This window comes from Oribacterium sp. P9 (genome assembly GCF_046365365.1).
Classification (GTDB): Bacteria; Bacillota; Clostridia; order Lachnospirales; family Lachnospiraceae; genus Oribacterium.
Genome location: NZ_JBKEIS010000007.1, coordinates 72,554 through 113,052 on the forward strand (window position 1 = coordinate 72,554; position 40,499 = coordinate 113,052).

33 protein-coding genes and 1 other annotated feature are annotated in these 40,499 nt (G+C 56.1%); of the genes, 3 read left to right on the top strand and 30 right to left on the bottom strand.

Going from position 1 to position 40,499, the window contains the following annotated elements; all coding sequences use genetic code 11:
* Together ACK8P7_RS06130 and ACK8P7_RS06135 are read right to left on the bottom strand one after the other, a co-directional pair.
* Positions 1-3,525, bottom strand: a 3,525-nt coding sequence (locus ACK8P7_RS06130) for a Cna B-type domain-containing protein (protein ID WP_410043340.1), incomplete at its 3' end; no start/stop codon positions are given.
* Entirely contained in the window at positions 3,488-3,685 is a 198-nt protein-coding gene (locus tag ACK8P7_RS06135) for a hypothetical protein (protein ID WP_410043341.1), read from the bottom strand. The genes ACK8P7_RS06135 and ACK8P7_RS06130, both read right to left, overlap by 38 nt.
* A 570-nt stretch (positions 3,686-4,255) precedes the next feature.
* Here ACK8P7_RS06135 and ACK8P7_RS06140 point away from each other — a divergent pair.
* Entirely contained in the window at positions 4,256-5,089 is an 834-nt protein-coding gene (locus ACK8P7_RS06140; protein WP_410043342.1) for a hypothetical protein, read from the top strand.
* Positions 5,090-5,196: 107 nt separating this feature from the next.
* Here ACK8P7_RS06140 and ACK8P7_RS06145 read toward each other — a convergent pair whose 3' ends face one another.
* From ACK8P7_RS06145 to rpmG, 10 genes are all read right to left on the bottom strand, one after another.
* A complete protein-coding gene (locus ACK8P7_RS06145; protein ID WP_410043343.1) occupies positions 5,197-6,573 on the bottom strand; it encodes a replication-associated recombination protein A in 1,377 nt (458 codons plus the stop codon).
* Positions 6,574-6,575: 2 nt separating this feature from the next.
* The gene (locus ACK8P7_RS06150) at positions 6,576-6,974 is read right to left on the bottom strand and encodes a VOC family protein (protein WP_410043344.1); all 399 of its coding nucleotides are present in this window, start codon (positions 6,972-6,974) and stop codon (positions 6,576-6,578) included.
* A 131-nt stretch (positions 6,975-7,105) separates the two neighbouring features.
* Complete coding sequence (locus ACK8P7_RS06155) at positions 7,106-10,186, bottom strand: zinc-ribbon domain-containing protein (RefSeq protein ID WP_410043345.1); 3,081 nt, start codon at positions 10,184-10,186, stop codon at positions 7,106-7,108.
* Positions 10,187-10,440: 254 nt separating this feature from the next.
* A complete protein-coding gene (rplL, locus tag ACK8P7_RS06160) occupies positions 10,441-10,812 on the bottom strand; it encodes a 50S ribosomal protein L7/L12 (RefSeq protein WP_410043346.1) in 372 nt (123 codons plus the stop codon).
* 144 nt (positions 10,813-10,956) lie between these two features.
* Positions 10,957-11,454 carry a 50S ribosomal protein L10 gene (gene rplJ, locus ACK8P7_RS06165; RefSeq protein ID WP_410043347.1) on the bottom strand — a complete coding sequence of 166 codons (498 nt, stop codon included), beginning with the start codon at positions 11,452-11,454 and terminating at the stop codon, positions 10,957-10,959.
* 40 nt (positions 11,455-11,494) lie between these two features.
* Positions 11,495-11,630: a sequence feature (ribosomal protein L10 leader region), on the bottom strand.
* Between the two features lie 44 nt (positions 11,631-11,674).
* On the bottom strand, positions 11,675-12,367 hold the full coding sequence (rplA, locus tag ACK8P7_RS06170; protein WP_410043348.1) for a 50S ribosomal protein L1: 693 nt from the start codon (positions 12,365-12,367) through the stop codon (positions 11,675-11,677).
* 18 nt (positions 12,368-12,385) lie between these two features.
* Positions 12,386-12,811, bottom strand: coding sequence for a 50S ribosomal protein L11 (rplK, locus tag ACK8P7_RS06175; RefSeq protein ID WP_036606756.1), 426 nt, complete (start codon positions 12,809-12,811; stop codon positions 12,386-12,388).
* 65 nt (positions 12,812-12,876) lie between these two features.
* Positions 12,877-13,407 carry a transcription termination/antitermination protein NusG gene (nusG, locus tag ACK8P7_RS06180; protein WP_410043349.1) on the bottom strand — a complete coding sequence of 177 codons (531 nt, stop codon included), beginning with the start codon at positions 13,405-13,407 and terminating at the stop codon, positions 12,877-12,879.
* A gap of 9 nt (positions 13,408-13,416) precedes the next feature.
* Entirely contained in the window at positions 13,417-13,614 is a 198-nt protein-coding gene (secE, locus tag ACK8P7_RS06185) for a preprotein translocase subunit SecE (RefSeq protein ID WP_410043350.1), read from the bottom strand.
* A complete protein-coding gene (gene rpmG / locus ACK8P7_RS06190; protein ID WP_410043351.1) occupies positions 13,614-13,763 on the bottom strand; it encodes a 50S ribosomal protein L33 in 150 nt (49 codons plus the stop codon). The genes secE and rpmG overlap by 1 nt, the downstream gene beginning before the upstream one ends.
* A gap of 311 nt (positions 13,764-14,074) precedes the next feature.
* Here rpmG and ACK8P7_RS06195 point away from each other — a divergent pair, with 311 nt between their 5' ends.
* Positions 14,075-14,986, top strand: coding sequence for a LysR substrate-binding domain-containing protein (locus ACK8P7_RS06195; RefSeq protein WP_410043352.1), 912 nt, complete (start codon positions 14,075-14,077; stop codon positions 14,984-14,986).
* On the opposite strand, the gene ACK8P7_RS06200 is transcribed toward ACK8P7_RS06195, so the two are convergent.
* The 16 genes from ACK8P7_RS06200 to ACK8P7_RS06275 form a co-directional block, all read right to left on the bottom strand.
* On the bottom strand, positions 14,987-15,844 hold the full coding sequence (locus ACK8P7_RS06200; RefSeq protein WP_410043353.1) for a double zinc ribbon domain-containing protein: 858 nt from the start codon (positions 15,842-15,844) through the stop codon (positions 14,987-14,989).
* Positions 15,825-18,167, bottom strand: coding sequence for an ATP-dependent RecD-like DNA helicase (locus ACK8P7_RS06205; protein WP_410043354.1), 2,343 nt, complete (start codon positions 18,165-18,167; stop codon positions 15,825-15,827). Before ACK8P7_RS06205 ends, ACK8P7_RS06200 begins: the two co-directional genes overlap by 20 nt.
* A gap of 155 nt (positions 18,168-18,322) precedes the next feature.
* Positions 18,323-19,327, bottom strand: coding sequence for a rod shape-determining protein (locus ACK8P7_RS06210; RefSeq protein ID WP_410043355.1), 1,005 nt, complete (start codon positions 19,325-19,327; stop codon positions 18,323-18,325).
* A gap of 706 nt (positions 19,328-20,033) precedes the next feature.
* Positions 20,034-21,233 carry a pyridoxal phosphate-dependent aminotransferase gene (locus ACK8P7_RS06215; protein WP_410043356.1) on the bottom strand — a complete coding sequence of 400 codons (1,200 nt, stop codon included), beginning with the start codon at positions 21,231-21,233 and terminating at the stop codon, positions 20,034-20,036.
* 744 nt (positions 21,234-21,977) lie between these two features.
* The gene (locus ACK8P7_RS06220) at positions 21,978-23,210 is read right to left on the bottom strand and encodes a putative ABC transporter permease (protein ID WP_410043357.1); all 1,233 of its coding nucleotides are present in this window, start codon (positions 23,208-23,210) and stop codon (positions 21,978-21,980) included.
* 28 nt (positions 23,211-23,238) lie between these two features.
* Entirely contained in the window at positions 23,239-24,579 is a 1,341-nt protein-coding gene (locus tag ACK8P7_RS06225; RefSeq protein ID WP_410043358.1) for an acyltransferase family protein, read from the bottom strand.
* Between the two features lie 215 nt (positions 24,580-24,794).
* Complete coding sequence (locus ACK8P7_RS06230) at positions 24,795-26,477, bottom strand: phospho-sugar mutase (protein ID WP_410043359.1); 1,683 nt, start codon at positions 26,475-26,477, stop codon at positions 24,795-24,797.
* Positions 26,478-26,657: 180 nt separating this feature from the next.
* Positions 26,658-28,175 carry a CCA tRNA nucleotidyltransferase gene (locus tag ACK8P7_RS06235; protein ID WP_410043360.1) on the bottom strand — a complete coding sequence of 506 codons (1,518 nt, stop codon included), beginning with the start codon at positions 28,173-28,175 and terminating at the stop codon, positions 26,658-26,660.
* 88 nt (positions 28,176-28,263) lie between these two features.
* A complete protein-coding gene (gene proS / locus ACK8P7_RS06240) occupies positions 28,264-29,700 on the bottom strand; it encodes a proline--tRNA ligase (protein ID WP_410043361.1) in 1,437 nt (478 codons plus the stop codon).
* 155 nt (positions 29,701-29,855) lie between these two features.
* Positions 29,856-30,239 carry a VOC family protein gene (locus ACK8P7_RS06245; protein ID WP_410043362.1) on the bottom strand — a complete coding sequence of 128 codons (384 nt, stop codon included), beginning with the start codon at positions 30,237-30,239 and terminating at the stop codon, positions 29,856-29,858.
* Between the two features lie 132 nt (positions 30,240-30,371).
* A complete protein-coding gene (gene aroC, locus ACK8P7_RS06250; RefSeq protein ID WP_410043363.1) occupies positions 30,372-31,586 on the bottom strand; it encodes a chorismate synthase in 1,215 nt (404 codons plus the stop codon).
* A 125-nt stretch (positions 31,587-31,711) separates the two neighbouring features.
* Positions 31,712-32,791, bottom strand: a complete 1,080-nt coding sequence (locus ACK8P7_RS06255) for a lactonase family protein (RefSeq protein ID WP_410043364.1) — start codon at positions 32,789-32,791, stop codon at positions 31,712-31,714.
* 212 nt (positions 32,792-33,003) lie between these two features.
* Positions 33,004-33,225 (bottom strand): FeoB-associated Cys-rich membrane protein, encoded by a 222-nt coding sequence (locus tag ACK8P7_RS06260; protein ID WP_410043365.1) that lies wholly within the window; start codon positions 33,223-33,225, stop codon positions 33,004-33,006.
* Positions 33,226-33,367: 142 nt separating this feature from the next.
* Complete coding sequence (feoB, locus tag ACK8P7_RS06265; RefSeq protein ID WP_410043366.1) at positions 33,368-35,575, bottom strand: ferrous iron transport protein B; 2,208 nt, start codon at positions 35,573-35,575, stop codon at positions 33,368-33,370.
* Positions 35,576-35,667: 92 nt separating this feature from the next.
* A complete protein-coding gene (locus ACK8P7_RS06270) occupies positions 35,668-35,898 on the bottom strand; it encodes a ferrous iron transport protein A (RefSeq protein ID WP_410043367.1) in 231 nt (76 codons plus the stop codon).
* Positions 35,899-36,017: 119 nt separating this feature from the next.
* Positions 36,018-36,233 (bottom strand): ferrous iron transport protein A, encoded by a 216-nt coding sequence (locus tag ACK8P7_RS06275; protein WP_410043368.1) that lies wholly within the window; start codon positions 36,231-36,233, stop codon positions 36,018-36,020.
* Positions 36,234-36,472: 239 nt separating this feature from the next.
* Between ACK8P7_RS06275 and ACK8P7_RS06280 the strand changes: the two genes are divergently transcribed.
* Positions 36,473-36,928 carry a metal-dependent transcriptional regulator gene (locus tag ACK8P7_RS06280; RefSeq protein ID WP_410043369.1) on the top strand — a complete coding sequence of 152 codons (456 nt, stop codon included), beginning with the start codon at positions 36,473-36,475 and terminating at the stop codon, positions 36,926-36,928.
* A 291-nt stretch (positions 36,929-37,219) separates the two neighbouring features.
* Here ACK8P7_RS06280 and ppk1 read toward each other — a convergent pair whose 3' ends face one another.
* Complete coding sequence (ppk1, locus tag ACK8P7_RS06285; protein WP_410043370.1) at positions 37,220-39,343, bottom strand: polyphosphate kinase 1; 2,124 nt, start codon at positions 39,341-39,343, stop codon at positions 37,220-37,222.
* Positions 39,292-40,212: a hypothetical protein gene (locus tag ACK8P7_RS06290; RefSeq protein WP_410043371.1), complete on the bottom strand. Its 921-nt coding sequence runs from the start codon at positions 40,210-40,212 to the stop codon at positions 39,292-39,294. The genes ppk1 and ACK8P7_RS06290 overlap by 52 nt, the downstream gene beginning before the upstream one ends.
* Positions 40,213-40,499: the final 287 nt, after the last annotated feature.

Below are 40,499 nucleotides of genomic sequence, written 5' to 3' on the forward strand. Positions count from 1 at the left end.
AACCTCCTCCACGGTATATGTGATATCCGTACCGCCGTTCTTCTTTGCAAGGTCTGTCCACTCATGCTTCCAGTTATTTCCTGCATTCAGTTCAATCTCTGCTCCCTTTGGAACGTCGTTTGCCTTCAGCTGCACTTTGACAGAGCCCGGTCTCTTGCCATCCTGGTTATTCGAATCAGCCCACTTCTTTTTAACCTTGATACTCGTTGATTCTGGAGTGTACTTGTTCGTGATCGTAAAGCCAGTCTTGGCATCACCTGTTACACTTGCTGTGTAACCGTCCGGTACGTTAACCTCCTCCACGGTATATGTGATATCTGTACCGCCGTTCTTCTTTGCAAGGTCTGTCCACTCGTGCTTCCAGTTATTTCCTGCATTCAGCTCAACTTCTTCCTGAACATTGCCATCTGCCTTCAGCTGTACCTTGACAGAGTCCGGTCTCTTGCCGTTTTGGTTCTCCGAATCGTCCCACACCTTGGCAACACTTATACTCGTCGTTTCTGGTCCTGGTGCAGTATTTGATACTGTAATATCTACATATCGTCTCTCACTGCTTCCGATGCACTTCTGATGGATTTCTGATGCGTCATGAGGACGACTCACATGATAAGCCACTATGCTTCCACGGAATCCGCCTACCTGCACAACGGTTGCTTTCGGTGCAAAAATCATTCCGGCAGCTACGTTATCAATCCTTATCTCACCTGTATATGGAACAAATGTCTTGCCATCGGATGTTTTCTGAACAAAATTATAAATAACATGAGATCCAATTCTTGGATATCCATCATTAGAATCCGCAGTTTCTCCATCAATTTTAATCTGCGTTAAGGTATACGATTCCTTATTTGTTGCATCAATATTGATCAGTAAGTATTCGTCGTCTTTCTCATCATCTTTCAGCAGGTCCTTTATAGCATCGCCATTTTGTATTGAATTTTCACCAAACCCTAAATTATTATTTTCCAGATCGCTCTTAAGATTTCCGAATTTACTTATAACATTAAGAACATTGAAATTCGTCTTACCTGTCGTTGTTCCTCTTTTCGCATCTGCAAGTCGTATGGATTCTTGTGCAAATACGCAATTTAAATCATCCTCATTTTGTCCAAGATTTTCCTTTAATTTCGTTCTGCGCTCAAATTCCTCTGCTCCTAAATGATGAATATATGTATCCGTTTTATCACCAGCAAGGCCTCTATAATCCTTTAAGCGAATACTATTTGTTCCATCAGCATGCTTAATCCAAAGGTACTTATTTTGACTCGCATCCGCATTAATCTGATTATTATCGTCCACATATATATCGTCTGCGTAGTCTGATCCTAAATATGTATGAAAGCCTTTTTCTCCAAAATATTTCATCGCTCCATACTGATCAGCACGATTAATAACGTTAATGTAATTACCAAATTCTCCTTTATCGCTTTCAATCTCATTCGGCATCGAACTGTTTTCAGGGTTTTCATATGCTACAGAATACTTTTTATTTCCATCCGCATCATAAAAAGCATCTTTTGATGGATTTTCCTTATCATCGATTTCATACACATAAAGTGAATGATCTGCTAATACATTAAATAAACTCGGATTGTCAGCACGTCTGATACAGATACTTCCCGATGATTCATTTGCCGGTACAGTTACCGTAACATCAGAAATGCCGGCTTCTTTATTCGTTCCATTCGAATCCGAATAGAAACCCATCTTAAATTTCCGAGACGCACTCGAAACATCGGATACTTTTTTAGTAATCGTAATACTCTGTATTTCGTTTTGCGTCACTAATCTCTGCTGAGCATTCAACTCGTTATTACCAGAATCATTAAACGTATCAACAACGATAGACCCCTCCAGATGGTCACTCGTATTATCTAATACGCTTGCATATATCGCAGTATGTCCAGCCAGCCCTAACTTATCCTTGAACGACTTTACTGAAATAGTCTGACTGCCTTCCCATGAAGCAGCATTATTCAAACCGCCTGCCGAAAAAGCAAATACACAGAAGGACTCTACACCGAATGTCACTTCATCTTTCGACTCGGCAACTTCCTTTTCTTCGTCTTCTTTCTCCTCTTCATCTACGGTCGCGATCTTCGCTTCGGTGTCGAGGGTCACCTTTGCCTTCTTGACGTCTTCGACCTTGATGTCGTCTGCGCTGAGGTCGGTCATGTCCGCGGTGGTGCGCTGACCGTCCTTCGCTGCGTTCTCCTTCACTTCATCCTTGACCGGGAGGTGCTTGATGACCACATTGTCCGCGTCGGAAGCACCGAGCTCACCTGCGAGCTGGCCGCCAAGGAAGGAAACCTTCACGCTGACGTCCTCGCCCGGCTGGTACTCATACTCCTGGCCGTCTTCGTCATGGCCGATGAAGGCGATGTCATAGAGCAGGGTATTCTCGTTGCTGTGCTTCTCGATTTCAGAAGCCGATGCCTTCGCCGCATCATCGAGTGCAGTCATGTAGGCATCGTAATTCTGGTCCTCATCGGTCACTTCCTGCACGCGGAGCTCAACGCCCTCCGGCAGGTCCTTCTTGAGGTCCACAACGACCTTAATCTTTCCTTCTTCGATGTACTCGGCGTGACCGCTCCCCTTCGTCTCCGGCGCGCAGTAAACGAGCAGGATCTCGCTGTCCTCCTCGAACGCAGTCCAGTTCTCGCCGTCCATCGTGTACTCATATACGGTGTGCTCATCCTCGTCCGTCGTCTTGCGAATCGCGCGGATGATGTCGCCGTCCAGGGTCGCTTCCTTATATGTATAGTTCTTCGAATAGGTTCTCAGCAGTCCGAAGAGGCGGGTGCCGGTGAGCTTACGAATGTTTCTGACCGGTGCCTTCTCGCTGTCATCAAGCGTAAGCACGCCGTCCTGATCGAAGGAAACCTTCACGTCTGCATACTTCTCGTCGATGTCTTCGCCGTCTTCGTCAACGACATGGAAGCTGAGCTTCACCTTCTTCGCCGCCTCAGTGCTCTCCGGAACGGTCGTCTCCTCGACGGTGGTCTCCGGAATCGACTCGAGGCTCTCGGCTAGTGTTGTTTCAACTGCGCCGGTTTCTACTGCACTTTCGCCCGGTGCTGTGGATCCTGCGTCTGCACCGCCCGCAGTGATGCCGGCACTAGAAGCAGCGGTAGATGTGCCGCCCGAAACATTGGCATCCGAACCTGCGACTGCGCCGCCGGTGATATCCGTCGCTGCGCCGGTAGTTTCGATTTCTGTCGATGCTGCACTGGTCTCCAGCACGATCATATTGCTCTTCTCAGCAACAGAAGGAGCCCCGGTGTTCTCCGAGGTATCCGAGCCCACTGTACCAGAAGCACTGGTGTTCGATGCGTCACTTACGTTCTCTGCACCAGAAACCACACCGGTATTCTCCATACCGGAAGCAACGGTGGAAGAGGCGCTGTCGGAAGCGGCATTTCCAGAAGCATCCGTGGTGCTGTCGGTGTCATCGGCATCGATCACTGGTTTTTCGGCATCACCCTGTTCAGATGATGCCCCCCCCAACTTCCGAATTTTCGGCATCTGCGGATGCGTCCGCAGATGCGGCCTCAGCCTCGTAGCTGGCGTCCGCCTGCTCTACGGCGATGCCATCCGTCGCGGAATACGCCGGCAGCACGTTCGATGTCACCATCATGCCCGCCAGCATAAGCGCTGTGAAACGTTTTTTCAGATGAATCCTCATTTTCTTCTCCCCCAAGATGAAATCTTAAATATACTGAAAAATCTGATGCAGAACTTTAATTCTTACGATTTTCTTACAGAGATTCTGACTCAAACTTAATATATGCCCCTCGCGCGGCCAGTTCAATATATAAACCGGTTTTCGTACACGTTTTCGTAACTTTCGTGGTTTCGTTGCATTTTCGCTAAAATTTTCGTCATTTTTCTATGTCTTTAGTGAATTAATGACAATATTTATAAAACTGTTGGTTATAAAAAAAACGGGCAGTTGGGGAGCATGGCAGAAGCATTTCTCCTGTCGGCAGTAAGATCTTTTAGAATTCACAAAACAAACACAGCTTCCTATTATAAATAGTGCATCATTGCGAATCGGACGAAGCATGAACGGAATTTTAATAAAGCCTTAAGAGGAAAGAAATGGAACTGTTCGCCTCTGCGTGGTATCTTATAGTTCGCTTGATTTTATCGTCGGCTGTCTGGCTGCGGAAGCGCAGTGAGGAGCATGAGGATAAGCTTGTGTCAGGCTTCGCAACAGAGAAATGGATTTACGGAATAACCAAAGGAGAACTACATGAAGAAGAAATTAACATACACACTGCTGATGGCGATGATGGCACTGTCTCTTTCTGCCTGTGGCGGTAAGAAGGACGGAAAGCAGGAGACGGTCGAGGGTACGATCGCGACTGATGACATGAGCGACTTCTATGCGACTATTCAGAAGGCGGACGGTAATCAGCTGACCGTCGAGCTCGATGATGGCAGCAGCATCACGGTCGACCTCTCAGAGGCACACACGAATCCGGCATGGAGCTGGATGCCGGGTGACGAGGTCGACATCTACTACGCCGGCGAGGGTGACCCGACGGATGGCATGAAGGTCGCAGAGGTTCAGATGGATGTACCGTACGAGAACACCAACTCCGACTTCTCCGAGAACACCCAGGTGTACGGCGAGATCACGGCACTGACCGACGACTCTATCACCGTACGTGAGGAGGAAGGCAGAAACGAAGAGGACGGCCCGCAGGACGGCACCGAGTACACCTTCAAGCGCGCGAGCTATGGTTTCGATATCGGTGAGCCGGCGGTCGGCACATACGCACAGATCCTCTATATCGGCGAGCTCGGCGCAGATGACGCCACCTGCTTCCGCGTCCTGACCGACGACATGATGGACGACCCTGCTTCTGACATTTACGCCGTACAGGGCACCCTCACGAAGCTTGAGGACGACGTCGTTTACCTCCAGTGTGACGACGCCACCGAGTTCAAGTTCAGCGTCAGCGGCGACGACCAGCTCCTCTCCGACGCCACCGCAGCCGTTGGCAAGAAGGTCAAGATAAGCTTCGTGGACTCCCTCCGCATGCGTGTCGCAACCGCCGACACCATCACCGTCGTGGAGTAAGCTGAAAACAGAAAATAATCCATATGAAAGATCGAGCCCTACCTCTGAAGAGGTAGGGCTCTTTTCGCTCGTAAATCTGTGGATGTGGAAAAAGCTGATCGTTCAGGCTATACGTCATATTTCGCCCTGAGATCCGCCAGTGCCTCTCTCGCCGGGCGCGTTTTTCCTTCTGCAACCTGCTTTTCTGAAATCTCAAGTTCTGCGTTTCTTCTATGACTATGCGGGTAGTGGTAGAACTCCATGTCCTTCACGCCGTCCGGGAGGTACTGCTGCTCGACCCAGTTGCCTGGGAAGTCGTGCGGGTACTTGTAGCCGACGCCGCGGTTCAGCTTGCTGCTGGCCTTGTAGTGGGCGTCCTGCAGGTAGGATGGGATCGGGAGGTTGCCGGAGTGCTGCACCTCCTGCATGGCCTCGAAGATCGCGGCGGAGCAGGCGTTCGACTTCGGTGCGGAGGCAACGTAGGTCGCGGCCTGGGCCAGGATGATCTGGGATTCCGGCATGCCGACACGTTCCACCGCCAGGAACGCGTTGGTCGCAACCACTGCCGCCATGGGGTCTGCATTGCCCACGTCCTCGGAGGCGCAGATCACGATGCGGCGGGCGATGAACTTGATGTCTTCGCCGGCGGAGAGCATGCGGGCCAGGTAATAGACGGCGGCGTCCGGGTCGGAGCCGCGCATGGACTTGATGAAGGCGCTCACAGTGTCGTAGTGGTTGTCGCCGTCCTTGTCGTAGCGCACCGCGCGCTTCTGGATGCACTCGGAGGCGACGTCGAGGGTGATGTGAATGCGGCCGTCCGGATCGCGGTCGGTGGTGAGGACCGCTAGCTCGATGGCGTTCAGCGCCGCGCGGGCGTCGCCGTTTGCAGCATCAGCGAGGAACTCACGTGCGTCGTCGTCGATCCAGGCATGGAAGGAGCCGACGCCCTTCCGCGTGTCCGTGAGAGCGCGATCGATGAGGGTCGCGATGTTCTCGCGGGAGAGTGGCTTCAGCTCGAAGATGCGCGAGCGGGAGATCAGCGCGCCGTTGACCTCGAAGTACGGGTTCTCGGTGGTCGCGCCGATGAGGATGACGGTGCCGTCCTCGACGAACGGGAGGAGGTAATCCTGCTGCGCCTTGTTGAAGCGGTGGATCTCGTCGATGAAGAGGATGGTCTTCCGACCATAGCCGCCGTGGTTCTGCTTCGCGCGGGCGATGACCTCCTCGAGGTCCTTCTTGCCGGCGATGGTGGCGTTTACCTGCTCGAAGTCAGCCTTCGTGGTGTGCGCGATGACCTGCGCGAGGGTCGTCTTGCCGGTGCCCGGCGGGCCGTAAAAGATGAGGGAGCCGAGCTTGTCGGCGCGGATCGCGCGGTAGAGCAGGGTGCCCGGGGCGATGATCTGCTCCTGGCCGACGATGTCGTCGAGGGTTTCCGGGCGCATGCGGGAGGCCAGCGGCGCGTCGGACTCCTTCTGCTTCTCCGCCATATACTCAAATAAATCCATGGTTACGCTTCTTCCGGCCAGGACTGTGGCTTTGTGCGGTCCGGGATCACCTCGATCCAGTAGCCGTCCGGGTCCTCGACGAAGTAGATGCCCATCGGGGCGTTCTCGAAGCAGACGCAGCCCATCTTCGTGTGGAGGTCGTGCGCTTCCTTGATGTTCGGAGTGCGGAGCGCGAGGTGGAACTCCTGCTCGCCGAGGTCATAGGCCTCGGTGCGGTCCTTGAGGTAGGTGAGCTCCAGACGGAAGCTCGTGGTGTTGTCGCCGAGGAAGGCGAGGGTGAAGTTCGGGCGGTCGTTGACCTCGACCGGCTCGAGACCGAAGGCTTCCTTATAGAACTTGAGGGAGCGGTCCAGGTCCTTGACGTTAAAGTTGAAGTGGTTGAATGCAAAGGTGTTATTCATCGTTTTTCCTCTATGGTGTCTATGCATGTCGCCCGCGGGTTTCGGTGGCCGCGCGGGCGGAGTGAACGGAGCTGCATGGCCGCAGGCACGCAGATGTGCGAGCGGGTGCAGGATGTAAGCATTGGCCGCGATCAGCCCTGGCTGCCCAGGATGAAGTCGAACTTCGTGATGACGCCGTCGTCGTCGAAGGTCGGATTCAGGATGCCGATGTGCGGCAGGAAGTGGTAGGCGTCGGTGACCAGCGCGTCCGGAAGCTTCTTATCGATGTAGTGCATCCATGCGCGGTTGCTGATCTTCACGGTGACGTCGGTGCTGTCGCCCTCCGGTGTGTCGGAGCTGTGCGAATAGTACGCCTTCGCCGCGAAGGTCGAGTAGTCGCCCGTCTTCTGCCGGTCGGCGGTCTGGATAACCACCATCGCCTTCGGGTGCTGCTGGAACAGGGTCACGAGGTCGGAGGCCCTGCGGCCGCTTGCGTCCACGGCGATGCCGTCCGGTGTCGTGGTGTCCTTCAGCATCTTTCCGTCGGCACCGACGTAGTAAGTATCCTCGATCCAGACGTCGGTGAGCATCCGACCGGTCTCGTCGAAAAAGTACCAGTCGTCGTCCGACTGCTGCCAGCCGGTCTGCATCACGCCATCCGCGTCGAAGAAGTAGGTGTCGCGGTCGATTTCTGTGAGCCCGGTCGCGCGGTAGCCCGCCTCGTCGAAGTAATACTTCTGGTCGTCGATGGTCTGCCAGCCGGTCACGAAGCGGCCATCCTCGTCGAGGTACTGCACGCCGTCGGCGGTTTCATGCCAGTCGTTCAGCGAGTACTTGTCCGGGTCGAGCCGGATTTCGTAGCTCTGCGTGAAGCTGCTGCCTGCCTCGCCGTCCCGCGCGATCGCGTGGGCGGTCACGGTGTAGCGGCCGCTGTAGCTGAGCTCGGCCGGGGTGGCATACTCGATCGTCTCCGGCGTCGTGCTGTCACCGTCCCGCTGGATCGTGTAGCGGATCGGATCGCCGGCGTCGGTGCTCAGCTTCACGCTGACCGGATCGCTGAAGTCGCCGCTCTCCGGGTCGAAGTGAACCGTCGGGTCCAGCGCCTCGAGCTCGTCCTTCAGCGCGCTGCTGTCCGGGTAGTCTGCGAGGCTGCTCTTCAGGAGTGCCACGGCCTCGGCGTGGTGTCCGGCGTCTGCGTAGGCGTCGGCGGCGTGGAGATAGATTTCCTCACTCTGCACACCGTAGCCGAACAGCTGCTGGTAGGCCGCTGCGGCCGTCGTATAGTCGGCAGCTGCGTATGCTTTCTCCGCCTGTCTGCGGATCCGGCTTTCCTTCGTGGCTGGCATCTGGTACCATCCCGCCAATGCTACGGCCACGACGGCGATCACTGCGATCGCGACTTTCACAAACCGCTTCGCGCTGTGCGCGTGTGCCGCGGAAGCGGTGTCGGTGGTGACGTCGCTCACGCCCAGCATCTGGTCGACACGATCATAATCGTTGAGCGGAGTGATGGTTGCCGTGTGCTCGCCGTCAGCGGAGTCGGAATCCTCGGCGGTGGCGGTCTCAGAGTCTTCGTCAGAGTCATCAGCGGCGGGGTCGGAATCCGCGTCATCAGAGTCGTCAGTGTCAAGATCGTCGGAAGCGTCAGCATCGCTGTCGGGGGACTCGTCAGAATCTGTCTCATCGGAATCGAGGGACTCGTCGGAATCTGCCTCATCGGAATCAGCTTCTGTGTCATCGGCATCATCATCGAGATCAGCTTCTGTGTCATCGGCATCATCATCGATATCGTCATCGTCTGAATCATCTTCGGACTCTTCCTCGGACTCTTCCTCTGGATCATCCGGCAGATGATCCGCGATCGGGACCACCTCTGCGGTCTCAGAATCTTCGTCTGTTTCTTCGGTTGATTCCTCCTCGGAAGTTTCTTCGGTTTCCTCTACTGCTTCTGTTTCTTCAGATTCTGCTACTTCGTCCGTTGTTTCCTCAGTGGAAGCTTCCTCTGCTTCTACCAGCTCAACCTCATCGGAAGATTCGGTTGCTTCGGAAGTTTCTGCTTCTTCAGCAGATTCCTCTTCGGTAGCCGCTTCGTCTGTCGTTTTTTCGGTAGAAGCTTCTTCTGTCCCTTCTACGGCTTCCGTCGTTTCTGAAGTCTCTGACTCTTCTGCAACTTCCGTCTCTTCTGTCGAGTCTTCAGATGTATCCTCCGTTTCTACATCCGTAGTTTTCTCTTCAGTAGCTTCCGCTGTATCTTCTACAGTTTCAGTTTTCTCAGAGGATTCCGTTTCCTCTTCGGTTTCTTCTACAGGCTCAGCAACCTCAGAAGTCTCTGCTTCTTCCTCGTCATCGTCGAACATGTGGGTGCCGAGGGTTTTATGGGCGGCGAGGTTGAGAAGCTCCTGCTTCATCGCTTCTTCGAGTTCGGCGCGTTCTGCGTCCTTCTTCGCCTGGGCTTCGGCTTCTTCCTGTGCCTTACGCTCGGCCTCCGCTCTCGCCTCTTCCTCTTCACGGGCCTGACGCTCCGCTTCTTCACGGGCCTTGCGCTCTTCTTCCTCACGGCGGCGACGCTCCTCCGCCTCGAAGCGGAGGGCCTTCTTGTAAAACTCATCCAGGATCGCTTCGTCTTCCGCTGCCGGGTCGTAATCCTCGTCTTCCGAAGAAGCTTCTACAGCAAACGCTTTCGATGAAGCATCGCGTTTCCTTCCGAAGGAATCGCCGAAGTCTATATCGAAATCTGCGTCGATATCCTCACGCGCAGGCGTGTTTGCGGCATCTTCAGCATCTTCTTCCGAAGCATGCTCACCATCCTGCGTTACGCAAGGATCGGCCGCAGCGTCATCCGTGCCGAGATCGCCTTCATCAGCCGACGATGCAGCGCCTGCAGTGAGTGTTGAGGCTGCGCCATCTGCATTGAGGTCGCCTGCATTGGACGACGATGCGCCGGCGGCAGCAAGTGTCGAGGCTGCGCCATCCGCGTTGAGATCGCCTGCATTGGACGACGGGGTCTCTGCCATCTGATCGAGCTTCGCCGAAAGGTCGTCGCCGATGGTCGCCTTCTGACGGTCCCAGGCCGCGCGCACGGTTTCCGCGTTATAGACCGGAAGCGTCTCCGCTGAGCTCTCGAACTGCGCCTCGTAGTGGATCCGGACTAAGCCGTCAGCAAACAGCGCTCCGCAGTAAGGGCAGAACGACGCGCCATCCTGTATTTCTTTTCCACAGTTTGTACAAATCATAAATATGCCTTGTTCAGTGCGCTTCGCGGGATGCGAAGCAAATATATTTAGACAGTCCTTATTTTATTATACCAAATAATCGTAGAGATAGTTATTAAAATTATAGTGCAGGGAGGACGGCTGGGGCATAAAAACGTACAAAATTTGCCAGACAGTGTCTGGTAATTCTTATCGTACTGATTCACATAAAAAAGCCGGAAGGCAAGTAACTTACCTTCCGACTCTGTATAAGATCTGACTTAATGTCGCTTTTATTACTTAAGAGTAACCTTAGCGCCCTCAGCCTCAAGCTTAGCCTTGAGATCCTCAGCCTCTGCCTTCGGAGCAGCCTCCTTGAGAACCTTAGGTGCAGCCTCAACGGCCTCCTTAGCTTCCTTAAGGCCAAGACCAGTAGCCTCACGTACAACCTTGATAACCTTGATCTTGTTAGGACCAACATCAGTAAGCTCTACGTCGAACTCAGTCTTCTCCTCAGCTGGAGCTGCAGCAGCGCCAGCAGCAACAACAACACCTGCAGCAGCAGATACGCCAAACTCTTCCTCAACAGCCTTTACAAGGTCATTAAGCTCTACAACGGAAAGCTCCTTGATAGCTGCGATAAACTCTTCTGTAGTTAACTTAGCCATTTTAATTTCCTCCATTTGAAATTTTGTGCTCATGCACAGTTCAAAATAATTCTTTTATGTCTTGCAGTCGATACTGCGGTACTCACCACCTGTGAGTTCAGGTTCCTCCACACGCTTACGCGGCTTTGGATGTCCATCTGCTGATTAAGCAGCTGGCTCTGCGTTCTTCTCTGCCACCTGATTGATGACACGTGCGAAGTTCGCGATCGGGCTCTGCAGGGATCCGCAAAGTCTTCCGAGAAGCTCTTCTCTGGAAGGGATAGCTGCGAGTACCTTGACCTCGTTCTGATCGTAAAGCTTGCCCTCTGCTACAGCTGCCTTAAGCTCAAGCTTCGTAGCCTTCTCAGCAAACTTAGCGATGATTCTAGCTGCTGCTGCAGGATCATCCTTAGATACTGCAATAGCGGTAGGACCCTCAAGTACGCCGTCGAGCTGAGCGAAATCTGTACCCTCTGCTGCTCTCTTGATCAGGGTGTTCTTAAATACCTTGTAAGTAACACCAGCCTCTCTTAACTGCTTACGGAGCTCAGTATCCTGCTCAACCGTAAGTCCGAGATAATCAACGGCAGTAACAGCGACAGCGCCATCAAGGAGTGCCTTGATTTCGTCAACGATCGGCTGCTTTAATTCAACCTTTGCCATTTTCGGTTCTTCCTCCTTATAAGATTTTTTCGTATAAACCTTTACAAAAGGAAAACCCCATGCCAAAAGACACGGGGTTGAACAAACTAAAATCGTTTGTATCTTTCCTCGGCAGGCGTTCTGACTTACGGTGCGGACGCACCACCTGCTGTCTTCGGGTTAATACGCAGTGTATATTAACATCGGCTCACGCCGCTGTCAATACCCTATTTTGTCAAGATTAAGCACCGAACTGAACGGTATCCATCTTAACGCCAGGACCCATGGTAGAAGTCAGTGTAGCGGACTTCAGGTAGGTTCCCTTTAATGTAGCTGGTCTAGCCTTTACAATTGCGCTCATGATCGCATCAAGGTTCTCCTTGAGCTGCTCAGTTGTGAAGGAAGCCTTACCGATTGCTACGTGGAAGATGTTTGCCTTGTCAAGACGATACTCGACCTTACCAGCCTTAGTATCAGCGATTGCCTTGGTAACATCCATGGTAACAGTACCGGTCTTCGGGTTCGGCATTAAGCCCTTCGGTCCAAGTACACGACCGAGACGACCAACAACACCCATCATATCCGGAGTAGCGATGATTACATCGTAATCAAACCAGCCATCCTGGATCTTCGGAATAAGCTCCTCAGCTCCTACGAAATCTGCACCAGCTGCCTGAGCCTCATCGGCCTTAGCGCCCTTTGCAAATACGAGGATTCTTACCTTCTTACCTGTGCCGGCTGGAAGGACGACAGAACCACGAACCTGCTGGTCTGCGTGACGTGAGTCACAACCAGTTCTGATATGGAGCTCGATGGTCTCGTCGAATTTTGCTGTTGCATTCTTCTTTACAAGCTCAAGTGCGTCAACCTCGGTGAACTTTACCGTTCTGTCAAAGCCCTGAGCGGCTGCTGTATATCTCTTACCTGTCTTCATAATCAGTTGACCTCCCTATTACTTCTCTACTTCAACGCCCATGGATCTGCAGGTACCTGCGATCATAGACATAGCAGCCTCAAGTGATGCAGCGTTAAGATCTTTCATCTTAGTCTCTGCGATCTTCTGGAGATCAGCCTTGCTGATGGTAGCAACCTTGTTCTTGTTTGGCTCACCGGAAGCCTTCTGCAGCTTGCATGCCTTCTTGATCAGAACGGCTGCTGGAGGAGTCTTCGTGATGAAGCTGAAGCTTCTATCTGCATAAACAGTGATCACTACAGGGATGATAACATCACCCTCGTTTGCTGTTCTTGCATTGAATTCCTTAGTGAATGCAACGATATTAACACCATGCTGGCCGAGAGCCGGACCTACTGGTGGAGCTGGAGTTGCTTTACCAGCTGGAATCTGTAACTTGATGTATCCTTCTACTTTCTTTGCCATATGAGGCACCTCCTTGTGGTAATTGCGGGGTAATCAGCAGATCTGATTAACCCTCCCATACTTCGTTATCTGAGTTTCTGAATCTCTCCGTAGGATAACTCTACCGGAGTTTCTCTGCCAAACATCTCAACCGAGATGGTAACAGTCTTCTTCTGATCATTGATCTCACTGATGACACCCACCGTATCCTTCCATGCACCGGAAGTAACATTTACGGTATCGCCGATCGCGAAATCTACAAGGACCTCCTGGGCTCTGTAGCCAAGTGCCTTGATCTCCTCTTCGGAAAGAGGTGTCGGCTCTGATCCTGGGCCGACGAATCCGGTTACGCCACGTGTATTACGCACTACGTACCAGGTTTCCTGATTCATTATCATGTTTACGAGAACATAGCCAGGGAACATCTTCTTATCAGACTTCTTCTCGACGCCGTTCTTCATCTCGATGACCGGCTGCATCGGTACGCTGACTTCGAAGATCAGATCCTGAAGACCACGGTTTTCGATCGTCTTTTCCAGATCCATCTTAACCTTGTTCTCATAGCCTGAGTAGGTATGTGCTACATACCAGCGAGCTGCAGGATTAATTTCTGACATAGTTTCCCCTTATCTGATGATAAAACCAAGTCCCGTCTTCATAATAAGATCAAGAACAGCAATAAGCGCTCCGACCAGGAGACTGACAACGATGGTTGCGGTGGTCTCCTTGATGATGTCCTGTCTCGTCGGGAAAATAATTTTGTTATATTCCGTCTTAAGACCCTTGAAGAAGTCCTGTAAACCGGAATTCTTCTTCTCGCTCATTACTTCGTCTCCTTATGAAGCGTGTGCTTCTTACAGAATCTGCAGTACTTACGAACTTCCATTCTCTCAGGATGATTCTTCTTCTCCTTCGTCGTGAAATAGTTTCTCTGCTTACACTCTGTACATGCTAATATAATCTTTGTACGCACGGCTCTTCACCTCCAATGATTCTTAACTTCGCATGACTACGAAATTAGTGCATAAAAAATAGGGCCTAGCCCTTGATTACGGGGCAACTATACCATGAAGCACCCTATGCGTCAAGCGTTTGCCGCCGGGCGTCCATTATTTATTTTTTCAAGAGTTTGATAGAAGTTCTATTGCATAGATTTAGAGAGCCGTATATACTTGAATCACAGGTATCTTACTATGTTATGTCCACCATCCTTCGGCCAATGTTTCCGGCGCGGCATCATCGCCCGCCTGAGCACCGAAGGCAATACTACGTCAGGAGGCCACCATGGATCTACGTCGTATCGAAAATATCATCCGTATCGCGGAGGAAAAGAATATCACCCGCGCAGCTGACAAGCTCTTCATCTCCCAGCCTGCGCTGAATCTGCAGCTGCTGAATCTCGAGAAGGAGCTCGGCACCAAACTCTTCTATCGTCGTGGTAACGAGTGGGCCATCACCGAGGCCGGCCGGATCTATGTCGATACCGCCCGGAAGATGATCGCCATGAAGAAGGACTGCTACTCCCGCATCTCCGATATCGCGAAGCTGCACAACGAGGAGATCGCGGTCGGTGCCGCCGGCGTCGAGGCTGACTACATGATGACCTCTTTATATAAGAAGTTTCACCGTCAGCACCCGACCGTCAAGCTGCAGCTCAACCTCATGAAGGGGCTGAAGGCACAGGAGCTCGTCAAAAACGGTACGATCGACCTCGGTATCATCCTCATGGGCGACAAGCAGAACTACCGCCTGCACTACGAGTTCCTCGCCGATGTCGAAATCATGCTCGCCGTCGCGAGCTCGAACCCACTGGCTTCGGAAACCATCATCGACGAGAGTGGCGATGAGGTCATCGACATCCGTCGCTTCCGTGATGTCCCGTTCTGCCTCGGCGCGAAGGACTCCACCGAGCGTATGGTCTCCGAGCAGGTCTTCGAGGAGGCCGGCTTCGAGCCAGACACCTACATGGATGCCGAGGGCATCAACTACCAGCTCGCCCTGGTCGCCGCCGACGAGTGTGCCGCGCTGATCAGCGCCTCACATCACACCACCATCCCGAAGGGCGTGAAGCTCATCCACCTCAGTACGCACCCGATGATGCACGCCGTCGCCGTCTACCGGAAGGACCGCTACACCTCGGAGCCGATGCTCGATCTGATCGAGCTGGCCCGCGACTACTGGACCCGCGTGAAGTGATCAGCGCTCGGAGCGGATCGCGAGCGCGAAGCAGTAGACCTCTTCCACTCCGGCCGCGAGCAGCGTCCGTGTACAGGATTCCATGGTGGCGCCGGTCGTGAAGATATCGTCGACCAGCAGCACCCGCCGGAGATCCTGCGGGATCGGCCCCGCGTAAAAGGCCGACATTAGATTTTTCAAACGTTCCGCCGCATTGAGCTCCTTCGATGCGGCGGTTTTTTTACGCCGGTAGAGTGCCGCTTCGTAAACCGGGAGGCCGAGCTCTGCGCCCATGACCTCGGCGAGCACGGTCGCCTGGTTGTAGCCACGCTTCCGCTTTCGGCTCGGGTGGACGGGCACCGGTACGATGGCGTCGATCTGCATGCGGCGAAGCTCCTCGCCTCGACGGCGTACGGCCTCCCGCCCGTAATAGTCGAGGAACTCGCGGGCACCGGTATACTTGATGCGGCTGATGGAGCGCGCCGCGACGTCGTCATAGCCGACGAGGGCGATGCTTCTCTTAAATAAGAAGCGATGGCGCTTACAGCTCTCGCAGAGCTCCTCGTCGTCGGCGAGGATTTCACGGCCGCAGATCTGGCAGGTCGGCTCTGTCAGGAAGTGAAGCTTGCGTTCACAGTCCGGACAGATCAGCGCGCCGCGCGGCGAGACGATCTCCTCACAGACCGGACAGCGGCGCGGAAAAAGAACCGACAGGAGCCACTGCTTCGCCGCGGACGTCCTGGTCGATCGAGCTGCCGATGTCGTCATCGGCGGATAGGCTGCTGCGGGTGTCGGAGGGATGTCCGCAGCGTGACTGCGTGCAGCCGGAGACATTGACCTCGGACCCGGGATAGCCGATTCAGAGTGAATTTTCGTCATGAGAGACCTCCTGGAGCCGCTCACCGAGGGAGGAATAGCGCTTCGCCTCGGACGCGTTGTGAAGCATCTGGTCGAAGATCGGCGGGTTGCCGACGAGGCAGACGCAGGACTTCGCGCGGGTGACGGCGGTGTAGAGCAGATTCCGGTTCATGAGCATGGATGGGCCCTGGTACATCGGGACGATGACCGCCGGGTACTCGGAGCCCTGGGACTTGTGGATCGTGATCGCGTAGGCGAGCTCGAGGCTCTCGCAGTCCTTGAAGGCGTACTCGACGAAGCGGTCGTCGAAGCGAACCGTCAGGTTCTGGGCGAAGCTGTTGATCTCAGTGATGATGCCGATGTCGCCGTTGAAGACGCCCTCGCCCTTCTCAGTCGGGATGCCGTAGCGGCCACGGATCTCCCAGATGAGGTTGTAGTCGTTTCGGATCTGCATGACCTTGTCGCCGACACGGAATAGGGTGCCTCCGATTTCCTTTTCCGTCTTGCGGCTGCTCTTCGGGTTCATCTGCTCCTGAAGGAGCTGGTTCAGACGCTCGACGCCGAGCGCGCCCTTCCGCTGCGGGGTCATGATCTGGATGTCGAAGGGATCCACGCCGAGGTAGCCTGGGAGCTTGTTCAGCACGAGGGCGGCGATGGCCGCGAAGATCTGATCCGGCGTCTGGCTCTTGATGAAAAGGAAGTCCTTCGAGCGCTTACTGAGGTCGACCGGCTCGCCTTCGTTGATCTTATGGGCGTTCACGACGATGTCCGACGCGGCGGCCTGGCGGAAGATGTGGCGGAGCTGGATGGTTCGGATCACGCCGGAGGCGATGATGTCGCGGAGGACATTACCGGCACCGACCGATGGCAGCTGGTTCGCGTCACCGACCATGATGAGGCGGGTGCCGCGGTGGATGGCCTTCAGAAGGGCGTTCATGAGGAAGATGTCGACCATGGACATCTCATCGATGATGACGACGTCGCACTCGAGTGGGTTGTTTTCATTGCGCTCGAAGTGACCACGCACCTGGTCGCCGTCCTCTCCGTCCTCGTCCGGGCGGCCCTGGTACTCGAGGAGGCGGTGGATCGTGGAGGCCGGCCAGCCGGTGGCCTCCGACATACGCTTCGCAGCACGGCCGGTCGGGGCACCGAGCAGGATGGTCTTTCCTTCGTCCGCGAACATGCGGATGATGGTGTTGATGGTCGTCGTTTTTCCGGTGCCCGGGCCGCCGGTGATGACGAGGAGGCCGGAGTGGCCGGCGGTGAGCACGGCGTCGCGCTGGAGCGGGTCGAGCTCGATGCCGTGCTTTTCTGTGATCTCATCGATGGTCAGCGCACGCTTCGCGTCGAGCTCCGCGTTTTCGACCGTGACGTTCAGATCCTTCAGCAGCGTCGCGACCTGGAGCTCTGTGTAGTAGATCGTGGCGCGGTAGACGTGGGTCGCCGGGTCTGCATGCAGCGCCGGATTCGCGTCGTAGACAGGGGCATCGGCATCGCCCGCATTGGCCGCGCTGTCCAGAAAATCGGAGATGCTGCGCGGACGGCTCGACTTCACCATGACGCGGCCCTTCATCTGGAGCTCGAGGAGGTACTGGTTCAGGTCCTGGATCGTGATGTTCAGAAGCGACTCAACGGAGGACCAGAGCTCCGGGAGCGGCAGGTAGCAGTGACCGTTGCCCTCTGCCATGCCGAGCGCGTACTGGATGCCGGACTCGATACGAAAGGCGGAGTCCTCCGCGATGCCGGCGTTCCGCGCGATCTCGTCGCAGGTCCGGAAGCCGAGGCCCTCGATATCCTCTGCGAGACGGTACGGGTTATCGCGGACGATGTCGTACATCTCGTTGCCGTAGCGGTTATAGATCTTGCCGGCGAGGTTGATGGAGATGCCGTACTTCTGGAGGAACATGACAGCGTCCTGCATGTCACGCTTCGCGTTCACGGAGGCCGCAATATCCATCGCCTTCCGCGCGGAGATGCCCTTGATCTCAGCGAGACGCTCCGGCTCCTCCTCGATGATGCGCATGGTATCGTCACCGAACTTCTTCACGATCCGGGAGGCCATCGCGGCACCGATACCCTTGATCGCGCCGGAGCCGAGGTAGCGCTCGACGGCTTCCTGAGTCTTCGGCGCGACGACCTGGTACTGGTCGATGACGAACTGGGTACCATAAATCTGGTGGGTGGCCTCGTGGCCATCCGCCTTGATATTCTCGCCTGCCTCGATGCCCGGTAGCGTACCGACGAGGGTGTAGGTCTTCCCCTCCATCACGCCCGTCATCACGGTGTAGCCCGTCGCCGGACTCTGGAAAATGATATGATCGATATAGCCCTCAAAATATTCCACGGTGTGTTCTCCCGAAAATGTAAACGTGTCGTGCCTGCTGAAGCCCTCACCGCCCGCCACCGCAGTTCCGTCGACTGCATTGGCCATACGAACGGTCGTCGGCTGAAGTCAATAAAAGGGCAGCCTGAATAAGGCTACCCCTGATGAATAAGATGTCAGTCCTCGTCGGTGTCACCGCTCGCGAAGTCGATGAACTTACCGGTGCCGATGGCGACCGCGGTGAGCGGGTCCTCGGCGAGTACGCAGTTGATGCCGGTCTTCTCCTGTAGAAGCTTATCGAGGCCATACAGGAGAGAGCCTCCACCAGTCATGACGATGCCGCGCTCATAGATGTCGGCAGCGAGCTCTGGTGGCGTGCGCTCGAGTACGTTATGCACAGCATTGACGATCATCATCGCCGGCTCCAGCAGCGCGTCCATGATCTCGTCCGAGCTCACGATGACGGTCTTCGGGAGAGCGGTCACGAGGTTGCGTCCGCGGACCTCCATGGTAACGTTCTCCGGGCGCTTGCTGGCGCAGCCGATGTTGACCTTGATATCCTCGGCGGTACGCTCACCGATGAGGAGATTATGCTTCTTCCGCATATAACGGAGGATGGCCTCATCGAAGTCGTCGCCGGCCACCTTGATGGACTCGGAAACGACCGGACCGTCCAGTGCGATCACGGCGATATCCGCGGTACCACCACCGATGTCGATGATCATGTTGCCCTGCGGCTTACTGATGTCGATGCCGGCACCGATGGCCGCCGCTACCGGCTCCTCGATGATCGTGACCTCACGGGCACCTGCGTGGTAAGCGGCATCCTCGACGGCCTTCTTCTCGACCTCGGTCGCACCACTTGGGATGCAGACAGAGATACGCGGCTTCCGGAGGGTACGCTTGCCGACGGCCTTCTGAATGAAGTACTTCAGCATCTTCTCCGTCAGGGTGTAGTCCGAGATGACGCCCTGGCGCAGCGGACGAACCGCCGAGATGTTCTCCGGGGTGCGGCCCAGCATGAGACGCGCGTCCTCACCGTACGCCAGCACGGTGTTCGTATCGCGGTTAACGGCCACCACGGACGGCTCCTTCAGAACGACGCCGCGGCCTTTTATATATACAAGGATGCTGGAGGTACCCAGATCAATGCCGATATCATTTGAAATCAGTGAAAACATGAAAAACTCCTACTATATAACGGTGTATAAAACGAAGCCCTGTCAGGATACGCAGCTCTCTGCGCTGCGCCACGCACGGTCGGTACCGTTTCCGATACCCGTCCGAAGAAATCCCGTCGAAGCTGCTCTCGTGAGCCACCCGGCTTATGGGCGCGCAGGGCGAATTTAGTAATTCAACATAGAATCTTCTATAGTATAATCGATGGCCCTCTGTTTTTAAAGTCAGAATTGTGGAGTTCGGGCACGAAAGAATCTCGTAAATGATCCTTTCGCTTCTGTTTAGACTTTGTTTAGATTCTTTAGAGTTCTTTTAGTCTGGCGACATACTTCAGTCACAAGTGCCCTGTATCATATATCATAGTTACAGAGATGTAACGAAGAAACGCTTTTCATACTCATACTCCGGAGTTGAAATACACTCCGGAGCCCCCTTCTAAAAAAACGGTCGCAAATGCTTACGATTCTTTATGAAAGACGGGGCGATGCACAAACGCTCCAGCAGATTCATGAAGCTCCATCGAGCATGACCGTTTTCCATATACTTCATAGGAGTTCGGCTCCCCCCTTGGCTGATCTCTTGACATAAAGCACAAACATGAAAATCCCGTCGAAGCGAAGAAGCTCCGGCGGGATTTTTCAGTTTGAGAGGATGTACGTAAGGGGGTCTGACCCCATAAAGTTCAGTTTAGAATCTGTTTAGAAAAATTTAATGGGGTCTGACCCCATAAATTTTCGCGAGCTGTTCCCAGGCCGGGATGGAGCGTTCGATCATCGCGTAGTCGACGCAGTAGGCGATGCGTACATAGCCCGGGAGGCCGAAGCCGTCACACGGGACGATGATGATGTTGAGCTTCTCCGCGGCGGCGGCGAAGTCCGCGGCGCTGCCGTTCGGTGCCTTCACGAGCATGTAGAAGGCACCCTCTGGTCGTACGCACTCGAAGCCGAGGCCGGAAATGGTGGCATACAGCAGCTTCCGGTTCCGGTCATAAAACGGAACATTGGCCTCTACAGCGAGACAGTCCTTCACGACGAGCTGCAGGAGGGACGGCGCGTTCACGAAGCCGAGGCAACGGTTCGCGATCGTCAGGGCCTGGATCATCGTGTCGTGATCGTCTGCGCGCTTCGCCAGCGCCATGTAGCCGATACGCTCGCCCGGCAGTGACAGGGTCTTGCTGAAGCTGTAGAGGAAGACCGCGTTTTTGATGATATTCGGGATGTACGGGACGGTGAGGCCGTCGTACACGAGCTCGCGGTACGGCTCGTCGCAGATCACGTAGATCGGATGGCCGATTTCCTGCTCCTTACGTTCCAGCATCGCGCCGAGCTTCCGAATGGTTTCTTCGGTGTAAACGGCACCCGACGGATTGTTCGGGTTGTTCACGATGATGGCCTTCGTACGCTCGCCAATGCAGGCTTCCGCGGCGTCGATGTCGAGCTGGAAGTGTGCGGTATCCGGTGGGACGATGGTGAGCTTCCCGCCGAAGTTTGCGGCGTAGCTGCGGTACTCGGTGAAGAACGGGGCGAAGGTCAGGACCTCGTCGCCTGGATCAAGGAGTGCGCGGAGGACGTCGTTCAGGCCGCCGGCCGCGCCTACGGTCATGATGATGTCCTGGGCATCATAATCGGTGCCGTGGAGGCGATTCAGGTGTTCCGCGACCGCGGCACGCACCTCCGGGTAGCCTGCATTGGCCATATAACCGTGAACATAATTCGGCGCTTCCTCTGTCGCGATGCGTACGATGGAATCGCGCACCTCCTCCGGGACCGGCGAGGCCGGGTTGCCGAGGCTGAAGTCGTAGACGTTTTCACGGCCGACGCGTGCGGCGAGCTCCTGCCCGAGCTCGAACATCTTGCGGATCGCGGAGTTGCCGGCGACCAGCTGCTGCATACTTTTCGAAAGTGCCATATCTTCCTCCTTCGCCCGCGGATGGCGGGCGTTTGTGTCGTTCAGTGATTAGGGTCAGACCCCTTCCGAAATCCGGAAGGGGATGCCCGGGGGTACGCAGGGGTCAGCCCCCGGTACAGACGTTGCTTCTCATTTCTTCTCATTGTACCCCAACGCTTCGCGCGCTTGAAGTAGTATTTGGGAATATTTTCGATAGCCGAAAAAAAGAAGTGCGGGTGTCGTTCCGAATAGACCGGAAATGGACGCATGAAGAACAGTAGCGACGGAAATGAATGAGCACTATCCACTTTTAGCTCTTTTTATAAATAATGGATATGTTTTGCGGGTGAAAATCGATTCTTGCAGAAGAAACTATCCATTATTTTAGTATTTCAAAAATAATGGATATCAAAATGCTAGTTTCATAAGAGCTGATGCGTGACAACTATCCAAGATTTTTAAATAGAAGGATTATTGGATACGAAGAGATCGATGAAGGTAAGATATCTTCAAAATCCATATCTACTTTTTATGAATCAAGCCGATCTTAGATCGTACGCAAATAAGCGTATGTATGATTCCGTCCAAATTTATCCAATATATATCAAATATGAAAATAGTAGATAGTCTGAGTATCTGCGCAAGTTCGGTGAAATTAGTCATAATTATCCACTTTTTTCAAAATTATCAAATATTTGATATTTCTCATGATTTATATGAAAAACCCGCCGAAGTATCGGCGGGTTTGGGCTGTCAGACAGGATGTCAGATCTCTTCAGCGGCGCGGTCCTTCGCTTTTTCGGCGTCGATGCGGGCTTCCATCTTTTCGAAGCTCTCGCGGTGGCGCTGTGAGGAGGCGCGGAGACGCGCGTAGAATTCGAAGTCTGCGCTGTGGCGTGGGTGATGGGTCATGGTCGGGTTGTTTCGAAGGGTGTTGCCGACCCACCAGTTCATGCGGCCGCTGCGGGCATCACCGCCATCCTCCAGGATGGCGAGGCGCTCTTCGAGGCGACGACGGCGTTCCTCGGCGAGGCGACGGCGCAGCTCGAGGCTGCGCTGGACGGCGGACTTGCCGAGCTCACCGGCGCTGCGGCCGGTTTCCGCAACCGTGCGCACGGCCTGCGCGCCGGTGTCGGCGACGCTTTGCGCCGCGCTGCGCGCGGTCTGCATGCCGCTGTCCACAGCGGCACGCGCCGCCTGGACGCCGTTTTCGGCGAGGCTGCGCGCCGCGAGGGTGCCCGTCTCACGGGCAGCCTGCAGAGCGCGGGCAGCCTCCTCGGTCGCGAGCTTCGCGGCCGCCAGACGTCCCTCCGACTCCGCGACGATCTTCACTTCAGAGGCATTGGCACGCGCCGCCTCCTGCAGCTCCTCGAGATGCTCGCGAGCTTCCGAGATACTCAGCTTCAGCTGCTGAATCTCCTCCGAATTTGCGGCGAGGGTCTCGAGACGCTTCCGGATATCGAGGGCACCGAGTACAGAGAAAATCACGTCTTCGACGAAGAGCGTGTAGAGCATGGTGACGACGACGATATAACCGATCGGGGTCCAGTCCACGGTGAGCTCCGCCACACGCGGATGCAGGAAATGCACGAAAAAGAGCGCCATCGCGCCCCAGCCGAGGGACGCCCCGAGGCAGATGTAGCCGCGGAAGTTCAGCGGATTCTGGCTGTAATCCCACCATTTCATGTGGAAGATGTGGTACATGAGCGGCCCGGTGATGAGCTCGAGGCCGGTGCCGACCAGCATGCCCATCAGGAAGGTCGTGATGAGGTTCGCGCGGTAGGGCCAGGCGAAGATGAGGAAAAGCGTGCCGCCGGCGCCGTAGATCGGAAGCCACGGGCCGTGACAGAAGCCGCGGTTCATGAGGCGCATCGATTTCAGCGAGCAGTAGGTCGACTCGAAGCACCAGCCGAAGATGCAGTAGAACATGAAAAACCACGCCCACTGCAGCAGAGTGTAATTCTGAAAGACCTTTAAACCATTAACGAAAACCCACATTTTTCTTGAAATTCCTTTCTATGAAGACTCAGAGTAGCCGGTCCGGAAGCTTCTGGATGGCGTCGAAGAGGCGCTGGAGGATGCCGGCGGAAAGCACGAGGGTCATGAGGAGCGACAGGGCGATGAGCAGGAGGACGTGCAGGCTGTTTTCCGGGCCGGCGGCGGTGATGAAGCCGCTTGCGAGGAGGAGGTCACGGATCGGGCGGTGCAGGATGTAGATCTGCAGGGTGCGCTGCCCGATGGTGGTGAGGAGCGGGATCTGCCGGTTCGGCATCAGGGCGAGGAGCGTGAAGCTCATGAGGCCGGATACGAGGAACCAGGCGAGGCGGATCAGCCAGAGCTGCGAGCTGAGCGCGCCCGGAAAGGCGGCTGGGTTCTGCTCTGGATGGAAGCGGTAGTACCAGGCACCGTAGACGACGTTTCGGTACGGAAGCAGGCGGTCGAAGGTCTGCGTGCCGATCAGCGCGAAACAGAGGAGGCCGAGCGCCATCAGGAGCAGGACAATGCCTCGATCGGCACGCTTTGAAGTCCCTTCCGAAGACCGACGCCGGGAGGTCGCGCGTTTCGGTGCCGCTACACTCTCCTGCTGCACTCCGAGAAACTTCATCAGGCGTTCCGGGCCGATGAAGTAGCCGGCGAAGAAGAACGGGGCGAAGGCGATGACGCGATCGAGGGCGAGGAAGTCGCCGATACCGGCGAGGGCACCGCTCGCGAGGTAGCCGCCGGCGAGGGACAGGCCTGTGAGGAGGATCCAGGCGATCAGACTGCACGGGATGCCGCGCTGTGCCCTGCCCGCCTGCAGACCCTCGTCCGACTGCGCCCGCCTCTCACTCGGCTGGTGGCGACGATTCGAACATGCAGGCCGGAGCGGAAGCACTTTTCCTCGGCACCCGGCGAAGAAAGGGATCATCAGATACCAGAGGAGCAGGGCGAGGAGGTACCAGGGTGCACCGGAGGTATGAAGGAAGTCCGGGAAGCGGGTCGTGCGGCCGTAGGCGGGAATCTCCGAGAAGAACAGGATGAACTGAAACAGGAGGTACAGCCAGAGGGTCGAGCACCAGCGATGTCCGTTGAAGTGACCCACGGTAGTCACCTGCTGAGTGGCAGAAACATTGGTCGCGTGATGCGGGTGGCGCTGTGCACAGTTTTCGGCTGGAGCATGCGCCTGCTTCGGCACGCGGATGTAGATGCGCTGCGCGAGGAGGCCGGAGATGAAGACGAAGGCGGGCATGTGAAAGGCGTAGATCATATAGAAGAAATTTGTGACGCCGCGGGTCGTGCCCTGGATCGGGAGCAGCATGTGGCCGATCACCACCAGGGTGATCAGGATGCCCTTTGCGTTGTCGAGCTTCAGATTTCGTTCCTTCACAAAACACCTCACTAAATCTGAGGACCAGGCCCGGGTTGCACTTCTAGCGACCGCAAACGTATCCATCGCCGGGCCGGTCCAAATAAAAAACACGGTGGCAGGCCGCCTCTCTCTGATGGCAGCCCTCCACCGTGGCTTGATTCATATCTGCACCGCTCGTGCGTCCTGTCGTAACGGGCACCTACGATGCTTCATACTTCATCTTTGATCATCGCTTATTTAAACAGCGGCTCGAGTGCGGCTGCCAGCTTCTCCTTCTCGGCTTCAGCCTCTGCGAGGTCCTTTCCGAGGGTGGTGTAGTAGGCCTTGATCTTCGGCTCCGTGCCGGACGGGCGAACCACGACGGTGGAGCCGTCATCGAGGGAGTAGATCAGGACGTTCGCTGCTGGAAGTCCGGTCTCCTCCGGCTTCGTGTAATCCATGACCTTCACGACCTTCTTACCGGCGAAATCCTTCGGCGGATTCGTGCGGAGCTCGTTCATGATGCCGGCCATCTTATCCATACCGCTGAGGCCCGGGAACTCGAAGGAATCGACCTTGTTGAGGTAGCGTCCATACTCCTTGTAGATCTCCTCGAGGCGCTGCTTGATGGAGGATCCGATGGAGCGATAGTACGCAGCCATCTCGCAGATGAGCATGGAGCCGATCACGGCGTCCTTATCACGTACATACGGGCCGGCAAGGTAGCCGTAGGACTCCTCGAAGCCGAAGATGAAGCGATCCACTTCCCCGGCTGCCTCGAGCTGTGCGATCTGGTCACCGATCCACTTGAAACCGGTGAGGGTCTCCCGAAGCTCGACGCCATAGTGCTCGGCGACAGCATTGGCCAGCGGTGTGGAAACGATCGACTTCACAGCGACTGGCTTCGCCGGCATGGTGCCCTGCTCGGTGCGGCCTGCGCAGATGTAATCGAGGAGCAGTACGCCCATCTCGTTACCGGTGACGAGCTCATAGGAACCGTCCGGGCACTTCATGGCGATGCCGACACGGTCTGCATCCGGGTCGGTCGCGAGCATCAGGTCCGCGCCGGTCTTCTCAGCGAGCTCGAGGCCCTTCTTCAGTGCGTCGAGGATCTCCGGGTTCGGATAGGAGCAGGTGGTGAAGTAGCCGTTCGGGTACTCCTGCTCCGGCACGATCGTGATGTCGTGGATACCGATGTCGTTCAGTACACGGGTGACCGGAACGAGGCCGGTACCGTTCAGTGGTGAGTACACGAGCTTGAGGCCGGAGGTCGCCGCGATACCCGGGCGGATCTGACGTGCCTCGATCGCCTCGTAGAGTGCGTTCTTGCAGTCGTCCTCGACGAACTGGATGAGACCCTTATTGACGCCCTCGGCGAAGCTCATGTACTTCGCGCCGGTGAGCACGTCGGTCTTCTGGATCTGCTGGTAAACGATGTCCGCAGCCTCATCGGTCATCTGACATCCGTCCGGACCGTAGGCCTTATAGCCGTTGTACTTCGCCGGGTTGTGGGAAGCGGTCACCATGATGCCGGCGTTGCAGTGATAGTAACGGGTGGCGAAAGAAAGGGCCGGTACCGGCATGAGCTCATCGTAGATGCGCACGTGGATGCCGTTCGCTGCCAGCACACCGGCTGCGTCACGTGCGAAATTCCAGCCCTTCAGACGGGAATCGTAGCTGATCGCAACGGTCTGTGTTCCGCCCTGGGTCTTCACCCAGTCTGCCACACCCTGTGTCGCCTGACGAACGACCCAGATATTCATCCGGTTGGTTCCTGCGCCGAGTGTGCCGCGGAGGCCAGCGGTTCCAAACTTCAGTGCAACGGCGAAACGCTCCTTGATCGCGTCATCATCGCCTTCGATATTCTGAAGCTCGGTTTTTAAGTCAACATCCTGAAGCTCGGCATGAAGCCAACGCTTATATTCATCCTGATACATAGATAGATTGCCCTCTCTTTCTGAAAAATTCAGCTATTATAAATATATCAATTTTGCACATCCGCTTCAAGGCGTCGGGGCATGTTCACGGCAGTTTCACTGAATTTTTAGTAACAGTCCAGCCGGGAGGTAGAGCCCCTCCGGGTCCTCATCTGGCTGACTCTTCGTGTCCTCTTCTCTTCACTGCATCATGCCACGTGCGAGCTCCGTCAGTCGCGCGCGGTGGTTCTGCGACGGGTCCTGAAGCACCTGGTCGAGGAGTGCGTGCAGGATCCGCCCGATTTCCGGCCCACGCGGGATGCCGATCGCCATAAGGTCCTGTCCGCTGATCTCGAGGTTTTTCAGTTCAATGCAGTCGCCCGCGACGCGGATGGCCGCCACTTCAAACTGTACCCGTCGGATGCAGTCGAGGAGCTCCGCCGTAGGGTCTTCGTGCTTCTCCGGTGCGCTGCAGGCGCTGTCTGGCTTCGTCGCGGTCTGACAGCATGGCATGATCACGGTCTCCTGCTTCGGGCAGGCGGCGTCGAGGTACGGCCGCATCCACTCGGCATCACGTGCCGCGAGGAGCAGGCAGGTGACGGCCCGCAGATAGTTTTCGTAGGTCTCGTAGCCGACTTCCGACAGCTTCTTCCGGATCTTGTAGCGTGAGTCCGGCAGCGGTTCCTGGAAAAGCTGCGCGACGGTGCCTGCCTTCGCGATGGTATCATTGTCCATCTTCAGCTCCCGGAGGATGCCGCGCGCACGGTCCGGCACACCGCGCAGGAAAACGCCCCAGCGGAGGTAGCGCTCGGCCGGAAGGTCGGACGGCATCCACGGATAGACCGGATAGTCATCCGGCACGTCGATCGCGTCGTGGAAGGCGTCGGCGAAGTGCTCACTGATGTACTCGGAGAGGCCGCTCGTCGATACCAGCGCGATGTGCTCTGGATGGTCGGACATCAGGAGCTTCGTGAGCTCGACGGCGATACGCTCCTTCGAGACGTGCTCGAGGTTCGGCGCAAGCTTCCGTACGGCCTCCCAGGTCGCCGGATCGATGTCGAAGCCGAGCTGGGCCGAGAAACGGAGGGCGCGGAGCATGCGAAGGGCATCCTCCTGGAAGCGCTGCTCCGGCTCGCCGACGGCGCGGACGACACGACGACCGAGGTCCTCGAGACCACCGAAGTCATCCACGATACCACTCCGGTCATTGACCGCCATCGCGTTGATCGTGAAGTCGCGGCGCGCGAGATCCTCATGGAGCGACGGCGTGAACTGCACCACGCTCGGGTGACGACCATCGAGGTAGGCGCCATCGATCCGATAGGTCGTGACCTCATAGCCCTCCCAGACCGGTGCGGACCTCGCCCCGGGGTGCTCCGCCGAACGACCGGCATGCGCTGTGCCGGAATGCGCGCCCTGCGATGCTGCCCTGCGCGCATTTCTCTGGATATCGGACGCCTCACCAGCCGCAGAAGAATCCGCCTGCTCCGCCGGCATCAGCACCGTCACGGTGCCATGCTGGATCCCGGTGTCGATGGTGCGTCTGAACACCGCCTTCACCTGCTCCGGACGCGCACTCGTCGTGATGTCCCAGTCGCCCGGAACCCGCCCGAGGAGACTGTCGCGCACACAGCCACCGACCGCGTAGGCCTCGTAGCCCGCACGCTCCAGCTGATGGATGATATATTCTACATTTGAAGGTAATTTGATTTTTTTCATTATACTTATTTTAACATGGAATGCCTGCATAGCGCAAAAGAGCTGTCGCAGTCGCGACAGCTCTACGGCACCCGATATTCAAATCAGATCAGTATGCACGTCCCCAGTATACCATCTTCGTCGCCGGCTTTCCGCAAACAACACAGGTATCGCTGATGGTCTCCTGCTCGAACGGGATACATCTCGAGGTGATGCCGGACATCTCCTTCAGCTTATCCTCGCACTCGCGGCAGCCACACCACATGGCCTTCACGAAGCCACGCTTGGTGTTTACGATATCGACGAGCTCGTCCATGTTGGTCGCGCTGGAGGTATGCTCCTCGAGGAAGGTCTTCGCGCGGTCGTACATATCCTGCTGGATCTGCTCGAGCAGCTTTCCGGTCTCCTCCGCGAGTTCGTCGAAGGAAACCTGGATCTTCTCACGGGTATCACGACGTACCAGTACGGCATGACCGGCCTCTATATCCTTCGGACCGACCTCGATACGAAGCGGAATACCACGTACCTCACAGTCCGCGAACTTGAAGCCCGGTGACTTGTCACCATCGTCTACCTTTACGCGGAAGCCGGACTTCCGAAGCTGATCTCTCAGCTCGTATGCCTTCTCAAGCACGCCTTCCTTCTTCTGCTGGATCGGAACGATGCAGATCTGCGTCGGCGCGATTCTCGGTGGCAGCTTGAGACCGGAATCATCACCATGTACCATGATGAGCGCACCGATCATACGGGTGGTCATACCCCAGGAAGTCTCGTATACCGGCTTCAGCTGGTTGTCCTTATCAAGGAACTGTACATTGAAGGCCTTCGCGAAATCCGCACCGAAGTTGTGGGAGGTCGCACACTGAAGTGCCTGACCATCATGCATGAGAGCCTCGATGGTATAAGTAGCTACGGCACCGGCAAACTTCTCCTTCTCGGTCTTCTGTCCCTTGACGACCGGGATCGCAAGCACGTTCTCCGAGATGTCCGCATAGATCTCGAGCATAAGCTTCGTTCTCTCCTCAGCCTGCTCCGCGGTTGCATGCACGGTATGTCCCTCCTGCCACAGGAACTCACGGGTTCTCAGGAACGGACGGGTGGTCTTCTCCCAACGAACGACCGATACCCACTGGTTGAGGATCTGCGGGAGATCACGATAGGACTTTACAACCTTTGAGAAGTAATCACAGAACAGTGTCTCGGAGGTCGGGCGTACACAGAGACGCTCCTCGAGCTTCTTCTGTCCACCCTCGGTTACCCAGGCAACCTCTGGTGCGAAGCCCTCGACGTGGTCCTTCTCCTTCTGAAGGAGGGACTCCGGAATCAGCATCGGCATCGCTACGTTCTCTACGCCGCTCGCCTTGAAGCGCTGATCCAGCTCATGCATGATGTTCTCCCAGATCGCATAGCCAGCCGGACGGATGACCATGAACCCCTTGACGGATGAATAGTCCGTGAGCTCTGCCTTCTTAACAACGTCTGTGTACCACTGAGCGAAATCCTCCCCCATAGGAGTGATCTGCTCGACAAGTTTCTTGTCTGCCATAATCATAGCCTTTCTTTTTGAATGCGTCGGCACCGTCGCACATCCTTCGTGCCTTGCCGTCGCAGGTTTATATGCGCATCTATTTTAGCATGTGAAAAAGGATTTACAAGAGAAAAGCCGGAGGATTATCCTCCGGCGCATAAGATTCGTATAAATCAGTACTGCTTCAGGTGAATCGCGAAGCCTGCAATCTGCTTATCGAGGTAGATAAACATGAGGCTGCCGTCCGGGTTCTTCTTTGCGGTCTCCGGCTTCACGCCCATGCCGCGCTTCTCGAAGAAAGCGACCGCGGCGTCTACGTCATGGCAGCCGATCGCGATGTGGCCCTTCTCGCCCGGGCCGTCCTTCTTCATGATCTCGATGAGGTCCGAAGCGAAGATGGAGCTGTTGCCGACTCTCGGGATGAAGCCCATGAGGGTCTGGAACTCGTCTGCGATTCTGAGTGCATCCTCCTCGCCGTTTGCATTGATACCTACATGCAGTACGCAGAGACCGAGCTCCTTCACTGCATCATACTCCTTTGACATCTGATCTGCCATGTTCATACCTCCTGTTGTCTCGTCATCGTTTCCGCCACTGTCCCGGCCAATGCAGTCGTCCTCCGCGGAGGCACCCGCCCGCGCGACAGTAAAGCGCTTTACTTTACTAATAAAATACTCTTTCTCTCCCGCTTAATCAAGCGGATAGATTTCGTGCAGGAACTCCATCTGCGCACCCATATTCTCGAGGAGCGCATCGAGTACGGTGATGGCCACCATACACTCCACGACGACGCAGGCCCGCTCGACGACGGTCGGGTCATGGCGGCCCTTGATCTCGATCGTGATGTTATCGCCCTCTTCGTTCGCGGTTTCCTGCGGGCGGGCGATGGACGGCGTCGGCTTGAAGTAGGCACGGAGGACGATCTCGGCGCCGTCAGACATGCCGCCGAGGATGCCGCCGGCGTGGTTCGTCTTCACACGGAAGACCTCCTCCATGCCGTCGAGCTCACCACTTGCGAGCATCTCCTCGAACTCTTCTTCCGTGAGTGGCGTCTCGTCATGGAGCGCACGGGCGCGGTTCACATCCTCGAGGCTCGGCTGGTGCTCGTAGTCCTCGTCGTCATCATCGACCTCCATCGGGGCGATCGGCACCGCGACGGCCTCAAAGCCATCGTTGTTCTCGGAGCCGAGGGCGCGGGCTGCCTTCGTCCCGTCGCCGATCTCCACGGCCTTGACCGCACCGATCGACATCACGGCCTGAGCGAGGCGAGCGTCGAGCTTATCGAAGACCGGCTCACCGATGCCGGTCGGCATGTTGTTGACGAAGCAGGTCACCACGCCACCGGCGCTGTCCTTCTCCTCGCGGAGCTCGAGGATGCGCTGGTCGGCCGCCTCCTGGCCAGCCGGAGTCGTCACGTCGATACCGGCAAGCTCCGTCACCTCGGCGTCCACCGTGATGCCGAGATCCGACAGCACCTTCGCTGCGACGGCACCACCAGCAACACGCGCGAGGGTCTCGCGACCGCTGGAGCGACCGCCACCACGGTAGTCGCGGAAGCCGTACTTCTCATAGAAGCCGTAATCGGCGTGGCCCGGACGGAACACGTGGGCGATATCCGAGTAGTCCTTACTGTGCTGATCACTGTTTCGAACCATCATCGCGATCGGCGTACCGGTCGTCTTTCCCTCGAAAACACCGGAGAGGATCTCGATCTGGTCGTCCTCCTTCCGCTGGGTAGCCTTCAGATTCTGGCCCGGCTTCCGCCGGTCCATATACGGCTGGATGTCCTCGACGGACAGTGCGAGGCCAGCCGGACAGCCATCGATGATGACGCCGAGTGCCGGTCCGTGTGACTCACCGAAGGTGGTGATACGAAAGAGTTTTCCAAATGTATTGCCTGCCATAGATGTCCCCCTGAAACGCGGAATGGAGAGCGCCTGTGCTCTCTCCATCCCACTGTGTATCGATCGGTCTCCGCCGCGCGTGGCGGCAGAGACCTTCATTTTATATGTTCATGTGACTCTGAAGCTTATTTACCGGATGGCAGCTTCACCATGCAGATGCAGTTCGGCTCATCCACCGGGATATCGCGGGCGCTCATCACGAGCATACCCGTATCATAATCCATCGAGAAGAAGGTGATCGTGCCGGACTCGTTGTTCGCGGCCGCGATGTGCTTCTCATCCGGGAAGATACAGAAATCCTTCGGATAGACACCGGATACCGGGAGGGAGCTCTTCATGGTCAGAAGGCCGGTCTCGACATCACGCTCATACATCGTGATCGTATCGATGCCAGCATTGGACACAAACAGATGCTTCGCATCCTTATCCGGTGAGAAGCGCATCTGACATGCCGCGATCAGCGGGCTGTTCGACGGGTCGTTGTGGGTCGAGATGGTCTGGATCTTCTCGAGGTTGATGTCGTTCGGCCTCTTACCCTCGGTGAAACGGTAAACATCGACGACATTCTTCACCTCATACATGAGGTAGAGGAACTTACGATCCGGCGAGAAGCGGAAGTGACGCGGTGCGGACTTCAGCTCACAGCGGAGCGTGTCGATCTGACGCATCCGTCCGTCCACCTTATCAAAGCGGAATATGCGTACCTGGTCGATCCCGAGGTCTGCGACGAGGATATACTTCTGATCATCCGTCATGCGTGCGCAGGATACGTGTGGACGGAAGGTCCGCTCTGCGACGGAGCCGATGCCCTTATCGAAGACGCCATCAACGATCGGACCGACGGAACCGTCCGGATTCAGTGCGAGCAGGGTCGCCTTGCCATCGTGGTAGCCGGAGACCATCAGGTACTGATCGAACTGGTCGATCGCGAGGTGGCAGCCACGCATGCCACGGATGTTCTGGGTGTTCAGCTTCTGCAGTGCACCGTTCTCGAGGATACGGAAGGAAACCACGCCCTCATCCGCGATGGAATACAGTGTCTTCTGATCTCTCGATGCGACGAGGTAGGAGGAGTTGTTCACCTCGATCTCGGTCCGCTTCGTGAAGGTTCCTTTCTCTACATCGACATCACAGACGGTGATGCCCTTTGCATTGCCCGTGTAGCTGTAGGAACCGATATATGCCATGTACTTCTCTTTACTCATTTTCTGCCTCTCCCGACGTCCTTCCGGGCGTACATTCATAAAATTGTATCTATTTTATCACAGTTTACGGCCCTGTTACAATGATAACGATGTGTCCAGGGGAAATTTCCTGGGCACTTCGCGGCTATAATGTGTTAAAACGCGGAAACAGCAAAGAAGCCAGCGTAATGACGATCATCTCGAGGATTCGTCATCACACTGGCCCCTTTCAGTTAATTCTGTCTGCGATGTTTCGCGAGAATCGCTTTCTGGGTGGCGTTCAGCCGGCTTTCGGCGCGCTCGAGGTCGAGCTCGTGATGGCCGACGTGGTCGCAGCCGTTTTTCGCGTAGCTGCAGAACGCGCAGGCGCCGCTTTTCGCGACGGCCTTATGAAGACTTCGGAGGATGAGGATCACCATAAGTGCGATCAGTCCTCCCACGATGAGATCTCCCATAGTTCCTCCTTTCTGAGAATGATGCTTCGATCCCGTGATCATCATCGTCCGGGAAGCATCTGTCGGATCCTTCGGTGGGCAATGCCTCCAGCTACACCATCTGCGTGGTGCCCGGAGACATTGACCTGAAATACTTCTGAAATTACTTCTGTGCCGCGGCGGCTACGGAGTCGAACTTGTCGGAGAGCTCCGTCGCTTCGTGGTACGGGCGAACCAGGGCCCAGATGCCGAGGATGACGAGGGCGATGGCGATGACGGTGAAGATACCGAAGTGGGCTTCACCGGTGAAGAGGCCGACGATCTGGTAGATGACCGTACCGACGCAGTACGCGAGACCGCACTCCCAGCCGATCGCTCTCCAGGTCCACTTTGCGTTGTTCATCTCACGACGGATCGCGCCGATCGCTGCGAAGCAAGGTGCGCAGAGCAGGTTGAAGGCGAGGAAGCTGTAGCCGGCAGCGACACCGGAGTAGTTCGCCTGTACGAGGTTCCAGATCTGGTCACCTGCCTCGGCGAGCTCCTCTGCTCCTTCATAATGGAAGAGGATACCGAAGGTACCGACGACGTTCTCCTTGGCGACGAGGCCGGTCACGGCAGCCACAGCGGACTTCCAGTCTGCCCAGCCGAGCGGTGTGAAGATCCAGGCGATCGCGTTACCGATGGCCGCGAGGATGGAGTTGTCCATGTCGACCATGCCGAACTGGCCGTCCTGCATACCGAAGGAGGAGGTGAACCAGACCGCGATGGTGGACAGAAGGATGATCGAGCCGGCCTTCTTTACGAAGGAGGAGCCACGCTCATACATGGACTTCAGGATGTCGATTGGTCTCGGAAGGTGGTACGCCGGGAGCTCCATAACGAATGGAGCCGGGTCACCTGCGAACCACTTCGTCTTCTTCAGTACGATACCGGAGAAGATGATGGCTGCGATGCCGAGGAAGTACGTGGATGGTGCGACCCAGGAAGCACCGCCGAATACCGCGCCTGCGAGGAGGGCGATGACCGGAAGCTTCGCGGAGCACGGGATGAAGGTCGTGGTCATGATCGTCATACGACGGTCACGCTCGTTCTCGATCGTTCTCGATGCCATGACACCCGGAACGCCGCAGCCAGAGCCGATCAGCATCGGGATGAAGGACTTACCGGAGAGACCGAAACGACGGAAGATTCGATCCAGGATGAAGGCGATACGCGCCATGTATCCACAGCCCTCGAGGAAGGCGAGGAAGAAGAACAGGACGAGCATCTGCGGCAGGAAGCCGAGCACCGCGCCGATACCTGCGACGATACCGTCGAGGACGAGACTTGTCAATACCTCACCGGTGCCGAGTGCACTGAGGATGCCTTCGAAAAGGCCCGGGATCGACGGCAGCTCGCAGAGGCCGAAGAAAGACCACGGGTCTGAGCCAAACAGGACATCATTGACCCAGTCGGTACCGATCGCACCGATCGTCGAGATGGAGATGTAGTATACGAGCCACATCACGGCTGCGAAGATCGGGAGCGCCAGGAAGCGGTTCGTGACGATGCTGTCGATCCGGTCGGAGGTGGACAGCTTACCGACATGCCTCTTCGTGTACGCAGCGGCGATCATGTTCTGGATGTAGCTGTACCGCTCGTTGGTGATGATGGACTCGGCGTCGTCATCCTCCGCCTTCTCGACCGCGGCGATGATGGACTCGACGTCGACGTTCTGGCCGGCACCGATCATCTCGTGGCGGATCTTATCATCACGCTCGAAGAGCTTGACCGCGAAGAAGCGCTTCTCGCCCTCCGGAACGTAGGCGGCGATCTTCTCCTCGATCTGGAGGATCGCATTCATGACTTCTTCAGAGAAGCTGTGTACGATCTCGGTGGAACCGGTCTGTGCCTCATGAATCGCGAGCTCGGTCGCCTCCTTGATGCCCGTGCCGTTCAGCGCGGAGATCTTCACTGCCTTACAGCCGAGGTACTTCTCGATCTGGTCGAGGCGGATCTGGTCGCCGTTCTTCTCTACGACATCCATCATGTTCACGGCCATCACCACCGGAATCCCGAGCTCCTTCAGCTGTGTGGTGAGGTAGAGGTTACGCTCGAGGTTCGTACCATCCACGATGTTCAGGATCGCATCCGGCTTCGTGTTGATGAGATAGTTTCGCGCAACGACCTCCTCCAGTGTGTATGGAGAAAGTGAATAAATACCCGGAAGATCGGCGATGGTCACATCTGCGTGGCCCTTCAGCTTACCTTCCTTCTTCTCTACTGTAACGCCTGGCCAGTTACCAACGTACTGGTTCGATCCGGTCAGCTGGTTGAACAGCGTCGTCTTTCCGCAGTTCGGATTACCTGCGAGTGCAATCGTGATTGCCATTTGATTTTCCCCCTCTAAGATTTTCATTCTCCGCCACGTCCTCCGTGGCCAATGCTTCCATCCGGGCACCGCCCGCTCAGGATCTGCTGTGCTCAGGCCTTCGTCTCGACCTGTACCATCTCGGCGTCGGCCTTCCGGACGGAAAGCTCGTAGCCACGTACGGTGATCTCGATCGGATCGCCGAGCGGCGCTGCCTTACGCACATGAAGAGTCGTCCCCTTCGTGATTCCCATATCCATGATTCTTCTCTTGATGGCACCCTCACCGGTGATCTTCGCTACAACGCAATCCTCACCTGGCTGAACCTCTCTTAATGTTTTCAACTCTATTCCCTCCTCATCTATCTATAAAGCGCAGACACGCTGCGGATGATACTGTGTTGCTGTGGCTATGGACTCACCCACGATGCTTCCTGTGCTCGTCTACGGATGTTATCGCGTCTTCACGCACTGATCATGACCTTACGGGCCATCGTCTCGTCCAGTGCCAGTCTCGACTCCTTCACCTGTACGATCAGATTGCCGCGATTACAGGAAACGATCTTCACCTTGCCTCCGGCATAGAATCCCAGTGACTCCAGGAAATGCTGCGTCTTGTCATTTCCTCCGATGCGCTGAATCTCATATTCTTCACCCTGTGTTCCCATCGATAATGGCATCATCGTACCTCCTTTACATGATGTTGATGGCCGCCGCCTCTACATAAAAGTATAAATTAGTCCCGTCTAATTAGTCGAAGCTAACTTCACGCTAGTAAGTTAGCACTAACTTTTTTTCAAGTCAATAGCTTTCGTTAAAATAATTAGTTATATCTAACTTTCGCGGATATCCGCTCAGATGTGTTATACTATCGGGGATACATGATGAAATCTTCAAGTTTCTGAAAAGGAGTTTCGATATGAGTACGTATGCGACACATGAGTCGTCGGAGAATTATCTGGAGAGTATTCTGGTGCTGGCGATGAGCCAGCAGGTGGTGCGTTCCATCGATATCGCAAATCTGCTCGGATTTTCGAAGCCGTCGGTTTCCGTGGCGATGAAGCATCTGCGTGAAGAGGGCATGATCACGGTGGATGACAATGGCTACATCGCGCTGACGGAGGCCGGGATGGCGGCGGCGAAGGCGACCTACGAGAAGCATGTGGTTCTTACGAATATGCTGGTGCGGCTCGGGGTGAGTGCGTATACCGCAGGTCAGGATGCCTGCCGGATCGAGCATGTGCTGAGTCCGGAGACCTTCGAGAAGATCAAGGAGCACTATCTGAAGCAGCCGGGCATCAAGGACAGCGCGGAGTACCAGAAGCTGCAGACGATTCAGAATTTCGTTCAGACCGTGCCGGGGCGGCAGGACTAAGTTTCTGCCCATCAGAAATTCGGAGGAGCCAGGAGCGTCGGCAGCAGAAACACAGTACTCCGAGACCGGAAGACTCTAAAATCCCACCCATAAGAAGTACTAAGCCCTCTGCAATCGCTGAGTTTTCTTGATGAAAACTCAGCGTTGCTAGAGGGTCCAGGGAAAATACTAAGTACTTCTAATGGGTGGGATTTTGATTCTTCACGGTCTCTACGTATGGTTTCTTCTGCCGACGTTCCTGGCTCCTCCCGCCCTGTCGTTCCAGACAAAAGAGGACTTGTGGCCTCTTTTTTATCGTCTGAATTTATCCAGCAGGCCGCGGAGGCGTTCTGCGAGGCGGATCGGTTCCGCGACGGCTTCCGTCGGCTTATGCATGGAGGTATGCAGGAAGTAGTCCTGGGAGTCGAACGGCTCCGCACTGTGCTTCCGGCAGTAGCTGCCGTCCGGGAGAACAAGGCTCGCCTTCGCGCTGTCGCGGAGCTGGGCGTCGAGGATCCAGCGGAGCTCGGCACGAAGCTCTTCGTCCTGTATCGGGCACGCGATCTCGACGCGGCGGTTCAGGTTTCGTGTCATGAGGTCTGCCGAGGCGATATACATCTCGGCGTCTGCGCCACGGCCGAACTGGTAGATGCGGGCGTGCTCGAGGAAGCGTCCGACGACGGAGGTGACGTGTACGTTCTCGGTCTCACCTGCGACACCTGGAAGGATGCAGCAGATGCCACGGATGATGAGCTGCACCTCGACACCTGCGCGGGAGGCTTCTGCAAGCTTATCCATGACCTCGCGCTCGGTGACAGAGTTCGCCTTGATGCAGACATATCCGTCGCGACCACGTGTGATCTGCTCGTCGATCTTCCGTAGAAGCATTGGCTTGATCCCGTATGGGGAGACGAGGAGTCGCTTGTACTCGCCATCGAGCTTGTTCACGAGCATGTTGCGGAAGAAGGCCGACGCGTCCTCACCGATGGTCTGGTCAACCGTCATGAAGCTGAGGTCCGTATACATCGCGTTCGTCTTCTCGTTGTAGTTGCCGGTGCCGACCTGGGTGAGGTAGATCGTACGGTTGTGACTACGCATCGTGATGAGGCAGATCTTGCTGTGGCACTTGAAGCCCTCGGTGCCGTAGATAACCTGGTAGCCGGACTCCTCGAGCATCTTCGACCACTCGAGGTTGTTCTCCTCATCGAAGCGGGCACGCAGCTCCATGACGACGAGGACCTCCTTGCCGTTCTCGGCCGCGCGGCAGAGGGCCTGCACGATCTTCGAAGAGGAGGCCATACGATAGATCGTGATCTTGATGGAGAGCACCTTCGGGTTTTCAGCCGCCTCGTTCAGGAGATGCAGGAACGGGTCCACCGAATCGTACGGGTAGAACAGGAGGCGATCGCGCTGACGGATCTGCGAAATCATCGGCTGATCCCGGCGGAGATCCTCGGCCCAGCGCGGATGATGTGCCGGATACTGGAGGCGCATGGAGAGTTCCTTCGGGAGTGCCCCGATCAGACGGAAGACATAGCGCATATTGAGCGGACACTTATCCACAAAGACTTCATGGGTTTCCACACGGACGACGGAGGACAGCAGCTTCCGAAATTCTCCGGAAATCTGCGTGTTCAGCTCGACACGCATGACCGCGAGGTGGTCACGGAGCTTCAGGAGCTTCGTCATCTGGTTGCGGAAATCCGCCTCATTATCGTCGAACTTATCATCATCGAAGCTGATGTCGGCGTTACGGGTGACTGCCAGTACACAGCTCTCCTTCACCGTGTAGGCATCGAACATGGTCGGCAGCCAGCGGAGGAGGATATTTTCCGTACGCACGTAGCGCTTTCCATCCGAAAGCGTCAGGAACGGTGCGGCGGTCTCCGGCATTGGCACGATCCCGAGGGCTTTATGGCCCTTCTTATCCTCGAGGAGAGCCGCGCCGTAAAGACGCTTGTTGGTGAGGTGTGGCACCGGATGGTTCGGTCCGATGAGGATCGGTGACAGCACCGGCAGCAGCTCCGTCTTGAAGAAGTGGTTCACGAGCTTCAGCTCGCTGGCGTCCAGCTTCTCCATCTCGACATCCTGGATGCCGCTTCGTCCGAGCTCCTCCATCACGGCGCTGTAGATCTGCTTCTTCATCGTGAGAAGTCCCGGGATCACCTCATAGATGTGGTGAAGCTGCTCCTCCGGCGTCCAGCCACTTTTATTATCACGGTCATCCGGTGTCATGCGCGCGAGGTCGAAGATGCTGCCCACACGCACCATAAAAAACTCATCCAGATTGCTGGAGAAAATCGAGATGAACTTGAGGCGTTCGAGTGCAGGTACCGACGGATCAGCAGCTTCCTCGAGCACGCGCTGATCAAAGCGCAGCCAGCTTAATTCTCTGTTCTGGGTGTATCTGTATCGTTTCTGAGTATTCTCTTGCATAAATAGCCTTCCCGTACGCCGTACCTGCTGACGAGCAGCTGCTGCGCCTGAAATACATGTGCGATGTGCTGCAGTACCAGGATGCCCGGTACCAGAGTATGAATCCGCTCCGGTTCGAGCTTCAGGATGAGATCAATCACGGCCTTATCCCCGCTGCAGAGGAAATCACAGAGGCCGTCCAGCTGCTCTGCCGTGATGCTGCGGCAGTCCTCCGAGCAGTGGTAGTAGACCCGCGCGAGCTTCAGCACGGCACGCGAGGTGCCACCGACACAGACCAGCAGCGGCCGGGCCTGCTGCCCGTCCGTGAGATAGATCGTTTCTTTCACCGTTTTCCGAATCCGCGCGAGGGACTTCTCTCCCGGCAGGATCTTCTTCACGCAGCGCCGGTAGAGGCTGAGTGAGCCGACCGGGAAGCTCTGGTAGTCCACCGGTTTTCCCTCGTCGAAGGTCACGATCTCCGAGCTCGCACCGCCGACATCGAGGAAGGCACCGCTCGACATGAAGAGCTCACGCATCGCACCGGTGTAGCCGAGAAGCGCCTCGTCCTCGCCGGACAGGATCTCGACCTGGTAGCCGGTCGCCGCCTGGATCACGGCGAGCGCCTGTGCTGTATTTGTAATATTTCGAAGCGAGGCCGTCGCGAAGACCCGCGCGCCCTCGATGTTCAGTGTCTGCAGAATCGTCCGGAAGCTGAGTAGACCCGCGCAGGCACACTCGATGCCCTCTGCGCTCAGTCTGCCATCCTCCACATAGCCGGCAAGACCCGCCATGATCTTCTCCCGAAAGAGAATCTGAAAATCCTGCGCATTCGTTTCATACAGTGTAAGACGGATCGAGTTCGATCCGATGTCAATGATTGCCTGTTTCATGTACTCCCCTCTCTGGCCGTTCCGGCGACCGTTCTTTTTCTCTGATTATAGACCTGATGCCGACCAGTAAGCACAAAGATATAGCCGGAATGTAAAGTCTGCATTCCGGCTGATGTAAATTCCATGTAAAATCAACGGCTGGGGCTGGTTGCCCGAGAGTTTATGGGGTCTGGACCCCATAAACTCCAACTTTAGATTCTGTTTATAAAAATTTAATGGGGTCAGACCCCAATGTCGTCAACTTAACATTTAGATCCACGCGAAAGCGTGGGTCTTATTTTTTTACA

Bases quoted from the DNA above. Each gene is read 5' to 3' on its own strand.
- ACK8P7_RS06135 (WP_410043341.1), bottom strand. From the start codon at position 3,685: ATGAGGATTCATCTGAAAAAACGTTTCACAGCGCTTATGCTGGCGGGC.
- ACK8P7_RS06140 (WP_410043342.1), top strand. From the start codon at position 4,256: ATGAAGAAGAAATTAACATACACACTGCTGATGGCGATGATGGCACTG.
- ACK8P7_RS06145 (WP_410043343.1), bottom strand. From the start codon at position 6,573: ATGGATTTATTTGAGTATATGGCGGAGAAGCAGAAGGAGTCCGACGCG.
- ACK8P7_RS06150 (WP_410043344.1), bottom strand. From the start codon at position 6,974: ATGAATAACACCTTTGCATTCAACCACTTCAACTTTAACGTCAAGGAC.
- ACK8P7_RS06155 (WP_410043345.1), bottom strand. From the start codon at position 10,186: ATGATTTGTACAAACTGTGGAAAAGAAATACAGGATGGCGCGTCGTTC.
- rplL (WP_410043346.1), bottom strand. From the start codon at position 10,812: ATGGCTAAGTTAACTACAGAAGAGTTTATCGCAGCTATCAAGGAGCTT.
- rplJ (WP_410043347.1), bottom strand. From the start codon at position 11,454: ATGGCAAAGGTTGAATTAAAGCAGCCGATCGTTGACGAAATCAAGGCA.
- rplA (WP_410043348.1), bottom strand. From the start codon at position 12,367: ATGAAGACAGGTAAGAGATATACAGCAGCCGCTCAGGGCTTTGACAGA.
- rplK (WP_036606756.1), bottom strand. From the start codon at position 12,811: ATGGCAAAGAAAGTAGAAGGATACATCAAGTTACAGATTCCAGCTGGT.
- nusG (WP_410043349.1), bottom strand. From the start codon at position 13,407: ATGTCAGAAATTAATCCTGCAGCTCGCTGGTATGTAGCACATACCTAC.
- secE (WP_410043350.1), bottom strand. From the start codon at position 13,614: ATGAGCGAGAAGAAGAATTCCGGTTTACAGGACTTCTTCAAGGGTCTT.
- ACK8P7_RS06195 (WP_410043352.1), top strand. From the start codon at position 14,075: ATGGATCTACGTCGTATCGAAAATATCATCCGTATCGCGGAGGAAAAG.
- ACK8P7_RS06200 (WP_410043353.1), bottom strand. From the start codon at position 15,844: ATGACGAAAATTCACTCTGAATCGGCTATCCCGGGTCCGAGGTCAATG.
- ACK8P7_RS06210 (WP_410043355.1), bottom strand. From the start codon at position 19,327: ATGTTTTCACTGATTTCAAATGATATCGGCATTGATCTGGGTACCTCC.
- ACK8P7_RS06215 (WP_410043356.1), bottom strand. From the start codon at position 21,233: ATGGCACTTTCGAAAAGTATGCAGCAGCTGGTCGCCGGCAACTCCGCG.
- ACK8P7_RS06220 (WP_410043357.1), bottom strand. From the start codon at position 23,210: ATGTGGGTTTTCGTTAATGGTTTAAAGGTCTTTCAGAATTACACTCTG.
- ACK8P7_RS06230 (WP_410043359.1), bottom strand. From the start codon at position 26,477: ATGTATCAGGATGAATATAAGCGTTGGCTTCATGCCGAGCTTCAGGAT.
- ACK8P7_RS06235 (WP_410043360.1), bottom strand. From the start codon at position 28,175: ATGAAAAAAATCAAATTACCTTCAAATGTAGAATATATCATCCATCAG.
- proS (WP_410043361.1), bottom strand. From the start codon at position 29,700: ATGGCAGACAAGAAACTTGTCGAGCAGATCACTCCTATGGGGGAGGAT.
- ACK8P7_RS06245 (WP_410043362.1), bottom strand. From the start codon at position 30,239: ATGGCAGATCAGATGTCAAAGGAGTATGATGCAGTGAAGGAGCTCGGT.
- aroC (WP_410043363.1), bottom strand. From the start codon at position 31,586: ATGGCAGGCAATACATTTGGAAAACTCTTTCGTATCACCACCTTCGGT.
- ACK8P7_RS06255 (WP_410043364.1), bottom strand. From the start codon at position 32,791: ATGAGTAAAGAGAAGTACATGGCATATATCGGTTCCTACAGCTACACG.
- ACK8P7_RS06260 (WP_410043365.1), bottom strand. From the start codon at position 33,225: ATGGGAGATCTCATCGTGGGAGGACTGATCGCACTTATGGTGATCCTC.
- feoB (WP_410043366.1), bottom strand. From the start codon at position 35,575: ATGGCAATCACGATTGCACTCGCAGGTAATCCGAACTGCGGAAAGACG.
- ACK8P7_RS06275 (WP_410043368.1), bottom strand. From the start codon at position 36,233: ATGCCATTATCGATGGGAACACAGGGTGAAGAATATGAGATTCAGCGC.
- ACK8P7_RS06280 (WP_410043369.1), top strand. From the start codon at position 36,473: ATGAGTACGTATGCGACACATGAGTCGTCGGAGAATTATCTGGAGAGT.
- ppk1 (WP_410043370.1), bottom strand. From the start codon at position 39,343: ATGCAAGAGAATACTCAGAAACGATACAGATACACCCAGAACAGAGAA.
- ACK8P7_RS06290 (WP_410043371.1), bottom strand. From the start codon at position 40,212: ATGAAACAGGCAATCATTGACATCGGATCGAACTCGATCCGTCTTACA.